This window comes from Streptomyces sp. NPDC055013 (genome assembly GCF_053608645.1).
Genome location: NZ_JBSGVW010000011.1, coordinates 57,672 through 115,342, shown reverse-complemented (window position 1 = coordinate 115,342; position 57,671 = coordinate 57,672). Strand labels below are relative to the sequence as shown.

The 57,671-nt window shown below is 71.5% G+C and carries 40 protein-coding genes (2 of these 40 cut by a window edge); 30 read left to right on the top strand and 10 right to left on the bottom strand.

Going from position 1 to position 57,671, the window contains the following annotated elements:
• From ACWGDB_RS16630 to ACWGDB_RS16620, 3 genes are all read left to right on the top strand, one after another.
• On the top strand, positions 1-565 hold the 3' end of the coding sequence (locus ACWGDB_RS16630) for an ATP-binding protein (protein ID WP_453823110.1). 1,535 nt of this gene lie to the left of the window's left edge; the window shows 565 of its 2,100 coding nt (coding positions 1,536-2,100); its start codon lies off the left edge, out of view; it ends in the stop codon at positions 563-565.
• Between the two features lie 142 nt (positions 566-707).
• Entirely contained in the window at positions 708-2,387 is a 1,680-nt protein-coding gene (locus ACWGDB_RS16625) for a PucR family transcriptional regulator (protein ID WP_453823109.1), read from the top strand.
• 222 nt (positions 2,388-2,609) lie between these two features.
• A complete protein-coding gene (locus tag ACWGDB_RS16620; protein ID WP_453823108.1) occupies positions 2,610-4,055 on the top strand; it encodes an aldehyde dehydrogenase family protein in 1,446 nt (481 codons plus the stop codon).
• A 112-nt stretch (positions 4,056-4,167) separates the two neighbouring features.
• Here ACWGDB_RS16620 and ACWGDB_RS16615 read toward each other — a convergent pair whose 3' ends face one another.
• Positions 4,168-7,005 (bottom strand): glycoside hydrolase family 3 C-terminal domain-containing protein, encoded by a 2,838-nt coding sequence (locus tag ACWGDB_RS16615; RefSeq protein WP_453823107.1) that lies wholly within the window; start codon positions 7,003-7,005, stop codon positions 4,168-4,170.
• 345 nt (positions 7,006-7,350) lie between these two features.
• Between ACWGDB_RS16615 and ACWGDB_RS16610 the strand changes: the two genes are divergently transcribed.
• The 7 genes from ACWGDB_RS16610 to ACWGDB_RS16580 all read left to right on the top strand — a co-directional run bounded on the left by ACWGDB_RS16610 (position 7,351) and on the right by ACWGDB_RS16580 (position 18,297).
• On the top strand, positions 7,351-9,045 hold the full coding sequence (locus tag ACWGDB_RS16610; protein ID WP_453823106.1) for an extracellular solute-binding protein: 1,695 nt from the start codon (positions 7,351-7,353) through the stop codon (positions 9,043-9,045).
• Positions 9,046-9,072: 27 nt separating this feature from the next.
• Positions 9,073-10,125 (top strand): ABC transporter permease, encoded by a 1,053-nt coding sequence (locus tag ACWGDB_RS16605; RefSeq protein ID WP_453823105.1) that lies wholly within the window; start codon positions 9,073-9,075, stop codon positions 10,123-10,125.
• Positions 10,122-11,075 carry a carbohydrate ABC transporter permease gene (locus ACWGDB_RS16600; RefSeq protein ID WP_453823104.1) on the top strand — a complete coding sequence of 318 codons (954 nt, stop codon included), beginning with the start codon at positions 10,122-10,124 and terminating at the stop codon, positions 11,073-11,075. The genes ACWGDB_RS16605 and ACWGDB_RS16600 overlap by 4 nt, the downstream gene beginning before the upstream one ends.
• Before the next feature lie 76 nt (positions 11,076-11,151).
• On the top strand, positions 11,152-13,353 hold the full coding sequence (locus ACWGDB_RS16595; RefSeq protein WP_453823103.1) for a WD40/YVTN/BNR-like repeat-containing protein: 2,202 nt from the start codon (positions 11,152-11,154) through the stop codon (positions 13,351-13,353).
• The gene (locus ACWGDB_RS16590; RefSeq protein ID WP_453823102.1) at positions 13,353-15,332 is read left to right on the top strand and encodes a beta-galactosidase; all 1,980 of its coding nucleotides are present in this window, start codon (positions 13,353-13,355) and stop codon (positions 15,330-15,332) included. Before ACWGDB_RS16595 ends, ACWGDB_RS16590 begins: the two co-directional genes overlap by 1 nt.
• The gene (locus ACWGDB_RS16585; protein ID WP_453823101.1) at positions 15,329-17,545 is read left to right on the top strand and encodes a glycosyl hydrolase family 95 catalytic domain-containing protein; all 2,217 of its coding nucleotides are present in this window, start codon (positions 15,329-15,331) and stop codon (positions 17,543-17,545) included. The genes ACWGDB_RS16590 and ACWGDB_RS16585 overlap by 4 nt, the downstream gene beginning before the upstream one ends.
• A gap of 35 nt (positions 17,546-17,580) precedes the next feature.
• Positions 17,581-18,297: a glycoside hydrolase family 12 protein gene (locus ACWGDB_RS16580; RefSeq protein ID WP_453823100.1), complete on the top strand. Its 717-nt coding sequence runs from the start codon at positions 17,581-17,583 to the stop codon at positions 18,295-18,297.
• 36 nt (positions 18,298-18,333) lie between these two features.
• On the opposite strand, the gene ACWGDB_RS16575 is transcribed toward ACWGDB_RS16580, so the two are convergent.
• From ACWGDB_RS16575 to ACWGDB_RS16565, 3 genes are all read right to left on the bottom strand, one after another.
• Positions 18,334-19,521, bottom strand: a complete 1,188-nt coding sequence (locus tag ACWGDB_RS16575) for a sulfotransferase family protein (protein WP_453823099.1) — start codon at positions 19,519-19,521, stop codon at positions 18,334-18,336.
• 107 nt (positions 19,522-19,628) lie between these two features.
• Positions 19,629-21,677 carry a glycoside hydrolase family 31 protein gene (locus ACWGDB_RS16570; RefSeq protein ID WP_453823098.1) on the bottom strand — a complete coding sequence of 683 codons (2,049 nt, stop codon included), beginning with the start codon at positions 21,675-21,677 and terminating at the stop codon, positions 19,629-19,631.
• Positions 21,678-21,772: 95 nt separating this feature from the next.
• Positions 21,773-22,789 carry a LacI family DNA-binding transcriptional regulator gene (locus tag ACWGDB_RS16565; protein ID WP_453823097.1) on the bottom strand — a complete coding sequence of 339 codons (1,017 nt, stop codon included), beginning with the start codon at positions 22,787-22,789 and terminating at the stop codon, positions 21,773-21,775.
• A gap of 357 nt (positions 22,790-23,146) precedes the next feature.
• Here ACWGDB_RS16565 and ACWGDB_RS16560 point away from each other — a divergent pair, with 357 nt between their 5' ends.
• From ACWGDB_RS16560 to ACWGDB_RS16530, 7 genes are all read left to right on the top strand, one after another.
• Entirely contained in the window at positions 23,147-25,081 is a 1,935-nt protein-coding gene (locus tag ACWGDB_RS16560) for an acyl-CoA dehydrogenase family protein (protein ID WP_453823096.1), read from the top strand.
• A gap of 106 nt (positions 25,082-25,187) precedes the next feature.
• The gene (dxr, locus tag ACWGDB_RS16555) at positions 25,188-26,444 is read left to right on the top strand and encodes a 1-deoxy-D-xylulose-5-phosphate reductoisomerase (RefSeq protein ID WP_383607343.1); all 1,257 of its coding nucleotides are present in this window, start codon (positions 25,188-25,190) and stop codon (positions 26,442-26,444) included.
• 8 nt (positions 26,445-26,452) lie between these two features.
• Positions 26,453-27,745, top strand: a complete 1,293-nt coding sequence (locus ACWGDB_RS16550) for a M50 family metallopeptidase (protein ID WP_453823192.1) — start codon at positions 26,453-26,455, stop codon at positions 27,743-27,745.
• Between the two features lie 169 nt (positions 27,746-27,914).
• The gene (gene ispG / locus ACWGDB_RS16545) at positions 27,915-29,072 is read left to right on the top strand and encodes a flavodoxin-dependent (E)-4-hydroxy-3-methylbut-2-enyl-diphosphate synthase (protein WP_453823095.1); all 1,158 of its coding nucleotides are present in this window, start codon (positions 27,915-27,917) and stop codon (positions 29,070-29,072) included.
• 752 nt (positions 29,073-29,824) lie between these two features.
• Positions 29,825-30,673, top strand: coding sequence for a GNAT family N-acetyltransferase (locus ACWGDB_RS16540; protein WP_383607341.1), 849 nt, complete (start codon positions 29,825-29,827; stop codon positions 30,671-30,673).
• Positions 30,674-30,813: 140 nt separating this feature from the next.
• Complete coding sequence (locus tag ACWGDB_RS16535; protein ID WP_453823094.1) at positions 30,814-31,383, top strand: GNAT family N-acetyltransferase; 570 nt, start codon at positions 30,814-30,816, stop codon at positions 31,381-31,383.
• Between the two features lie 72 nt (positions 31,384-31,455).
• Positions 31,456-33,159: a proline--tRNA ligase gene (locus tag ACWGDB_RS16530; protein ID WP_453823093.1), complete on the top strand. Its 1,704-nt coding sequence runs from the start codon at positions 31,456-31,458 to the stop codon at positions 33,157-33,159.
• A gap of 82 nt (positions 33,160-33,241) precedes the next feature.
• On the opposite strand, the gene ACWGDB_RS16525 is transcribed toward ACWGDB_RS16530, so the two are convergent.
• From ACWGDB_RS16525 to ACWGDB_RS16515, 3 genes are read right to left on the bottom strand one after another with little or no spacing between them, the layout of a single operon-like run.
• Positions 33,242-34,141 (bottom strand): aminoglycoside phosphotransferase family protein, encoded by a 900-nt coding sequence (locus tag ACWGDB_RS16525; RefSeq protein ID WP_453823092.1) that lies wholly within the window; start codon positions 34,139-34,141, stop codon positions 33,242-33,244.
• Positions 34,142-34,168: 27 nt separating this feature from the next.
• Positions 34,169-34,636, bottom strand: coding sequence for a ferritin-like domain-containing protein (locus tag ACWGDB_RS16520; RefSeq protein WP_453823091.1), 468 nt, complete (start codon positions 34,634-34,636; stop codon positions 34,169-34,171).
• Positions 34,633-35,184: a hypothetical protein gene (locus tag ACWGDB_RS16515; protein WP_453823090.1), complete on the bottom strand. Its 552-nt coding sequence runs from the start codon at positions 35,182-35,184 to the stop codon at positions 34,633-34,635. The genes ACWGDB_RS16520 and ACWGDB_RS16515 overlap by 4 nt, the downstream gene beginning before the upstream one ends.
• A 222-nt stretch (positions 35,185-35,406) precedes the next feature.
• Between ACWGDB_RS16515 and rimP the strand changes: the two genes are divergently transcribed.
• From rimP to ACWGDB_RS16470, 9 genes are all read left to right on the top strand, one after another.
• Complete coding sequence (rimP, locus tag ACWGDB_RS16510; protein WP_369273750.1) at positions 35,407-35,913, top strand: ribosome maturation factor RimP; 507 nt, start codon at positions 35,407-35,409, stop codon at positions 35,911-35,913.
• Positions 35,914-35,915: 2 nt separating this feature from the next.
• The gene (gene nusA / locus ACWGDB_RS16505) at positions 35,916-36,902 is read left to right on the top strand and encodes a transcription termination factor NusA (RefSeq protein WP_328422777.1); all 987 of its coding nucleotides are present in this window, start codon (positions 35,916-35,918) and stop codon (positions 36,900-36,902) included.
• Positions 36,903-37,004: 102 nt separating this feature from the next.
• Positions 37,005-37,301, top strand: coding sequence for a YlxR family protein (locus tag ACWGDB_RS16500; protein WP_369273751.1), 297 nt, complete (start codon positions 37,005-37,007; stop codon positions 37,299-37,301).
• Positions 37,302-37,448: 147 nt separating this feature from the next.
• Positions 37,449-40,595, top strand: coding sequence for a translation initiation factor IF-2 (gene infB / locus ACWGDB_RS16495; protein ID WP_453823089.1), 3,147 nt, complete (start codon positions 37,449-37,451; stop codon positions 40,593-40,595).
• Positions 40,596-40,926: 331 nt separating this feature from the next.
• Positions 40,927-41,223 carry a DUF503 domain-containing protein gene (locus ACWGDB_RS16490; RefSeq protein WP_383607558.1) on the top strand — a complete coding sequence of 99 codons (297 nt, stop codon included), beginning with the start codon at positions 40,927-40,929 and terminating at the stop codon, positions 41,221-41,223.
• A 50-nt stretch (positions 41,224-41,273) separates the two neighbouring features.
• The gene (gene rbfA, locus ACWGDB_RS16485; RefSeq protein WP_453823088.1) at positions 41,274-41,747 is read left to right on the top strand and encodes a 30S ribosome-binding factor RbfA; all 474 of its coding nucleotides are present in this window, start codon (positions 41,274-41,276) and stop codon (positions 41,745-41,747) included.
• Positions 41,744-42,649: a tRNA pseudouridine(55) synthase TruB gene (gene truB, locus ACWGDB_RS16480; protein ID WP_453823087.1), complete on the top strand. Its 906-nt coding sequence runs from the start codon at positions 41,744-41,746 to the stop codon at positions 42,647-42,649. The genes rbfA and truB overlap by 4 nt, the downstream gene beginning before the upstream one ends.
• A gap of 288 nt (positions 42,650-42,937) precedes the next feature.
• The gene (locus tag ACWGDB_RS16475) at positions 42,938-46,786 is read left to right on the top strand and encodes a trypsin-like peptidase domain-containing protein (protein WP_453823086.1); all 3,849 of its coding nucleotides are present in this window, start codon (positions 42,938-42,940) and stop codon (positions 46,784-46,786) included.
• Between the two features lie 145 nt (positions 46,787-46,931).
• A complete protein-coding gene (locus ACWGDB_RS16470; protein ID WP_453823085.1) occupies positions 46,932-47,879 on the top strand; it encodes a bifunctional riboflavin kinase/FAD synthetase in 948 nt (315 codons plus the stop codon).
• Between the two features lie 67 nt (positions 47,880-47,946).
• On the opposite strand, the gene ACWGDB_RS16465 is transcribed toward ACWGDB_RS16470, so the two are convergent.
• The 3 genes from ACWGDB_RS16465 to eccE all read right to left on the bottom strand — a co-directional run bounded on the left by ACWGDB_RS16465 (position 47,947) and on the right by eccE (position 53,694).
• Positions 47,947-51,279 (bottom strand): SCO5717 family growth-regulating ATPase, encoded by a 3,333-nt coding sequence (locus ACWGDB_RS16465; RefSeq protein ID WP_453823084.1) that lies wholly within the window; start codon positions 51,277-51,279, stop codon positions 47,947-47,949.
• Positions 51,280-51,532: 253 nt separating this feature from the next.
• Positions 51,533-52,372: a hypothetical protein gene (locus tag ACWGDB_RS16460; RefSeq protein ID WP_453823083.1), complete on the bottom strand. Its 840-nt coding sequence runs from the start codon at positions 52,370-52,372 to the stop codon at positions 51,533-51,535.
• Positions 52,372-53,694 carry a type VII secretion protein EccE gene (eccE, locus tag ACWGDB_RS16455; RefSeq protein WP_453823082.1) on the bottom strand — a complete coding sequence of 441 codons (1,323 nt, stop codon included), beginning with the start codon at positions 53,692-53,694 and terminating at the stop codon, positions 52,372-52,374. Before eccE ends, ACWGDB_RS16460 begins: the two co-directional genes overlap by 1 nt.
• Positions 53,695-54,225: 531 nt before the next feature.
• Between eccE and eccB the strand changes: the two genes are divergently transcribed.
• The 4 genes from eccB to mycP all read left to right on the top strand — a co-directional run.
• The gene (gene eccB, locus ACWGDB_RS16450) at positions 54,226-55,809 is read left to right on the top strand and encodes a type VII secretion protein EccB (protein WP_453823081.1); all 1,584 of its coding nucleotides are present in this window, start codon (positions 54,226-54,228) and stop codon (positions 55,807-55,809) included.
• Positions 55,810-56,097: 288 nt separating this feature from the next.
• Positions 56,098-56,409, top strand: a complete 312-nt coding sequence (locus tag ACWGDB_RS16445; RefSeq protein ID WP_328422753.1) for a WXG100 family type VII secretion target — start codon at positions 56,098-56,100, stop codon at positions 56,407-56,409.
• A 91-nt stretch (positions 56,410-56,500) separates the two neighbouring features.
• The gene (locus tag ACWGDB_RS16440; RefSeq protein ID WP_383607321.1) at positions 56,501-56,791 is read left to right on the top strand and encodes a WXG100 family type VII secretion target; all 291 of its coding nucleotides are present in this window, start codon (positions 56,501-56,503) and stop codon (positions 56,789-56,791) included.
• A 246-nt stretch (positions 56,792-57,037) separates the two neighbouring features.
• Positions 57,038-57,671: the 5' portion of a type VII secretion-associated serine protease mycosin gene (mycP, locus tag ACWGDB_RS16435; RefSeq protein WP_453823080.1), read on the top strand. The gene runs 707 nt beyond the window's last position; the window shows 634 of its 1,341 coding nt (coding positions 1-634); the start codon lies at positions 57,038-57,040; its stop codon lies off the right edge, out of view.

Below are 57,671 nucleotides of genomic sequence, written 5' to 3'. Positions count from 1 at the left end.
GGAGGCCTCGCGGATGCTGGCGCGGCTGGTGCTGGCGCAGTTCACGGCGAGCATCGCGGTACGGGAGGACCGGTCGCTGTTCGCCTGCCTGGTGCTGGACGACGCGACCGGCGTCGTGACGCCCGAGGCCGTACGGGGCATCCAGCGGCTGCGGTCGGGCAACGCGGGCGCGGTGCTCACGCTGCGCAGCCTGGACGACGCGCCGAGGCCGCTGCGCGGGCCGCTGCTCGGCGCCGCCGGGTGCCGGATGGCGCTGGCCGGGATCACGCCCTGGGACGGGCAGGACTTCGCCGAGGTGTGGGGCAAGGAGTGGACCGAGGCGCGGGACGTCACCGACCGGCAGATCATCGCGGAGACCCCGGCCGGGAAGGCGGTGCACGCGCTGCGGCGGGTGATCACCGGCAAGGCGCCTACCGCGCGGGCGGTGACCGTACGCCAGGTCGAGCGCGAGCGCTGGTCGGCGTCCGAGCTGGCGCACGCGGTGCCGCCGGGGCACGCGGTGCTGTCGCTCACCAGCGTGCAGGGCGAGCACGCGCCGCCGTTGCTGGTGGATCTGCGGGGATGACCTGGGGGTACCGGCGGCAGGCCGCGCGGTGACCTTCCGGTGAGGCAGAATCGGCACAGGCCGTTCATACACGGCGGCCAAATGATCACAGAGATCACCGAAGATCCAGCGGTCACAGAGCTCACACCGATTTGAAGGCCCCATGCCCCCCACGCTCGCCTCGCTCCTGCACCACTCCGCGCTCAAGCTGACCGTGCGGGCGGGCGAGGACCGCCTGGACGTGCCCGTGCGCTGGGTGCACGCCAGTGAGCTCGCCGACCCGGTCCCCTATATGGAGGGCGGGGAACTGCTGCTGATCACCGCGCTCAAGCTGGACGCGGAGAACCCCGAGTCGATGCAGCGCTATGTGCGGCGGCTGGCGGGCGCGGGTGTGGTCGGGCTCGGCTTCGCGGTCGGCGTCAACTACGAGGACATCCCCGAGGCGCTCGTCGACGCGGCGGCGCAGGAGGGCATGCCGCTGCTGGAGGTGCCGCGGCGCACGCCCTTCCTCGCCATCAGCAAGGCCGTGTCGGCGGCGATCGCGGCGGACCAGTACCGGGCGGTGACGGCGGGGTTCGCGGCGCAACGGGAGCTGACCAAGCAGGCGTTGAACGCCGGGCCGGAAGGGCTGCTGGCCGCGCTGGCCTCGCAGGTCGACGGCTGGGCGGCGCTGTACGACGCGTCCGGTGCCGTCGTCGCGACCGCGCCGGAGTGGGCCGGGCGGCGGGCGGCACGGCTCACGGCGGACGTGGAGCGGCTGCGGGAGCGGCCGGCGCCGGCGTCGTCCGTCGTGGGCGGGCCGGAGAACGAGGACCGGGTCGAGCTGCACACCCTTGGCACCGGCCGCCGGCCCCGCGCCGCCCTGGCCGTGGGCACCGCGGCGGCACTGGGCACGGCCGAGCGGTACGCCGTCCACTCGGCCATCGCGCTGCTGACCCTGACCACCGAGCGGTCGCGTTCGCTGCAGGCGGCCGAGGCGCGGGTGGGCGCGGCGGTGCTGCGCATGCTGCTCGCCGGGGAGCCGGATCATGCGCGGGCGGTGGCCGGGGACCTGTACGGAGGGCTGCTGGACGCCCCCTTCCGGGTGATCGTCGCCGAGGCCGCCTCGGTGTCGGCGGCACGGGTCGTGGACTCCGGGAGCCGGGTGGCGCTCACCAAGGCGTCCGCCGCGGTGCTGGTCGCCGCCTCCGAGGCGGGCGGCGATCCGCTGGGTGCCCTCACCGAGATCGTGGAGTCGGCGGCGGCCCGGGCCGGGGAAGCGGTGCTGGTGGTGCCCGAGGGGGAGGGGGACACGGCACGGCTGGTGGTGCTCGCGGCGGACGGGGGTGCGGCGGTGGACGCGTGTGCTGACTACGCGGCGGCGTTGGAGGCGGCGCGGACCGGAACCGTCCCAGAGCCGCCGGGGAGTGCCGACGAGGACGAACTGGTCGTCGGGCTCTCGGCGCCGGCCGGACCCATCGCCGCGGCGGCGGCCTACAAGCAGGCCGAGCAGGCGCTGTCGGTGGCCCGGCGGCGGGGGCGGGTGTGCGTGGAGCACGAGCAGATGGCGGCGGGGTCGGTGCTGCCGTTGCTCGCGGACGACGCGGTGAAGGCGTTCGCGGACGGGTTGCTGCGGGCGCTGCACGAGCACGACGCGACGGGGCGGGGGGATCTGGTCGCCTCGCTGCGGGCCTGGCTGTCGCGGCACGGGCAGTGGGACGCGGCGGCCGCGGATCTCGGGGTGCACCGGCACACGCTGCGGTACCGGATGCGGCGGGTGGAGGAGATTCTTGGGCGGTCGCTGGACGACGCGGACGTGCGGATGGAGCTCTGGCTGGCGCTGAAGGCGACGTCGACCGAGTAGGACCGGTCGAGTAGGACCGACAGGGGTCGGACCGAACGGGGTAGGACCGAATGGGAGGGCAGGAAATCCGAGCCGGCGTCGGCCGTGCGGCCCCTGTGCCAATCCGTCGAACGCCGGCCCCTCACCACTACACCCCGGACAAACGCCCCGCCGCCCCCGCGCCCCTACCGTGGACCACGACACACCAGGACACCCCCAATCGCGGAAGGGCCGGGAATTCATATGACTTCCACCCACGCCTTCTGGCTCGCCGGCCGCCAGGTCAGCGGCGAGGACAGCTTCGATGTGACCTCCCCGTGGGACGGGCGGGTCGTCGGCACGGTGAGCGTGCCGACGGACGCGCAGACCGAGGAGGCCGTGGCCGCCGCGTACGCCGTCCGCGAGGACTTCGCCGCGACCCCGGCCCACGTACGTGCCGCCGCCCTCGACCACGTCAGCAGGCGGCTCGTCGAGCGGACCGAGGAGATCGCCCGGCTGATCTCCGCCGAGAACGGCAAGCCCATGAAGTGGGCCCGCGGCGAGGTCGGCCGTGCCGTGTCCGTGTTCCGGTTCGCGGCCGAGGAGGCCCGGCGGTTCAACGGCGGCGAGGCCCAGCGGCTCGACACCGACCTCGGCGGTCAGGGGCGGCTCGCCCTCACCCGGCGCTTCCCCAAGGGTGTCGTCCTCGGCATCGCGCCCTTCAACTTCCCGCTGAACCTGTGCGCCCACAAGATCGCCCCGGCCATCGCCGCCGGCGCGCCGATCATCCTGAAGCCCGCCCCGGCCACCCCGCTGTCCGGTCTGATCATCGGTGAGCTGCTCGCCGAGACCGAGCTTCCGGCCGGCTCCTGGAGCATCCTCCCGGTGCCGAACGACAAGATGCCCGCCCTGGTCCAGGACGAGCGCCTGCCGGTCATCTCCTTCACCGGCTCCGAGACGGTCGGCTACGCGATCATGGACTCGGTGCCGCGCAAGCACTGCACCCTGGAGCTGGGCGGCAACGGCGCGGCGGTCGTGCTCGCCGACTTCGCCTCCGACGCGGACCTCGACTGGGCCGCGACCCGCATCGCCACCTTCTCCAACTACCAGGGCGGCCAGTCCTGCATCTCGGTGCAGCGGGTGATCGCGGACGCGTCCGTCCATGACCGGCTCGTGCCGCGCATCGTCGCCGCCGTCGAGGCCCAGGTCACCGGTGACCCGGGCGACGACGCCACCGACGTCGGCCCGCTGGTCAGCGAGGACGCCGCCAAGCGCGTCGAGACGTGGGTCGAGGAGGCCGTCTCCGCCGGGGCCAGCCTGCTCACCGGAGGCAAGCGCGACGGCGCCTCGTACGCGCCGACCGTCCTCACCGACGTACCGGCCGACGTGACCCTCGCGTGCGAGGAGGTCTTCGGGCCCGTCCTCACCGTGCAGAAGGTCGACGGGGAGGCCGCCGCCTTCGCCGCCGCCAACGCCTCCAAGTACGGCCTGCAGGCAGGTGTGTTCACCCACGACCTGCAGACCGCCTTCCGCGCCCACCGCGCCCTCGAGGTCGGCGGCGTCGTCATCGGCGACGTGCCCTCCTACCGGGCCGACCAGATGCCGTACGGCGGCGCCAAGCAGTCCGGTGTGGGCCGTGAGGGCGTGAAGTTCGCGATGGACGACTACACCTACGAGCGCGTGATGGTCCTCACCGGCATCGCTCTCTGAGTCACTCAAAAGGCTAGCTAATGGGAACCATTTTCATATAAGGTTTCCGAAGGGCCCGGCACCGATGCCTTCCGGTGCCGGGCCCCTTCCTGCGTCGGCCGGTTCCGGACCCTCAGCCGGAGAAGCCGACGTGCGCGAGCCGCAGGGGGCCGCGCAGTTCGAGGTGGACGTCGTGAACGCCGTCGGCGGTGATGCCGGCGCTCACCGTCGAGTAGTCGTACGGGCTCGCATCCGGCGTCCGGGACGTCAGTACGGCGAGCACCGGGCCCCCGTTCAGCGACACCTCGACCACTCCGTCGCCGGAGACCGTCGCCGTCACCTGCGTGACGCCGGCCCCGAAGTCGCAGTGCCGGTAGACCAGTTCGCCCGACTCGCCCTGCGCCGGCGTCACCGCGTCGCCCGACGCCTTCGTGCGGTCGACGATTGCGATACCGCTCTGCTCGTCGAAGTCGGCCGGGTTCAGGCCGCGTCGGAGGACCGGGCGCGGGGCGGGTTTCTCGCCGTCCAGGACCACGGTCGTACGCAGGCGGATGTCCTCGCTGGAAGCGCCGGCCAGGATCTCGTACGGGCCCGGCTCACGGCGCCATCCACTCCGCGCGACGTCCCAGAAGTCGAAGGCGGACAACGGGACTTCGAAGCCCAGCTCCTGCCGCTCGCCGGGAGCCAGCCGCACCCGGCTGTGCGCCACCAGCTCGCGGCGCGGGCGCGGCACCGTCGGCTCCACGGCACGGGTGTAGAGCTGGGCGACCTCGTCGGCCGTCACGTCGCCGGTGTTGGTGACCGTGAAGGTGACCGCCACCGCGTCGCCGTCCACCGCCGTCCGCAGGTCGGCGTACGAGAAGCTCGCGTACGACAGGCCGTGGCCGAATGGGAACAGCGGGGTGCCTTCGAAGTACAGGTAGGTCTGGCGGCCGCCGATCACGTCGTAGTCGAGAAGGCCGGGCAGGTCGGCGTCGGCGGCGTACCAGGTCTGCGGGAGGCGGCCCGCGGGGGAGACGTCGCCGGCCAGGACCCGGGCCAGGGCGGTGCCGGCCGCCTGGCCGCCGTGGGACGTCCAGAGCATCGCCGGGATCGCGGCCGGGTCGACCGCGTACGGGTACGCCGACACCAGTGCCAGCACCGTGTTCGGGTTGGCGGCAAGGGCGGCCCGCAGGAGGCGCTCCTGCTGGGCGGGGAGGGCCAGTGTCGTGCGGTCCTCGGTCTCGCGGCCGTTGATGTGCGGGTCGTTGCCGGCGACCACCAGGACCACGTCCGCCTGCGAGATCACACGCGTCACGGCGGCGTCGCCGGATTCGATGACGATGAGCTCGAAGGCTTCCGGATTCGCTGCGGCAACCCTGACGCCGTCGGCGGCGACTGAGACGTGGTGACCCGTGCCGAGATGCCGGAGGAGGTGTCCGTTCGCATGCGTTTCCAGGCGGAACGTCTCCTGGACGACCCAGCCCCCGGGCTGGTCGGCGGAGGCGCGGAGGTAACCGTCCTCGGCGACGGAGAGGTAGCGGCCGTCGGGGGCGCGCAGCGTCAGCACGCCCTCGCCCCAGTCGACGAGCGCGAGTTCGGTGCCGGTCGGGCCGCAGGTCAGCGGGGGCAGGTCGGTACGGCCGGCGAGCAGGGCCGGGTCGAGGGCGCCCTCGGCGCCGCGCACCTCGTCGGCGGCGGCGGCCTCGGGGACGCGCAGGAAGGTTCCGGCCGAGGTCTTCAGCAGGACGCGGTCGACGCCCTCCGCGAACTCCACCCGCTCCGCGCCGAACCGCTCGTACAGGCCCTCCAGCGGGGTGGAGCGGTGGATGAGCGTGCCGCTGTACCAGTCGAGCTTGCACTCGTCGGCGAGCAGGCCGACCACCGCGAGCCGGGTGTCGGGCGCGAGCGGCAGCAGGCCATCGCTGTTCTTGAGCAGCACGACCGCCTGCTCCGCGGCCTCCTGGGCCAGGGCACGGTGGGCCGGGGTGTCGAAGTCCCTGGTGAGCGCGTGCGGGTCGTACTCCGGGTCGAACTCGCCGAGGCGGAAGCGGACCGAGAGCTGGCGGCGGACCGCTGTGTCGAGGTCCGCCTCGGTCAGCAGGCCCTGGTCCAGGGCCCCGCGGACCCGCGCGGTGATTCTCGCGCTGTCGGTGCCGTGGTCGGTGAAGCTGTCGACGCCGGCGAGGATCGCGGCCGCCGTGGCCTCCTCGTGGGTGTCGAAGTAGTGCTCGGAGTCGACCAGGTTGGAGGGCGCGCCGGCGTCCGAGCAGACCAGGAGGTCCTCGTCGGTCCAGGTGCGCAGGTGCTCGCGCAGATACGGCGAGACGTGGTTGGGGCGGCCGTTGACCAGGTTGTAGGCCGGCATCACCCCGGCTGTCGCACCCGCCTCGACCGTCTCGCGGAAGGCGCGCAGGTCGTACTCGTTGAGGACGCGCGGGCGCACCGACGAGGACGTGACGTCGCGGCCCGTCTCGTTGTTGTGGGCCAGCCAGTGCTTGAGGACCGGCGCGGTGCGCCAGTACGTCGGATGGTCGCCGCGCAGGCCGCGGGTGTACGCGGTGGCGATGGCCGAGGTGAGCATCGGGTCCTCGGAGTAGCCCTCCTCGTTCCGGCCCCACAGGGGGTGGCGCAGCAGGTTGACGGTGGGGGACCAGACGTTCAGGCCCACGCGGTCGTCGCGGGCCCGCATCGCGCGGGTCTCCTTGGAGACGGCCTCGCCGACCCGGCGCACGAGATCGGTGTTCCAGGTCGCGCCGAGGCCGACCGCCTGGGGGAAGACGGTGGCCGGGCCCATCCACGCCACGCCGTGCAGGGCCTCCTGCCCGGTGCGGAACGCCGCGATGCCGAGCCGCTCGACGGCCGGCGTGAACTGGTGCAGAAATCCGATCTTTTCGTCGAGGGTGAGCCGCGACAGGAGGTCGTCGATGCGCTTCGCGAACGGCATTCGCCGATCACGGAAAGGTGGCGTAGGCGGCGTTTGTGCGGTCACGTGGGGTTCCCCTTGCGATGGAGCGGCCAGACGCTTTCGAAGCGCTTCGATGCTCATTCGGCTCGGGGGTGAGTGTCAAGACATCGACACCGCTGGTTCAAGCAATGCATAAGGAAAGGTCCCTCCCGGCACCTAGGAGGAAACTTGGGAGCGACCCTTGTGCACCCATGGGTGTTCACTTAACCTCGCAGCAACATCGAAGCGCTTCGACGACGGATCTCATCGGATCTCTCGGATCTCGTCGCAATGGTCGGAGGACCGCTTCAGCTCAGCCAGTTCCACTTACGACACCGCAGCCGACGGCCCACCGCCGGGTGTCCAGGTGCGCCATGAAGGGTTGACGCAATGACGCCGAACGCCGACTCAGCCTCCTCCGGACCCAGCCGGAGAAGCTTCCTCGCCTCCACGGCGGTCGCCACCGCAGCGGTGGCCGGTGGGATGCCGCTGCTCGCCGCCTGCGGGGGTTCGGACAGCGGCTCGCGCGAGGGGACCACGTCGGGCAAGGACGCCAGGAAGATCCTGCCGGCGTACGTGGCCGGCAACGTGGTGACGCCGGACATCCCCGCGAAGAACGGCTCCGCGGTCGGCTTCACCAGCAAGGTGGACCTGGCCACCCTGAAGACCTCGGTGCCGAAGAAGCTCGGCAAGGGCGGCCAGGTCACCATCATGTCGCCGTTCTGGGGCTCGCCGCCGAAGGGCGACAACGCCTACTACACGGCGATGAACGACCTGACCGGCGTCGACGTCCGCTGGCAGAACCAGGACGGCAACACCTACGACCAGAAGCTGGGCGCGGTGCTCGCCTCCGGCGACGTCCCCGACGTGGTGGTCATACCCGGCTGGAACATGGGCGGGAAGATACCCAGCGCCATCATCGGCAAGTTCGCCGACCTCGGACCCCACCTGTCGGGCGACGCGGTCAAGGAGTACCCGAACCTCGCCGCGATCCCGACGGACGCGTGGCAGCGGTCCATCTTCGGCGGCAAGCTGCGCGGTCTGCCCATGCCGGCGTCGTACGTCGTCAACATCGTGCCCTTCTACCGCAAGGACATCTTCGACAAGGAGGGGTACGAGATCCCCACCTCCGGCGACGAGTTCATGGCGCTGGCCAAGGACATCACCAACGCCAAGGCCAAGCGGTGGGCGTGCGGCGACATGAAGTGGACCGCCTTCAACGCCTTCGGGGTGCTGTCCGGCAGCGAGAAGGCGCTCGGCTGGAACCTCGTCGACGGCAAGCTGGTCTACCGCGCGGAGACCGAGGAGTACCTCGAGGCCCTGGAGTGGACCCGCAAGCTGTTCGCCGCCGGGGTCGTCCACCCCGACTTCAAGCTCGGCAAGAGCCAGGCCGTCGACCCCAGCACCAAGTTCGCCGCGGGCGAGTTCCTGATCTACAACAACGACATCTCCAGCTGGTGGGGGCAGCAGGCCGTTCAGGCGGCCCAGAACCCCGACTTCGAGATCTGGGGCATGGACGTCTTCGGCCACGCCGGCGGCGCCCCGACGCTCTACGCCACGAACCCGGCCAACATCTTCGCCTTCGTCAGCAAGAACGCCTCCGAGGCCGTCGTCCGCGATGTCCTCGCGGTCGCCAACGTGACCGCGGCGCCGTACGGCACGAAGGAGTACATGCTCACCAACTACGGGGTCGAGGGCACCCACTTCACGGTGAAGGACGGCGTGCCGACCAAGAACGACAAGGGCAACATCGAGGTCGTCAACGCCTACGTCATGGTCGCCAGTCCGGCCCCCACCATCGCCCGCCCCGACTTCCCGGACATCGGCAAGGGCGCGGTCGAGTGGCAGCAGCGGATGGGCGCCGTCACCAGGAAGACGCCGTTCTACGGCATGCAGATCACCGAGCCGACCCGCTACACCAACCTCTCCAACGACTTCGAGCAGCTCGAGGACGACGTCGTGCGCGGCCGCAAGAAGATCAGCGACGTACAGCAGGCCGTCTCCGACTGGAAGAGCAAGGGCGGCGACAAGCTGCGCGACTGGTACCGGAAGATCCTCGACGAGAACGGCAGCGCGGCCAACTGATCCGGGGTTCGAGGCAAGGAGACGGCCGTGTCCCACAGCACGGTGCCTCGCAGCAGTGCCGAGGCGAAGAGTAAGACCCCGAGCGAGGAGACCCCGGCGGCGTCCGGCGGCGCCACCGGCCCCGCCGGACGGACCGGGAAGTCACCCTCGGGGAAGCTGAGCTTCAGGGTCCGGTTCAGACGTGACCGCCTGCTGCTCCTGATGACGCTGCCGGCCGTCGTGCTGGTGCTGCTGTTCAACTACGTCCCGATCCTCGGCAACGTCGTCGCGTTCCAGGAGTACGACCCGTACATCAGCGACAACGGCGTCGTCTCCATCCTGAACAGCCCCTTCGTGGGCATGGAGAACTTCCACCGGATCTTCGAGGACTCGGCCTTCTGGAACGCCGTCCAGAACACGCTGATCCTCTTCTTCCTCCAGCTCGTGCTGTTCTTCCCGATCCCGATCCTGCTCGCCCTGCTCATCAACAGCGTGGTCAGGCCCCGGATCCGGGCGGTCTCGCAGGCGATCCTCTACCTGCCGCACTTCTTCTCCTGGGTGCTGGTCGTCGCCGTCTTCCAGCAACTGTTCGGCGGCGCCGGGATCTTCTCCCAACTGCTGCGACAGCACGGGTACGACGGCCTCGACTTCATGACCGACCCGAACACCTTCCCGCTGCTGATCACCGCGCAGAGCGTATGGAAGGACGCCGGCTGGGGGATCATCGTCTTCCTCGCCGCGCTCGCCTCGGTCAGCCCGGACCTGTACGAGGCCGCCGCGATGGACGGCGCCGGGCGTCTGCGCCGTATGTGGCACGTCACGCTGCCCGCGCTGCGGCCCGTGATCGCCCTGCTGCTGGTGCTGCGCGTCGGTGACGCGCTGACGGTCGGGTTCGAACAGATCCTGCTGCAACGCGACATGGTGGGGCCGGGCGCAGCTGAGGTCCTCGACACCTTCGTGTGGTGGAACGGCGTGCGCAACCAGGACTTCGGCTACGCGGCCGCCGCAGGCCTCATCAAGGGCGTCGTCAGCCTCGGACTGGTCCTCGCCGCGAACAAGGTGGCCCATCTCATGGGCGAGCAGGGGGTGTACAAGAAGTGAGCGCCGTGATCGACGAGCCCGCGCGGCTCGACCAGCAGCCTCACGCGCCCCGCTGGTGGGAGGCGCCGCCTCGGCCCACCTGGGAGGAGGAGCCCACCAGGGCCGGCCTCGCGGGCAAGGGCCTCGCCCTGACGCTGGCCTGCCTCGGGATCCTCTTCCCGCTGTGGATCGTGGTCGTCACCAGTCTCTCCTCGCGCAGGACGATCGACGAGGCGGGCGGGCTGGTGATGGTGCCGAAGGACATCACCTTCATCGCCTACAAGGAACTGCTCAGCGGCGGCCAGGTCACCCGCGCGGCGATCATCAGCGTCCTCGTCACCCTCGTCGGCACGCTGTTCTCGATGGCCGTGTCCGTGCTGTGCGCGTACGGGCTGTCCCGCAGCGGGTCGCTCGGGCACCGGTGGATCCTGATGACGCTGCTGGCGACGATGTTCTTCAGCGCCGGGCTCATCCCGACGTATCTGCTGGTGCAGACCCTCGGGCTGACGGACTCCTATCTGGCGCTGATCCTGCCGAGCGCGGTGAGCGTGTTCAACATCCTCGTGCTGCGCGGGTTCTTCACGGGGATCTCGCAGGAGCTCGTCGACAGTGCGCGCATCGACGGCGCCGGTGACTTCCGGATTCTGTGGCAGATCGTCATGCCGTTGTCGCGGGCCGTCATCGCGGTGATCACGTTGTTCTACGCGGTCGGGTACTGGAGCGCCTGGTTCAACGCGTCGCTGTACTTGAACGACCAGGACATGATGCCGCTGCAGAACGTCATGATCCAGCTGGTCCAGAAGCAGGAAGCGCCGGTCGGACTCGGGCAGGCCATCAAGACGGGGCAACTGTCGGGGCTGGCCGTGCAGATGGCGGTCATGGTGATGGCTCTGCTGCCGGTTGCCGTGCTGTCTCCCTTCGTCCAGCGGCATTTCAAGAAGGGCATGCTGACGGGCGCGGTGAAGGGCTGACCGACGCGCGCACATCGAAACAGTCCCGCGCCCCTTGAGGTCTCTCCCGTCCCCACGTTGTGAACGAGGTATGTCCATGCGTGCATCCCGCCCGTCCAGACGAACCGTCCTCACCGGGACCGCGGCAGCCGCCGCGCTCACCACCCTTGCGTCCCTCGCGGGGCAGGCGTCCGCCGCCGAGCGCGCTGCCGGCCAGGCGTACCGCTGGCGCAACGCCGTCATGGGCGGCACCGGCTTCGTCACCGGCGTTCTCTTCCACCCCGCCGTCCGCGGCCTCGCCTACGCCCGCACCGACATCGGCGGTGCCTACCGCTGGGACGACCGCGCCGCCCGCTGGACCCCACTGACCGACCATCTCGGCTGGGACGACTGGAACCTCCTCGGCGTCGAGGCCATCGCCGTCGACCCCGCCCACCCCGACCGGCTCTATCTCGCCCTCGGCACCTACGCCCAGTCCTGGGCCTCCAACGGCGCCGTCCTGCGCTCCGACGACCGCGGCCTCACCTGGACCCGCGCCGACCTCACCGTGAAGCTCGGCGCAAACGAGGACGGGCGGGGCACGGGGGAGCGGCTGCTCGTCGACCCGCGGGACAGTGACACCCTGTGGCTGGGCACCCGGCACGACGGACTGCTCAAGTCCACCGACCGGGGCGCCACCTGGGCGGCCGTCACCGGATTCCCCTCTTCCCCGAGCGCCACCGGACAGGGCGTCACCCTCCTCGTCGCCGCCGGTCGCACCCTCTACGCCGGGTGGGGCGACGGCGACGGCACGGCGGCCACCAGGAACCTGTACCGGACCACCGACGGCACCAGCTGGGAGGCCGTCCCCGGTCAGCCCGCCGGCACCGCCGCGAAGGTCCCGATCCGCGCAGCGTACGACCGTCACGGCCACGAGCTGTACGTGACGTACGCCAACGCGCCCGGCCCCAACGGCCAGTCCGACGGCAGTGTGCACAGGCTGCGGACGACGGACGGGACGTGGACCGAGGTCACGCCGGTGAAGCCCGGCGGCACCGACACCTTCGGCTACGGCGGCATCGCCGTCGACGCACGCCGACCCGGCACGATCGTGGTCTCCACCAACAACCGCTGGGCCGACATCGACACCGTGTACCGGACCACCGACGGCGGTCGCGCCTGGACGTCGTTGAAGGACACGGCCGTCATCGACGTCACCGAGACGCCGTACCTCAAGTGGGGTGCCGAACAGCCCAAGTTCGGCTGGTGGATTCAGGCGGTCGCGCTGGACCCGTACGACTCCCGGCATCTCGTGTACGGCACCGGCGCGACCCTCTACGGCACGCGCGACCTGGAGCACTGGGCCCCGCGGATCCGGGGCCTGGAGGAGACGTCCGTCCGGCAGCTGATCTCGCCGCCGGCCGGAAGGGCACACCTGATCAGCGGCAACGGGGACATCGGTGTGATGTACCACGAGTCGCTCACGGCCTCCCCGTCGCGGGGCATGGCCGCCAATCCCGTGTTCGGCACCTCCACCGGGCTCGCGCAGGCCACGGCCAGGCCGTCGTACGTGGTCCGTTCCGGCTGGGGCGACCACGGCAACGGCGCCCACTCGAACGACGGCGGGCAGACCTGGGCGCCCTTCGCGACACAGCCCGCCATCGCCAAGGACGCGCCGGGACCGATCGCCACCAACGCCGACGGCAGCGTGCTGGTGTGGTCCTTCGTGCACTGGGACGGCACCCCCTACCCGGCCCGGCGCTCCGCCGACAACGGCGTCACCTGGGCCGAGGTCACCTCCTTCCCGAAGGGGGCCACCCCGGTCGCGGACCCCGTCGACCCGAGCGCCTTCTACGCCTTCGACACCGCCACCGGCACGCTCCACGCCAGCACCGACGGCGGTGTGACCTTCACCGCGCGGGCCGGCGGGCTGAACTCCGGTGACAAGGAGTTCCAGCTGGCCGTGGCGCCCGGCCGGTCCGGTGACCTGTGGCTGAGCCTCAAGTGGAACGGCCTGTACCGCTCCGTCGACGGCGGCGCGACCTTCACCAAGGTCGGCAGCTGCTGGGCCTCGTACACCCTCGGCTTCGGCAAGGCCGCCCAGGGTGCCCCCTACCCGGCGGTCTACATGGTCGGCTCCACCGAGAGCACCACCGCCGTGTACCGCTCCGACGACGAGGCGAGGACCTGGGTGCGGATCAACGACGACCGGCACCAATGGGGCTGGATCGGCGCGGCCGTCACCGGCGACCCACGCGTCCACGGCCGGGTCTACCTCGCCACCAACGGACGGGGCGTCCAGTACGGGGAGCCCGTCTGATGCCCGGCATGAGCGACGCCACCCGCGGAAGCATGCTCTTCGGCGGCGACTACAACCCCGAGCAGTGGCCCGAGGAGACCTGGGACGAGGACGTACGCCTGATGAAGGAGGCCGGGGTCACCTCGGTCACCCTCGGCGTGTTCTCCTGGGCCAGACTCGAACCACGCCCAGGGGCACGGGAGTTCGGCTGGCTGGACCGGCTGATGGACCTGATGCACGACAACGGCATCGGCGTAGTCCTTGCCACCCCCACCTCCTCGCCCCCGCCCTGGATGGGCCGGCAGCACCCCGAGACCCTGCCGCGCGACGAGGACGGCCGGACCGAGTGGTGGGGCTCCCGCCAGCACTTCTCCCACTCCAGCGCGACGTACCGCCGCTACGCCGCCGCCATCACCGAGGACCTCGCCGCCCGCTACGCCGGTCACCCGGCCCTGCGGATGTGGCACATCAACAACGAGTACTGCACCTACGACTGGGGCGCCGAGGCCGAGGCCGCCTTCCGCCGCTGGCTCCAGGACAGGTACGGCACGCTCGACGCCCTCAACGAGGCCTGGGGCACCGCCTTCTGGAGCCAGGGATACGGCGACTGGTACGAGGTCCTGCCGCCGCGCCGCGCGCACTACATGAAGAACCCCACGCAGGTTCTCGACTTCCGGCGGTTCACGTCCGACGCGCTGCTGGAGTGCTACCTCGCCGAGCGTGACATCGTCGCCCGGCACAGCCCGGACATCCCGGTGACGACCAACTTCATGCCGTTCTGGCAGGGGCAGGACGCCTGGCGGTGGGCCGAGCGGGAGGACGTCGTCTCGGTCGACATCTACCCGGATCCGCGCGATCCGTCCGGCGGGCAGTACGGCGCCCTCATCCATGACATGACCCGCTCGCAGGCCCGCGGCGGCCCCTGGATGGTCATGGAGCAGGCGGCCGGTCCGGTCAACTGGCGCGGGGTCAACCACCCCAAGCCCGCCGGCCTCAACCGCCTGTGGTCCCTCCAGGCCGTGGCCCGCGGCGCCGACGCCGTCTGCTACTTCCAGTGGCGGCAGTCCCGGCAGGGCTCGGAGAAGTTCCACTCGGGGATGGTCAGCCACGCGGGCGAGCACGGCCGTACGTACCGGGAGGTCAAGCGGATCGGCGCCGAACTGGCGCTGCTGAGCGGGAAGGTGGCCGGCACCCGGGTCGGGGCCGCCGAGGTCGCCGTACTCCTCGACTGGAACGCCTGGTGGGCAAGCGGGCAGGACGGCCGGCTGTCCTGCGAGGTCGACTACCCGCAGATCGTCCGCGCCTGGCACCGCGCCCTCTGGGAGGCGCACACCGTCGCGGACTTCGCCCACCCCGAGCACGACCTGTCCGCCTACAAGCTGGTCGTCGTCCCCCAGCTGTACCTGATGACGGACGCCGCCATCGACCGCCTCGTGGCCTATGTCGAGACCGGCGGCACCCTCGTCGCCGGCTTCCAGACCGGCGTCGCCGACGAGGACGACCGCGTCCGCCCCGGCGGCATGGACGTACGGCTGCGCGACCTGTTCGGCATCCGCACGCTGCACGAATGGTGGCCGCTCGACGCGGGAGAGAGGGCCGACGCCGAAGGCTTCCACGGCACCCTGTGGTCCGAGGAGATCGAGGCGGCGGACGACGTGGACGCCGTGACGCCCTACAAGGGCGGCGAGCTGGACGGACTGCCCGCCGTCCTGCGCAAGGGGCGTGCCTGGTACGTCTCCACCCTCCCCGAGCCGCACGCGCTGCGCACACTGCTGGCCGACATCGCGACGGGGGCCGATGTCCGACCCACTCTCGCGGGGCTTCCGGCGGGAGTGGAGGCGGTCCGGCGGGGCGGGCTGCTGTTCCTTCTGAACCACGGGCGCGACGCGGTCACCGTGCCCGTGCCCGGCCGCCACCTCGACCTGCTGACCGGCGCGGACGTCACCGACTCGGTGGAGCTGGGGCGGTACGGGGCCGCCGTGCTGGAGGCCGCCCCATGAGCGAACCGGTGCACGGCACCTGGGATCCCGCCCCCGCCACCCCCTGGGAGGACGCCTACCTGAGCGGGAACGGCCGACACGGCGCCATGGTGTTCGGTGATCCGAACGCCGACCGGGTCATCGTCAACCACCACACCCTGGTCCGCCCCAACGGGGCCGAACACGCCCGTCCGCCCGCCCTCGCCGCCGAACTCCCGCACCTCCAGGACCGGCTGCTCGCCGGGGACGTCACCGCGGCCGAGCACTTCACCGACGGGCGCGGGCTGCAGTGGGTGCAACCCTTCCACCCCGCCTTCCAGCTACGGCTGCGCCGCCCGGCCGTCGAGGAGCGCGGCGACTACCGCCGCGGGGTCGACTTCACCACCGGCGTCTGCACGGCCGGGCGCGGCGGCTGGCGGAGCCAGGTCTTCGTCTCCCGCGCCGACGACGTCATCGTCCAGTACGTCACCGAAGCCGGTCTCACGCTCGACGTCACCCTGGATCACCAACTTCCGGGCGTCCCCTACGGCTTGGCGGTCGGACACAGTGCCATCCTCACCCCCGAGGGCGCGCTCCTCACCCTGCGCGCCCGTTACCCCGGAAGCGACCGCGCGTACACGGGCGTCACCCTCGCCGTGGTGACGGGCGGCAGCACCCGCACCTCGCTGCCGGGCCTGCGCATCCACAACGCCCGCTCGCTGCTGCTCCTCACCCGCGTCCGGCGCCACACCGGCGAGCTGGACGCCCTCGCCGCGGCCCATGCCCTGCGCGCCCTGCTGCCCGACGGCGACGAGGACCCGTACGACCGCCTCCTCGGCCGCCACACCGACCTGCACCGCCCCGCCTACCTCCGCGTCGGCCTCGACCTCGGCGCCGACGCGGCCGAACGGGCCCTGCCCGGCTCGGACCTGGTGGGCCGCCCGAAGAGCCCCGCCCTCCTGGAACGCCTCTTCGCGGCCGGCCGCTACCACCTCCTCTCCGCCTCCGGAGTTCTGCCGCCCCGGCTGACCGGCCTGTGGACCGGCGACTGGAACACGGCCTGGTCGGGCGCGTTCACCACCGACGCCAACCTCAACCTCCAGACCGCGTCGGCCGCCGCGGCAGCGCTCCCGGAGGTGACCGAGGCCCATGCCTCCCTGGTCCACGGCCAGTTGGACCACTGGCGGGACAACGCCCGCGCGATCTTCGGTACCCGCGGCGTCGTGGCTCCCGCCCACACCGACGGCGAGTCCGGGCACATCTACCACTTCAGCCGCGAGTACCCCCTGCACCTGTGGACCGCTGGCGCCGACTGGCTGCTCAAGCCGCTCGTCGACCACGACCAGACCCGCGGCGAGCACGACCCGCGCACGGCCGCCGCCCTCGCCGAAGCCGCCCGGTTCTACGAGGACTTCCTCACCCGCACCGACAGCGACGGTCACGTGATCGTCGTCCCCTCCTACTCACCGGAGAACCGCCCGGCGAACGCGAGCTGGGGCACCCTCAACGCCGCGATGGATCTCTCGGCCGCCCGCCACGCCCTGCTGACGGCGGCCGACTACCACTGCGGCACCCCGGATGCCGACCGCTGGCGCGCCCTCGCCGACCGTCTCCCGCCGCACCGGGTCAACACCGACGGAGCCCTCGCCGAATGGGCCCGGCCGGGCCTCGAGGACACGTACGACCACCGCCACCTCAGCCACCTCTACGGCGTCTGGCCGCTCGACGAGATCACCCCGTACGACACCCCGGCCCTCGCGACGGCCGCCCACCGCGCCCTCGAACTGCGCGGCGCCGAGAACGACTCCGCGCACGGCCATCTCCACCATGCCCTCGTCGCGGCCCGGCTCCGGGACGGCGAGCGGGTCGCCCACGCCCTCGACCAGGTCCTGGGCGGCGACTTCTTCCACGCCTCCCTGATGAGCGCCCACTACCCGAATCGCGACGTCTACAACGCGGACGCCGCGCACACCCTGCCCGCCGTACTGATCGAGATGCTCGTGCAGTCGACCCCGCACCGGCTGGTCCTGCTGCCGGCTCTGCCGGCCGGCCTCCCCGAGGGGCGAGTGCGGGGCGTACGCACGCGGTTCGGTGCGGAGGTCGACCTGGCCTGGACGCCCGAGGGAGCCACCGCGGTCCTGAAGCCGTCCCGCACCGTCCGTATCGAACTCCGGACTTCCTCCGGCAACGGCGACGCAGCACCGCTCGAGCTCGTCGCCGGAGAAGACCACGTCATCGGCCTCGGGGCGTGGTAACCCCGCAACTCCCCCCACCCATGGAAAGGGACACCATGGCAAAGACCGCACTGCGCAAGATCACCATGGCCGTGCTGGCCCCGGCGATGGCCCTCGGCGCCACCGTCGGGCTCGCCTCCGCCCCCGCCTCGGCCGCCGTCTGGAACTCCTGCGACCAGTGGGGCAACACCAGCCTGAACGGCTACACGCTCTACAACAACATCTGGGGCTCCGGCGCCGGAAGCCAGTGCATCTGGGCCAACTCCGGCACCAGCTGGGGCGTCTGGGCCAACCACCCCAACACCGGCGGCATCAAGTCCTACCCCAACTCCAAGAAGGTGATCAACAAGACGATCGCCTCCCTCGGCTCGCTCACCAGCAGCTACAACGTCACGGTCCCGACGTCCGGCGCGTACAACACGTCGTACGACATCTGGGACACCGACTACGACTACGAGATCATGCTCTGGGTCAACCACAACGGCGCCGTCGGCCCGCTCGGCACCTCGCAGGGCAATGTCACGCTCGGCGGTCACACCTGGACCGTCTACAAGGGCAACAACGGCGCGAACGAGGTCTTCTCGTTCCTGCGGACGTCCGACTCCACCTCGGGCAGCGTGGACATCAAGCCGATCCTCAGCTGGATCGCCAACACCAAGGGCTGGATGTCCAGCAGCGAGACCATCGGTGACGTGCAGTTCGGCTACGAGATCACCTCGTCGTCCGGCGGGCTCGACTTCGCCACCAACAACCTGACCGTCAGCAGCAGCTGACCTGCCGGCAGGGCCGGGGCCGGTCCGCGTCGCGCCTCAGGCGCGGTCGACCTCGGCCCGCAGCGCGTTGTAGTCCGCGAAGGCGTCCTCGACCCCGGCGCGGGTCAGACCGTAGCGGGCCAGGTCGTAGCGGTGCGGTCGGGTGCCCTTCGGGCGGGCGACGGCACCGGCCAGCCGGGCGGCCTCGGCGTCGGTCCAGCGGGCGCCGACCGCGTCGTAGAGCTTCGGGACGCCCGTGGCGGGCTCGGCGCCGAGCCAGGAGTACGGGGCGTCCACCACCGTCTCGCGGGGGAGGGCGGCACGGGCCGCGAGGCCGCGTCGCATCGCACGGCTCAGCAGGCCGGACCAGGTGGCGCCGATGCCGTGCAGGTCCAGGGGGCGGGTGCTGACGGCCATGCCGTGCTCGATCAGGCTGCAGAAGGAGGCCACGGCGGTGACCGGATCACGGTGGCACCACACGATCGTGGCGTCCGGGAACACCGTGTGCAGCGCGTCGAGGTTGCCGAGGTGCAGCGGGGACTTGAGGATCCAGCGGCGCCGCGGACGGCCGTACTGCAGGACCTGGAACACCTGCTTGAGGTACCGGTAGTCGTCGGTGAAGTCCCGCGCGCGGTACCACTCCACGTACTCCGGCAGCAGCACCTGCGACAGCGGCATCAGGGCGTGCGGCAGGGCGAAGGTGCACTCCTCCGGGCCCTCGGCGGCCATCGCGTGGATGTCGCGGAAGCGCGGTGCGAACAGGTTGGTTCCCTGGACCATGCGGCGGCCTGCCGTGACCGCCTTCCGGCGCTCGCGGGGCGAGGGCTCCAGGCCGGGGGTGAGGAGTTCCCACAGCAGGGGACCGCGGTGCTCGGGCGAGAGCGACAGCACGGAGTGCGTCACCGTGGTCGCGGTGCGGGGCAGGCCCACGACGAAGACCGGCCTCTCGATCGGTTCCCGCTCGATCTCCGGGTGCCCGGCGATCAGCCCACGCACCCGCGCCCGGTTGGCGAGATGCCGGCGCACGAAGACCTGCGCGGACTGCCAGCCGACCGGCGTGAGGTTCTCTGCCTCGGCCCACCAGCCCAGCAGCAACCGGAAGTCGTCGACGAACTGCCGGTCCCCCTTCGCCTCTCCCGTCTCCACGACGATCCGGTCGAAGATCCGGTCGGGACCGCGACGGGATCCGAAGCCCGCCCGCAGCAGCTGGTTGGCGAGGGTGAGGGCGAGCGGAGGCGAGGACACGCGGTGACTCTATCTCGATGAACTGACCTGCCGGGAAGGCAAGTTGGGCATGTGGCCGAGGGGGCGACCGGAAGACCTCCACCGTCCGGCCACCCCCTCCGGCACGGCTACTGAGCCACCGGCAGCCGTGCCCCGTCCCGCAGAAACAGCGGGATGCGGTCCAGCGGCGAGTCGACCGTCACGGTCGCACCGCCCTCGTACGTCTCCCCGGTCCACGCGTCCGTCCAGCGCGCGCCGGCCGGGAGATACGTCGTCCATGTCGTCGCGCCCGCCGTCAGCACCGGGGCGACCAGCAGGTCGCGGCCGAAGAGGTAGGCGTCGTCGACCGACCAGGCCGCCGGGTCGTCCGGGAACTCCAGGAACAGCGGACGCATCACCGGCAGGCCCTCCTCGTGGGCCTCGCGCATGACCTCCAGGACGTACGGCTTGAGGCGCTCGCGCAGCCGCAGGTACTTCTCCAGGATCGGGCCGGCCTCCTCGCCGTACGACCACACCTCGTTCGGGCCGCCGGTCATCTCCGGGCCGAGCGGCGTGCCCGGGTCACGGAAGCCGTGCAGCCGCATCAGCGGGGACAGCGCGCCGAACTGGAACCAGCGGACCATGACCTCGCGGTACGCCGGGTCGTCCGGGTCGCCGCCGTGGAAGCCGCCGATGTCCGTGTTCCACCAGGGGATGCCGGACAGGGCGGTGTTGAGGCCGGCCGCGAGCTGGCGGCGCAGGGTCGCGAAGTCGGTGCCGATGTCCCCGGACCACAGGGCGGCGCCGTAGCGCTGACTGCCCGCCCACGCCGAGCGGTTGAGGGTGATGACCTCCTCGCCCTGCGCCCGCAGGCCCTCGTGGAAGGTGCGGGAGTTCTCGGCCGGGTAGCTGTTGCCGACCTCCAGGCCCGGACCCGTCCAGTAGCGCAGGTTCTCCTGGAAGCCCGGCTTGAGCTCCGGCTCGCAGGCGTCCAGCCAGAAGGCCGTGATGCCGTACGGGACGAGGTAGTTGTCGCGCACCTTCGACCACACGAACTCACGCGCGTCCGGGTTCGTGGCGTCGTAGAACGCCACCTGGACCGTGGCGGCCACCTCCTTGTCGGGCCAGTCGGCGTGTGCCATCGGGCCGTACTGGGTGCCGATGAAGTAGCCGCGCTGCTCCATCACGGCGTGGTTCTCGCTCAGCGGCGACACCGACGGCCAGACGCTGACCACCAACTTCACGCCCAGCTCGTCCAGTTCACGGACCATGGCCGCCGGGTCGGGCCACTCCGCCGGGTCGAACTTCCAGTCGCCGAGGTGCGTCCAGTGGAAGAAGTCGCAGACGATCGCCGACAGGGGCAGGCCCCGGCGTTTGTACTCCCGTGCCACCGCGAGGAGTTCGTCCTGCGTGCGATAGCGCAGCTTGCACTGCCAGAAGCCCGCCGCCCACTCCGGCAGCATCGGCGTACGGCCCGTCACCGCGCTGTAGCGCCGCTGGCCGTCGGCCGGGCCGCCCGCGGTGATCCAGTAGTCGATCTGCCGGGCCGAGTCGGCGACCCACCGGGTGCCGTTGTGTGCGAGCTCCACGCGGCCGATCGCCGGGTTGTTCCACAGCAGGGTGTAGCCCCGGCTGGAGGACAGCACCGGGATGCCGACCTCGGCGTTGCGCTGGACGAGGTCGATGACCAGGCCCTTCTGGTCGAACCGCCCGTGCTGGTGCTGGCCGAGGCCGTACAGCTTCTCACCGTCGTACGCGGCGAAGCGCTGCTCCAGGCGATGGTGGCCGTTGCCCACGGCGGTGTGGAGACGCGGGCCGGGCCACCAGAAGTGGGCGCGCTCCTCGGCGAGCACCTCCTCGCCGTCCTCGGTGCGCAGGAAACGGATCAGACCCTCGGCGTCGACCTGCACGGTCAGTGCGCCCACGGTCAGCTGCGCCTCCCCGTCACCGATCTTGACCGAGCTCTCCGTGGCCGGAGGTTCGTGGAGAAGGGCGTTCGGCAGTCCGTCGAGGACCGGCCCACCGAGCCGGGCACGCACCCGGACCGCGTCCGGACCCCACGGCTCGACACGTACGGTCTCCTGGCGGCCGCTCCACTCCAGCGCGCCGTCCCGCTCGCGGAACGTGCCGACGGTCGGGGACGACTGCGCGAGGCTGACCGTGCCTGGCTGGGGCTGGTTTTCGGCAGGCTGATTCACGAGGTGTGCTCCTCAGGAGGGCAGCGAATGCAGACATGGGGGTGCCCGGCGAGGGCACGGCGGTGAAGCGGTCAGTGCGGCGGGGCGGTGATGTGTCAGTGGGCGGCCGACGGCGCCGGGCCCGTGCTGGCCCGGACCGTCAACTCGGGCGCGATCAGCAGGACTTCGTCGCTGCCACGCCCGTCGAGCTTGGCGACCAGCTGCTCCACGGCGTGCCGGCCCATTTCCTGCGCGGGGATGGAGACGGACGTCAGCCGCACCGAGGCCTGGGTGGCCACCTGGTCGGGGCAGATACCGACCACCGACATGTCCTCGGGTACGGCACGGCCCTGCTGGCGCAGCAGGGCGAGCAGCGGCTCGACCGCCGACTCGTTCTGCACGACGAACCCGGTGGTGCCCGGGCGTTCGTCGAGGATGCGGGCGAGGGTGACGGCCATCGCGTCGTATCCGCCCTCGCACGGCCGGTGCAGCAGCCGGAGCCCCAACTCCTGGGAGCGCAGCCGCAGTCCGTCGAGGGTGCGCTCCGCGAAACCGGTGTGCCGTTCGTAGACGGCCGGCGCCTCGCCGATGACAGCGATGTCGCGGTGCCCCAGCGTCGCCAGATGCTCCACGCACAGCGCGCCGGTCGCCTTGAAGTCGAGGTCGACGCAGGTCAGCCCGGAGGTGTCGGCGGGCAGCCCGATCAGCACGGACGGCTGGTCGGTGCCGCGCAGCAGTGGCAGCCGCTCGTCGTCCAGCTGGACGTCCATCAGGATCATCGCGTCGGCGAGCCCGCTGCCGGTGACGCGGCGCACCGCGTCGGGGCCCTCCTCGCCGGTCAGCAGCAGCACGTCGTAGCCGTGCGTGCGGGCCGTGGTGGCCACCGCGATGGCGATCTCCATCATCACCGGCACATACATGTCGGTGCGTAGCGGGACCATCAGCGCGATGATGTTCGACCTGCTGCTGGCCAGGGCGCGGGCGCCCGCGTTCGGGTGGTAGCCGAGTTCGCGGATGCTCTGCTCGACGCGGTGCCGGGTGGTCGTGGAGATGGACCGCTTGCCACTGAGGACATAGCTCACCGTGCTCGCCGACACTCCGGCGTGCTGGGCGACCTCGGCGAGGGTGACCATCCAGCTCTCCAAGCTCTTGTGAAGCGCTTCGACTGTGCGCCGATGCGTACAGGTGCGGGTGTGAGGGTGATGTGACACTAGCTCTGGCGAGGCCGGGTGTCCATAGGTTGTCGAAGCGCTTCGACAGCTTTTCTCGCCAGGGGCACCGTCCCCCGGACGGCCCTGCCACCGCAACATCTCTGACGGCGCCCGTTCCCGGGGCGCCGACCGCCTGGACACGGTGGCGTACTCCGTCAACATCGGCTGAACGGACGCGCGCAGGGTGGTGGCCCCGCCCGTAATCGGGTACATACGATCGGGTAGCACCCGTCGGTAACCAAACGGCCCATGATCCCGATTCGCGGCGAGGTGAGCCCCATGTCCGCAGCACCCACGAAGCCCACTGTCACTGAGCGTGAGGCACGTCAGGTGGCGGAGGAGGCCCGGCAGCAGGACTGGCGCAAGCCCAGCTTCGCCAAGGAACTGTTCCTGGGCCGCTTCCGCCTCGACCTCATCCACCCCCACCCGATGCCCACCGACGATGCCGCCCAGCGCGGCGAGGAGTTCCTCGCCAAGCTCCGCGACTTCATCGAGACGAAGGTCGACGGCGCCCTCATCGAGCGCGAGTCCCGCATCCCCGACGACGTGATCGACGGCCTGAAGGAAATCGGCGCCTTCGGCATGAAGATCGACACCAAGTACGGCGGGCTCGGCCTCGGCCAGGTCTACTACAACAAGGCCCTCACCCTGGCCGGCTCGGCGTCCCCCGCGATCGGCGTGCTGCTCTCCGCCCATCAGTCGATCGGCGTACCGCAGCCGCTCAAGTTGTTCGGCACCCCGGAGCAGAAGGAGCGGTTCCTGCCGCGCTGCGCCCGCACCGACATCAGCGCGTTCCTGCTGACCGAGCCCGACGTGGGCTCGGACCCGGCGCGCCTGGCCACTTCCGCCGTACCCGACGGGGACGACTACGTCCTCGACGGGGTCAAGCTGTGGACGACCAACGGCGTGGTCGCCGACCTCCTCGTCGTCATGGGCCGGGTGCCGAAGTCCGAGGGCCACAAGGGCGGCATCACCGCCTTCGTGGTGGAGACCAACTCGCCGGGCATCACCGTCGAGAACCGCAACGCCTTCATGGGCCTGCGCGGCATCGAGAACGGCGTCACCCGCTTCCACCAGGTCCGCGTCCCCGCCGCCAACCGCATCGGCCCCGAGGGCGCCGGCCTGAAGATCGCGCTGACGACCCTCAACACCGGACGGCTGTCCCTGCCCGCGTCCTGTGTCGCCGCCGGCAAGTGGTGCCTGAAGATCGCCCGCGAGTGGTCGGCGGCGCGTGAGCAGTGGGGCAAGCCGCTCGCCGCCCACGAGGCCGTCGGTTCCAAGATCTCCTTCATCGCGGCCACCACCTTCGCCCTGGAGGCCGTCACCGACCTCGCCTCGCAGATGGCCGACGAGGACCGCAACGACATCCGCATCGAAGGCGCCCTCGCCAAGCTCTACGCCTCCGAGATGGCCTGGACGATCGCCGACGAACTGATCCAGATCCGCGGCGGCCGCGGCTTCGAGACGGCCGAGTCGCTCAGGGCCCGCGGAGAGCGCCCGGTCGCCGCCGAGCAGGTCCTGCGCGACCTGCGCATCAACCGCATCTTCGAGGGCTCGACGGAGATCATGCACCTGCTGATCGCCCGCGAGGCCGTCGACGCCCACCTGTCGGTCGCCGGCGACCTCATCGACCCCGACAAGTCCCTCCAGGACAAGGCGAAGGCGGGCGCGAACGCCGGCGTCTTCTACGCCAAGTGGCTGCCGAAGCTGGTCGCCGGCCAGGGGCAACTGCCGTACTCGTACGGTGAGTTCAAACGCGGCGTCGACCTCTCCCCGCACCTTCGCTACGTCGAACGCACGTCCCGCAAACTCGCCCGCTCCACCTTCTACGGCATGTCCCGCTGGCAGGGCCGCATGGAGACCAAGCAGGGCTTCCTGGGCCGGGTCGTCGACATCGGCGCCGAGCTGTTCGCCATGAGCGCCGTCTGTGTCCGTGCCGAGCACCTGCGCGGCCAGGGCGAGCACGGCCGCGAGGCCTACCAGCTCGCCGACGCCTTCTGCCAGCAGGCCCGCCTCAGGATCGAGGAGCTCTTCGGCCGCCTGTGGTCCAACACCGACGACCTCGACCGCAAGGTCGTCAAGGGCGTGATGTCGGGCACGTACGAGTGGCTGGAGCAGGGCATCGTCGACCCGTCGGACGACGGCGCCCCCTGGATCGCCGACGCGACGCCGGGCCCGAGCGAGCGGGAGAACGTGCACCGGCCGATCAGGTGACGTCCTGGTGAGGGGTCACTGCCCGCAGTGACCCCTCACCATCCTGTTACCTGCCGGATGGGGATGCCCTGTCCTGCCTGACAGCCCTTGCGGCCACAATGGGGGAATGAGCGACAGTCCAGCCCCACTCGCCGACCCGCATCTGGTCTACGACCCCGTAGCGGGCGACGGCCCCAAGGACGTGGTGATCCTCGGCTCCACCGGCTCGATCGGCACCCAGGCCATCGACCTCGTGCTGCGCAACCCCGACCGGTTCCGGGTCACCGCCCTGTCCGCCAACGGCGGCCGGGTCGCCCTCCTCGCCGAGCAGGCGTACCGGCTGAAGGCGCGGACCGTCGCGGTCGCCCGCGAGGACGTCGTACCGGCGCTGCGGGAGGCCCTGAAGGCCCAGTACGGCACGGGGGAGCCGCTCCCCGAGATCCTCGCCGGACCGGAGGCGGCCACCCAGGTCGCCGCCTCCGACTGCCACACAGTTCTGAACGGCATCACCGGCTCCATCGGCCTCGCCCCCACCCTCGCCGCGCTGGAGGCGGGCCGCACGCTCGCGCTCGCCAACAAGGAGTCCCTGATCGTCGGCGGCCCGCTGGTCAAGGCGCTCGCCAAGCCCGGACAGATCATCCCGGTCGACTCCGAGCACGCCGCCCTCTTCCAGGCGCTGGCGTCCGGGACGAGAGCAGACGTACGGAAGCTGGTCGTCACGGCGTCCGGGGGACCGTTCCGGGGCCGCTCGAAGGCGGACCTGGCCCAGGTGACCGTCGAGGACGCCCTCGCCCATCCCACCTGGGCCATGGGCCCGGTCATCACGATCAACTCCGCGACCCTCGTCAACAAGGGCTTGGAGGTCATCGAGGCGCATCTCCTCTACGACATTTCCTTCGACCGCATTGAGGTGGTCGTGCATCCCCAGTCGTATGTTCACTCGATGGTTGAGTTCACCGACGGATCCACGATCGCCCAGGCGACGCCCCCCGACATGCGCGGGCCGATCGCCATCGGCCTCGGCTGGCCGGAGCGCATCCCCGACGCCGCGCCCACGTTCGACTGGAGCAAGGCGTCGACGTGGGAGTTCTTCCCGCTCGACAACGACGCGTTCCCCTCGGTGAACCTGGCGCGTCACGTGGGCGAGCTCGCGGGCACGGCACCGGCGGTGTTCAATGCGGCAAACGAGGAGTGCGTGGAGGCCTTCCGGGCCGGCGCACTGCCGTTCAACGGGATCATGGAGACCGTGACCCGGGTGGTGGAGGAGCACGGCAGCCCGCGCGCGGGAACTTCGCTCACCGTCGCGGACGTCCTCGAAGCGGAGACCTGGGCCCGCAGGCGGGCACAGGAACTGGCGGCACACACGGCGGAGGCCCGTGCATGACGACCCTGATGTTCATCCTCGGCATAGTGCTGTTCGCGATCGGGCTGCTCGCCTCGATCGCCTGGCACGAGCTGGGCCACCTGTCCACGGCCAAGCTGTTCGGCATCCGCGTGCCGCAGTACATGGTCGGCTTCGGCCCCACCATCTGGTCGCGGAACAAGGGGGAAACCGAGTACGGCATCAAGGCGATCCCGTTCGGTGGCTACATCCGCATGATCGGCATGTTCCCGCCGGGACCGGACGGCCGCCTGGAGGCCCGCTCCACATCCCCCTGGCGCGGGATGATCGAGGACGCCCGCTCGGCCGCGTTCGAAGAGCTCAAGCCGGGTGACGAGACCCGCCTCTTCTACACGCGCAAGCCGTGGAAGCGGGTCATCGTGATGTTCGCGGGCCCCTTCATGAACCTCATCCTCGCGGTGGTCCTGTTCCTCACCGTGCTGATGGGCTTCGGCATCCAGCAGCAGACGACCACCGTGAGCTCGGTCTCCCCGTGCGTCATCGCCCAGACCCAGAACCGCGACGAGTGCAAGGCCTCCGACCCCAAGTCCCCGGCCGCCGCCGCGGGCATGAAGGCCGGCGACAAGATCGTCTCCTTCGGCGGGGTACCGACCGAGGAGTGGAACACCCTCTCCGACCTCATCCGCGACAGCGCCGGCAAGGAGGTGCCGATCGTCGTCGACCGCAAGGGCGAGCAGGTCACCCTGCAGGCGAAGATCGCCACCAACCAGGTCGTGAAGAAGGACGCCGCCGGAGCCTATGTCGAGGGGGAGTACGTCAAGGCGGGCTTCCTCGGCTTCAGCTCGGCCACCGGAGTCGTCAAACAGGACTTCGGCGACTCGGTGACCTGGATGACCGACCGGGTCGGCGAGGCCGTCGACTCCCTCATCGCCCTGCCCTCCAAGGTCCCCGCCCTGTGGAACGCGGCCTTCGGCGACGGCGAGCGCGAACCGGACTCCCCGATGGGCATCGTGGGAGCGGCGAGGGTGAGCGGCGAGATCGCGACGCTGGACATCCCGGCCTCGCAGCAGCTGGCCACTTTCGTCTTCCTCCTGGCCGGCTTCAACCTCTCCCTCTTCCTCTTCAACATGCTCCCGCTGCTGCCGCTCGACGGCGGCCATATCGCGGGCGCCCTGTGGGAGTCGCTGCGCCGCAACACGGCGAAGGTGCTGCGCCGCCCCGACCCCGGTCCGTTCGATGTGGCGAAGCTGATGCCGGTGGCCTATGTGGTGGCCGGGATCTTCGTCTGCTTCACGCTGCTCGTGCTCGTGGCGGACGTGGTTAACCCAGTCAGAATCTCCTAGTCACATGGAGTTGGAGGCGACCCGGGATCGTATGTCCCGGGCCGCCTTCGATTGAGTGGGTTTACGGGGCGTGAGGTGCTGGGGTGAGGACCGGTGCCGTAATCTCGAAGCCTGGAGCCCGCTGCTGACGGGACCGGATCTTGATCCACGACTTGGGGTTGCACAGCAGATGACTGCGATTTCTCTCGGCATGCCGTCCGTTCCGACCAGGCTCGCCGAGCGCCGGCGGAGCCGCCAGATCCAGGTCGGCACCGTGGCGGTCGGCGGAGACGCGCCGGTCTCGGTCCAGTCGATGACGACGACGCGTACGTCCGACATCGGCGCCACTCTCCAGCAGATCGCGGAGCTCACGGCCTCCGGCTGCCAGATCGTGCGCGTGGCCTGCCCGACGCAGGACGACGCGGACGCCCTCGCGACGATCGCCCGTAAGTCCCAGATCCCGGTGATCGCGGACATCCACTTCCAGCCGAAGTACGTCTTCGCGGCGATCGAGGCCGGCTGCGCGGCGGTCCGAGTGAACCCGGGCAACATCAAGCAGTTCGACGACAAGGTCAAGGAGATCGCGCGGGCCGCGAAGGACCACGGCACCCCGATCCGCATCGGCGTCAACGCGGGCTCGCTGGACCGCCGCCTGCTCCAGAAGTACGGCAAGGCCACGCCCGAGGCGCTCGCCGAGTCGGCGCTGTGGGAGGCGTCGCTCTTCGAGGAGCACGACTTCCGGGACATCAAGATCTCGGTCAAGCACAACGACCCGGTCGTGATGGTCGAGGCCTACCGTCAGCTGGCCGCCCAGTGCGACTACCCCCTCCACCTCGGTGTGACGGAGGCGGGCCCGGCCTTCCAGGGCACGATCAAGTCGGCCGTCGCCTTCGGCGCCCTGCTCTCCCAGGGCATCGGCGACACCATCCGCGTTTCCCTCTCGGCCCCGCCGGTCGAGGAGGTCAAGGTGGGCATCCAGATCCTGGAGTCCCTGAACCTCAGGCAGCGCGGCCTGGAGATCGTCTCCTGCCCGTCCTGCGGCCGCGCCCAGGTCGACGTCTACAAGCTCGCCGAGGAGGTCACCGCAGGCCTCACGGGCATGGAGGTCCCCCTCCGCGTCGCCGTCATGGGCTGCGTCGTGAACGGCCCCGGCGAGGCCCGCGAGGCCGACCTCGGCGTCGCCTCCGGCAACGGCAAGGGCCAGATCTTCGTCAAGGGCGAGGTCATCAAGACCGTCCCCGAGTCCAAGATCGTCGAGACTCTCATCGAGGAGGCCATGAAGCTGGCCGAACAGATGGAGGCGGACGGCGTGGCGAGCGGCGAGCCGTCGATTTCGGTGGCGGGCTGACCGGAGCGACTCGGCGCCGGTCCGGGCATTCCGCCGGTCCGGCGTTCGAGGTGAGGCTGCGGTCATCGCCGGCCCTTGCCCACCTGCTGGGGGCGGTGCAGGGTGGTGTCGGCTCTGCCCGGTGCCGGGCCAGGTGTTTCAGTCCGTCCGGTGTTTGAGGTCGAGAGACCTGCCATGTCTGGCCCCGTCCACCCGATGGGGCGGTGCAGGGTGGTGACGGCTCTGCCAGGTGCCGGTGCGGGTATTTCAGGCCGTCCGCGTGTGAGAGACCTGCCGTGTCTAGCTCCCACCCACCTGCTGGGGCGGTGCAGGGTTGTGACGGCACGGTCTGGTGTCGGTGGGGGTATTTCAGCCGGTCCGGTGTTCGAGGTCGAGACACCTGCCATGTCTAGCCCCCACCCACCCGATGGGGCAGCACGGGGTGGCGACGGCTCTGCCCGGCGTCGGTCCGGGTATTTCAGGCCGTCCGGCGCTTGAGGACCAGACACCCGCCATCCCTAGCCCCACCCACCCGATGGGGCAGCACAGGGGGGCGACGGTTCTCCCCGGTGCCGGCCCAGGCATTTCAGCCCGTCCGGCGTTTGAGGACGAGGCCGTTCAGGCCGAAGCGGGGGTCCGGGGGCGGCAGCCCCCGGAGGCGGGACCGCGGCCGACGGTCACCCTCAACGCCCGCAACTTCCACAGGGCGGCGCGGCAAAGCTTCCGCAGGTACAGTGCGGGGACCAGCAGAACCCCAGCGTGAGGCCCCGTACGTGTTGACCCAGACCACCTCACGGGTGCTCGAACCGAGCGACCTGGACGCCGCGCTCGCCGTCCTCGACCGCGAGCCGGTCGCGAACGCCTTCGTCACGTCCCGCGTCCAGATCGCCGGCCTCGACCCGTGGCGCCTCGGCGGCGAGATGTGGGGCTGGTACGAGGGCGGCATGCTCACCTCCCTGTGCTACGCGGGCGCCAACCTCGTCCCGATCTGCGCGGGTCCACGAGCGGTAAGGGCGTTCGCCGACCGGGCCCGGCGGGCAGGCCGCCGCTGCTCCTCCATCGTCGGCCCCGCCGACTCCACCGCCCAGCTGTGGCGCCTGCTGGAACCCAACTGGGGCCCGGCCCGTGACGTCCGCGCCCACCAGCCCCTGATGGTCACCGACCGCCTGCCGACCGACATCACCCCGGATCCGTACGTCCGCCGCATCCGCAAGGACGAGATGGAGACGATCATGCCGGCGTGCGTGGCGATGTTCACCGAGGAGGTCGGTGTCTCCCCGCTGGCCGGCGACGGTGGCCTCCTCTACCAGGCCCGGGTCGCCGAACTGGTCGGCTCCGGCCGTTCCTTCGCCCGCCTCGACCACAACGGCAAGGTCGTCTTCAAGGCCGAGATCGGCGCCGCGACGAACAGGGCCTGCCAGATCCAGGGCGTCTGGGTGGCCCCCGAGTACCGGGGCCAGGGCCTGGCGGCCCCCGGCATGGCCGCGGTACTGCGCTACGCCCTGGCGGACGTCGCCCCGGTGGTGAGCCTCTACGTGAACGACTTCAACACGGCGGCGAGACGGACGTACCACAGGGTGGGCTTCCAGGAGACCGGCGCGTTCATGAGCGTCCTGTTCTGACGACGTTCCCCGGGGAGGGCCGGCGCGGCAACGCCCCCCGAGGCGCGGGGCCCATCGATGTGCGGCTCCGCCGCGTGGGCGCGAGCAACCACGGATGCCGCACCCGGAATTCAGCGCGAACCCCCCTGTAGGCTCCCCGCATGCGCCTTCCCGGTCACGCACACCGCCGCCAACCAGACGACATCGTGATCGGCCCGCTGGACCTCGCCACCCACGTCGACGAAGCCCTCGCAGTCCAAGCCGTGGCGTTCGGCCTCGGCCCCGACGAGGTGGCCGTACGCCGCCAGATCGTCCTGCGCCACATGACCTACCCGGGCGCAAGGGCCCTCGGCGCCACCAGCGGTGCGCGCCTCATCGGATTCGTCTACGGCATGCCGAACGACCGCACCCACTGGTGGTCCACCGTCGTGGAGCCCTACCTCCGGGCCCAGGGCTACGACGACTGGCTCGACCACTCCTTCGTCATCACGGAACTCCACGTTCACCCGGGCTACCAGAACCGTGGCGTCGGCCGTTCCCTGATCACCAGGATCACGGACGGCGCCGGCGAGCCCCGCTCGATCCTCTCGGCGATCGACGTGGAAAGCCCGGCCCGCGGCCTCTACCGCTCCCTCGGCTATCAGGACCTCGCCCGCCAGGTCCTCTTCCCGAGCGCCCCGAAGCCGTACGCCGTGATGGGCGCCCCGCTCCCGCTCCGCCGCCGGCCCTAACCGATTTCCACCGCCCCGTCCCGCCCGGCTAACCTCCTGCCATAACCCTTACGCAGCAGGAGTACGGAAACCATGGCGAACGCACCGGTCCAGCGCATGTCCCAGTTGATGGCGAAGACGCTGCGCGACGACCCGGCGGACGCCGAGGTCCTCAGTCACAAGCTGCTCGTCCGCGCCGGCTACGTCCGCCGCACCGCGGCCGGCATCTGGTCGTGGCTGCCCCTCGGCAAGCGGGTCCTCGCCAACGTGGAACGCATCGTCCGCGAGGAGATGGACGCCATCGGCGCCCAGGAAGTGCTGCTCCCCGCGCTGCTGCCGCGTGAGCCGTACGACGCGACGGGCCGCTGGGACGAGTACGGCCAGGAGCTGTTCCGGCTGAAGGACCGCAAGGGCGGCGACTACCTGCTCGGTCCGACCCACGAGGAGATCTTCACCCTGCTGGTGAAGGACCAGGCGTCCTCCTACAAGGACCTGCCGGTCATCCTCTACCAGATCCAGCACAAGTACCGCGACGAGGCCCGCCCGCGGGCCGGCATCCTGCGCGGCCGTGAGTTCCTGATGAAGGACTCGTACTCCTTCGACACCGACGACGAGGGTCTCGGCCAGTCCTACGCCCTGCACCGCCAGGCCTACCAGCGCGTCTTCGAGCGTCTCGGCCTCGACTACCGCATCTGCGCCGCCACCGCGGGTGCCATGGGAGGCTCGAAGTCCGAGGAGTTCCTCGCCCCGGCCGAGGCCGGCGAGGACACCTTCGCCGACTGTCCGAACTGCGACTTCGCGGCGAACACCGAGGCGATCACCTACGAGCTGAAGTCGGTGGACGCCGGCGACGTGCCCGCCCTCGAAGAGATCCCGACCCCCGACACCCCCACCATCGAGACACTCGCCGCCCACCTCGGCGTCGAGGCCTCGGCCACGCTCAAGAACCTCCTCGTCAAGGTCGACGGCGAGATCGTCGCGGTGGGTGTCCCCGGTCACCGCGAGGTCGACATGGACAAGGTCGAGGCGCACTTCGCCCCGGCCGTCGTCGAGATGGTCACCGAGGCGGACTTCGCGGGGCGCCCGGACCTGGTCCGCGGCTACGTCGGCCCGCAGGGCCTGGGCGAGAAGGTCAAGTACCTCGCCGACCCGCGCGTGGCCCCCGGCACCTCCTGGATCACCGGCGCCAACAAGGAGGGCCTGCACGCGAAGAACGTCGTCGCGGGCCGTGACTTCGAGGTCGACGAGTACGTCGACGTCGTGGTCGTCCAGGAGGGCGACCCCTGCCCGAAGTGCGGCACCGGCCTCAAGCTGGACCGCGCCATCGAGATCGGCCACATCTTCCAGCTGGGCCGCAAGTACGCCGACGCCCTCAAGCTCGACGTCCTCGGCCAGAACGGCAAGCCGGTCCGCGTGACCATGGGCTCCTACGGCATCGGCGTCTCCCGCGCCGTCGCCGCCCTCGCCGAGCAGACCGCCGACGACAAGGGCCTGTGCTGGCCCGCCGAGGTCGCCCCGGCCGACGTGCACGTGGTCGCCGCCGGCAAGGCCCTGCAGACCGAACTCGCCCTCGACGTCTCCGAGAAGCTGTCCGCGGCCGGCCTGCGCGTCCTGTGCGACGACCGCGCGGGTGTCTCGCCGGGCGTCAAGTTCACGGACTCGGAACTGATCGGCGTACCGCAGATCCTGGTCGCCGGGCGGCGCGCCGCCGAGGGCGTCGTCGAGCTCAAGGACCGCAGGACCGGTGAGCGCGAGGAGCTGACGGTGGACGAGGCGATCGCCCGCCTCACCGCGTAAGGGCTCTCTGCAGAACTCCCTCCGTGCGGCCCAAGGCGCCGCACGGAGGACGGTGCTCCAGCCAGGAGCACCCGGGGCCGGCTCAGAGCCAGCCCGCGAACTCCAGCAACAACTCCGCGTCCTGGGCCCGCCCGACCCGCCGTGCGCGCACGCCCGACTCCACGGCCCGGAACAACGTCCAGCCCCGCAACCGCTCCTGATCCACGTCCAGCGACTCCGCAAGCCGCTTGACCCGTCGCCGAGTCGTCGCCGCTCCCGACGGCGAGGCGATCAGATCCTCCACCCGGTCCCGCACCAACCGCGCCAGATCGAAAGCGCACTCACCGACCACCGGATCCGGCCCCACCGCCAGCCACGGCATCCGCTCCCCGGCCAGCACCTTGCTCTGCCGGAACGTCCCGTGCAGCAACCGCCGCTCGGGCGGCGCGGCCAGCAACTCCTCGCGCGCGGCGAGCGCGGCGTCGACCAGTGGGGTCACCTCGGGATCCGCCGCCGCGGTCGCCCGCATCGCGTCGGCCTGCCGGCCGGTCCGTTCGGCGACGGTCTCGAAGGGGTGGCCGCCGGGCGGCTCCACCCACAGCCGCCGCAGTGTCCCCGCCGCCTCCAGCAGCGCCTTCGCCTCGGGCAACGACCGCACCGACACATCCGGATGCAGCCGCTCCAGCAACAGCACACCCTCGACAGGGGGCCCGTCGAGCAGCTGTACGGCCCCCACCCCGCCCCAGTGCGCCAGCGCCGCCCGCTCGCTCTGCGGACGGGCCCGCGGCGGGGCCAGCTTCAGCACAGCCGGGGTCCCGTCGGCGCGCCGCACCAGCACCACCAGACTGCTGCGCCCACCCGGCATCTGGACCCGCTCAACGGTCAACTCGCGTAGCGCGACGGCCTGGTGGGCCGCCTCCGGCAGCTTCACCAACCAGTCGTCACCGTCCGGTGCCGTCTCACCGAGCGCCTTGACCAGACGCGGCGGCGGTTCGAAAGCCATGCGCGAGTAGTTCCCTTCAGATGCGGGTCATGCCGAGGGCATCGGCGAGGCGGACGTCGTGGCCGCCCGCTCGGCGAGCCCAGGGAAGGCTACGCTCTCGCCCCGCCAGCGCACCGCCCGCACCGCCGCCTCCCGCAGCGCCTCGGCCGCCGTACCCCGCAGCTCACCCTCGGCCGCCCGCACCAGGTCGGAGTACACCCCGGCCATCCGGTCCTCCAGCCCGGCGGCGAAGCGGACGGCCGCGGGCGAGTCCGACACGGGGAACGGCAGCGCGTACGCGGGGCTCGCGGCGACCGGCTCGGCACCGAGGTCACGCACCTCGCGCGCCAGCGCGTCCCGCCGCGCCCGGTGCGCGTCGTAGGCCGCGCGTGCCTGCGAGCGCCGCTCCTGGCTGATCCGGCCGCCGACGACGCCGTACCCGTACACCGCCGCGTGCTCGGCGGCGAGCGCCGCCTGCAGGGCCTCCAGTCGCTCCTTCTTGCCGGACTCGCTCACTTGGCCCCCTCGTTCAGCAGATACGCGTGTGCCGCCCCCGCCGCGGCCACCGAGGCCAGCAGCCGCGCCAGTTCGCCCGGTACGTCCAGCAACGCCTTGGCCCGCCGGTCAGCGAGCGCCCGCTCCGTGGCGGCGAGCTCGGCGAGGGCCGCCCTCTCGTCGACGGGGACGGCGGCCGACGGCGATCCGGAGGGCACCGGCGACCCGGAGGATGCCGGCGACCCGGAGGGTGACGCGCTGTCCGACGCTTTTCGGCCACCCCCGAACGCCTCCGCATGCCGTACGGCCGTGGCCCGCAACGGCCCCAGCAGTTCCGCCAGCACAGGATGGGCGGCGAGCACCGCGTCGTAGCGCTCGACCAGCCCCTCGCTGTCCCCGGCCGCACGCGCGCGTGCCCGCTCGGCGACCGACGGGCTGCCGCTGGTGCCGCCGTCCGAGTCCTCGGAGCCGGAGGAGCAGCCCACCAGCAGTGCGGCACCGGCGGCCGAGGCGAGCAGGGTTCTTCTGCGCGGTCCCGTCAGGGAGCGCGGCGGCGGGGGGTACGGCACGGCAGACGTCCTCGGGGAACTCGTACGGAAGGCGGCTGTGAAAGCGGTTACAAAGGCCAACGGGCCGCAGGCCCGTGATCACCGTACCCGCGCGAGCTGACGGCACCACTCATCGGCACCGCTCGTGCGCAGGTGGACGGCAACAGTCCTCGCGACCCGATACCCTTTGACCAGACACGCGACCCATCCCACAACAGCACACGCGGCCGAGGAGTCACCCGGATGAGCACCACCCAGAGCGAGAGGCTGCGAGAACTACTGGAACCGCTCGTCAGCTCTCAGGGCCTGGACCTCGAAGAGATCGCAGTGGACTCCGTCGGACGCAAGCGTGTGCTGCGCGTCGTCGTGGACTCGGACACCGGTGCCGACCTGGACCGGATCGCCGATGTGAGCCGTGCGCTCTCGGCGAAGCTCGACGAGACGGACGCGATGGGCGAGGGGGAGTACACCCTCGAGGTCGGAACCCCCGGCGCGGAGCGCCCCCTCACGGAGCACCGGCACTACGTGCGCGCCGTCGACCGGCTGGTGAAGTTCCAACTGGCCGAGGGCGGCGAGCTGGTGGCCCGGATCCTGAAGGTCGACGACGAGGGCCTCGACCTCGAAGTGCCGGGAGTGAAGGGCCGCAAGGCCACCTCCCGCAGACTCGGCTTCGCGGACATCGACAAGGCGCGCGTGCAGGTCGAGTTCAATCGCAAGGACAGCAAGGACGAGAAGGAAGAGGAGGCGTAGCCGTGGACATCGACATGAGCGCCCTGCGGGGCTTGGTACGGGAGAAGGAGATCTCCTTCGACCTGCTGGTCGAGGCGATCGAGTCGGCCCTCCTCATCGCCTACCACCGCACCGAGGGAAGCCGCCGCCATGCGCGCGTGGAGCTGAACCGGGAGACCGGCCACGTGACCGTGTGGGCGAAGGAGGACCCCGAGGACCTCGAGGAGGGCCAGGAGGCCCGCGAGTTCGACGACACCCCGTCCGGCTTCGGCCGTATCGCCGCCACCACCGCCAAGCAGGTCATCCTGCAGCGGCTGCGCGACGCCGAGGACGACGCGACGCTCGGCGAGTACGCCGGCCGCGAGGGCGACATCGTCACCGGCGTGGTCCAGCAGGGCCGCGACCCGAAGAACGTCCTCGTGGACATCGGCAAGCTGGAGGCCATCCTGCCGGTGCAGGAGCAGGTCCCGGGTGAGACGTATCCGCACGGCATGCGCATCCGGTCGTACGTCGTACGAGTGGCGAAGGGCGTCCGCGGCCCGTCCGTGACCCTCTCGCGCACGCACCCGAACCTGGTGAAGAAGCTCTTCGCCCTGGAGGTGCCGGAGATCGCCGACGGATCCGTCGAGATCGCCGCCATCGCCCGTGAGGCCGGTCACCGCACGAAGATCGCCGTCCGGTCCACCCGCAGCGGTCTGAACGCCAAGGGCGCCTGCATCGGCCCCATGGGCGGCCGGGTGCGCAATGTCATGGGCGAGCTGAACGGCGAGAAGATCGACATCGTCGACTGGTCGGACGACCCGGCCGAGATGGTGGCGAACGCGCTGTCCCCGGCCCGGGTCTCCAAGGTGGAGGTCGTGGACATGGCAGCCCGCTCCGCGCGCGTGACGGTGCCCGACTACCAGCTGTCACTGGCGATCGGCAAGGAAGGGCAGAACGCCCGTCTCGCGGCCCGGCTGACCGGCTGGCGGATCGACATCCGGCCGGACACCGAGCAGGCCGGGGAATAGATCCAGGCCGCAGGTCGCTCAGATCACGTCACGTTATCGCGCGGCAACTGTTCGAATCCTGCCCCAAAGGGGTGAGGTCGCTACGGGGAGGTAGACTTAGCTGTGTCTGGCCGGACACGCGTCCGCGCATGCCCTGAACGCACCTGTGTGGGGTGCCGGGAGCGAGCGGCCAAGGCTGATCTGCTGCGGATCGTGGCGATCAAGGGCGAGTGCGTCCCTGATCCTCGCGGTACGCTGCCCGGCCGGGGTGCGTACGTACACCCCGCTCTGGTCTGTCTCGACCAGGCGGTGCGCCGCCGGGCGTTCACGCGGGCGTTGCGCGCCCCGGGAGCGCTCGACACAAAGGCGTTGCGCCAGTACGTCGAGCAGACAACAGTTGCTGAGCAGGCAACACCGTAAGAAGCGTCGCGCGGAACCCCCGCGCGGCCCTGGTACCCCGCGAGTTGGAAGTAGGTCGAGATTGCGATGAGCACTCGATGAGCACGCGATGAGTACGCCCATGAAGTAGCGACGGTCCGGACGCAACCCGGACCTAAAAGGAGCGAAGTGGCTAAGGTCCGGGTATACGAACTCGCCAAGGAGTTCGGGGTTGAGAGCAAGGTCGTCATGGCCAAGCTCCAAGAACTCGGTGAATTCGTCCGTTCGGCGTCTTCGACCATCGAAGCGCCCGTCGTCCGTAAGTTGACGGACGCCCTCCAGCAGGGCAACGGAGGCGGCAAGTCCGCCCCCGCCCGCAAGGCTGCCCCGGCGAAGCCGGCAGCCCCCTCTCCCGCGCAGGCCGCCCGTCCGGCTGCCCCGCGCCCGCCGGCCCCCAAGCCGGCCGCCGAGAAGCCCGCGGCTCCCGCCGCGCCGGCCGCTCCCGGCCCCCGTCCCACCCCGGGTCCGAAGCCCGCGCCACGGCCCGCCCCGGCGTCCCCGGCTCCGACCGCGCCCGAGTTCACGGCGCCGCCCGCGCCTCCGGCGGCTCCTGCCGCCCCCGCGGCCTCTCAGGGCCAGGGACAGGGCCAGGCCCAGGGCTCCGGCCCGCGTCCGGGCGCCCCGCGTCCGGCCGGCCAGGCGCCGCGTCCCGGTGCTCCGCGTCCGGGTGGCCCCGGCCAGGGTGGCCAGGGCCGTGGTGACCGCGGCGACCGTCCCGGCGCTCAGCGTCCGGGTGGCGGCGCCCAGCGTCCCGGCGGTCGTCCGGCCGGTCCCCGTCCGGGCAACAACCCGTTCACCTCTGGTGGCTCCACCGGCATGGCGCGCCCGCAGGCGCCCCGTCCGGGCGGCGCCCCGCGTCCGGGCGGCCCCGGCGGTGCCCCCGGCGGTGCCCCGCGTCCGCAGGGCCAGGGTCAGGGCGGTCCCCGTCCCCAGGCTCCGGGTGGCGCCCGTCCCTCGCCGGGCGGCATGCCCCGTCCGCAGGGCGGCGGTCCGCGTCCCGGCGGCTCCGGCGGTCCCCGTCCCGGCGGCGGCGGCCCCGGCGGCCCGCGTCCGAACCCCGGCATGATGCCGCAGCGTCCTGCTGCCGGCCCGCGTCCCGGCGGCGGTGGCCCCGGTGGCCGTGGTCCCGGTGGCGGCGGTCGTCCCGGTGGCGGCGGCGGTCGCCCGGGTGGCGGCGGCGGCTTCGCCGGTCGTCCCGGTGGCGGCGGTGGCGGCGGCTTCGCCGGTCGTCCCGGCGGTCCCGGTGGCGGCGGTGGCGGTTTCGCCGGTCGTCCCGGTGGTCCCGGCGGTGGCGGCGGTGGCCGTCCCGGCTTCGGTGGCCGTCCCGGCGGTCCCGGTGGCCGTGGTGGCACGCAGGGCGCCTTCGGTCGTCCCGGCGGTCCCGCTCGTCGTGGCCGTAAGTCGAAGCGGCAGAGGCGCCAGGAGTACGAGGCCATGCAGGCCCCGTCGGTCGGCGGCGTGATGCTGCCTCGCGGCAACGGACAGACTGTCCGCCTGTCGCGCGGTGCGTCCCTCACCGACTTCGCGGAGAAGATCAACGCCAACCCGGCGTCGCTCGTCGCCGTGATGATGAACCTCGGCGAGATGGTCACTGCCACGCAGTCCGTCTCCGACGAGACCCTCCAGCTGCTCGCCGGCGAGATGAACTACGTCGTCGAGATCGTCAGCCCGGAGGAGGAGGACCGCGAGCTGCTCGAGTCCTTCGACATCGAGTTCGGCGAGGACGAGGGCGGCGAGGAATTCCTCATGCCGCGTCCGCCGGTCGTGACCGTCATGGGTCACGTCGACCACGGTAAGACCCGACTGCTGGACACCATCCGCAAGACGAACGTCGTCGCGGGCGAGGCCGGCGGTATCACGCAGCACATCGGTGCGTACCAGGTCGCCACCCAGGTCAACGACGAAGAGCGCAGGATCACCTTCATCGACACCCCGGGTCACGAGGCGTTCACCGCCATGCGTGCCCGTGGTGCGAAGTCGACCGACATCGCGATCCTGGTCGTCGCGGCCAACGACGGCGTCATGCCGCAGACGGTCGAGGCGCTCAACCACGCCAAGGCGGCCGACGTCCCGATCGTCGTCGCGGTCAACAAGATCGACGTCGAGGGCGCGGACCCGACCAAGGTGCGCGGTCAGCTGACCGAGTACGGCCTGGTGGCCGAGGAGTACGGCGGCGACACGATGTTCGTCGACATCTCCGCCAAGCAGGGCCTCAACATCGAGAGCCTGCTGGAGGCCGTGGTCCTCACCGCGGACGCCTCGCTCGACCTGCGGGCCAACCCGGAGCAGGACGCGCAGGGTATTGCGATCGAGTCCCACCTCGACCGTGGCCGCGGTGCCGTCTCGACGGTCCTGGTCCAGCGCGGCACGCTGCGCATCGGCGACACGATGGTGGTCGGCGACGCGTACGGCCGAGTCCGGGCGATGCTCGACGACAACGGCAACAACGTCGAGGAAGCGGGTCCGTCGACCCCCGTCCTGGTCCTGGGTCTCACCAACGTCCCGGGTGCCGGCGACAACTTCCTGGTCGTCGACGAGGACCGCACGGCGCGTCAGATCGCCGAGAAGCGCGCGGCGCGTGAGCGCAACGCCAACTTCGCCCGCCGGGGTGTCCGGTTCTCCCTGGAGAACCTGGACGAGGCCCTCAAGGCCGGTCTGGTGCAGGAACTCAACCTCATCATCAAGGGCGACGCGTCCGGTTCGGTGGAGGCTCTCGAGTCCTCGCTGCTCCAGCTCGACGTCGGCGAAGAGGTCGACATCCGTGTCCTGCACCGCGGTGTGGGTGCGGTCACCGAGTCCGACATCGACCTGGCGACCGGCTCCGACGCCATCGTCATCGGCTTCAACGTCCGCGCTGCGGGCCGCGCGGCGCAGATGGCGGAGCGCGAGGGCGTCGACGTCCGGTACTACTCGGTGATCTACCAGGCCATCGAGGAGATCGAGGCGGCCCTCAAGGGCATGCTCAAGCCGGAGTACGAGGAGGTCGAGCTCGGCACGGCGGAGATCCGCGAGGTCTTCAAGTCGTCCAAGCTGGGCAACATCGCCGGTGTCCTGGTCCGCTCGGGCGAGGTCAAGCGCAACACCAAGGCGCGCCTCGTCCGCGACGGCAAGGTCATCGCGGAGAGCCTCAACATCTCCGGTCTGCGTCGCTTCAAGGACGACGTCACCGAGATCCGCGAAGGGTTCGAGGGCGGTATCAACCTCGGCAACTTCAACGACATCAAGGTCGACGACGTCATCGCGACGTACGAGATGCGCGAGAAGCCGCGGGCGTAACAGCCGACGGTTTGTGCTGGCCGGCGGAACTTCGGTTCCGTCGGCCAGCGCGCCGTTTGCCGACCGGCACCCAAGCGCTCCGCTGGAAGTGCCGCGATATGCCGTCGTTCGGCTGCGGCGCCATCGTGGCTGGTCGCGCAGTTCCCCGCGCCCCTTCAGGGCGCTGTCGAACCGGAGCGGACTTCGCGCGACCTGCTTGAGGGCGGGCGCGAGGGTCTACGGAGCGTAATATCCGTCGATCGTCGCGGCCCCTTCGTTGTACGGTTCTGATGTCCCTGCCCCACGGATGGCAGGGCCATCGATCCCGTACCGGCGGGTGAACCGGTTACACATGTATGTGGGGACGCTGTCCTTCGACCTCCTCCTCGGCGACGTACGGTCGCTGAAGGAGAAGCGCTCCGTCGTCCGCCCGATCGTCGCCGAACTCCAGCGCAAGTACGCGGTGAGCGCGGCCGAGGTGGACCACATGGACCTCCACCGGCGGGCCGGGATCGGCCTCGCCGTGGTGTCCGGCGACGCCGGGCATCTCACCGACGTACTGGACCGGTGTGAACGGCTGGTCGCCGGCCGTCCGGAAGTGGAACTGCTGGCGGTACGGCGGCGGTTCCACGGCGACCACGACGACTGACGACCACAAGCCAAAGAACGCAGAAGAAAGAAAGAACGGGAGACGGACCAGTGGCCGACAACGCGCGGGCGAAAAAGCTGGCGGACCTCATCCGAGAGGTGGTGGCCCAGAAGCTGCAGCGCGGGATCAAGGACCCGCGGCTCGGCTCGCACGTCACCATCACGGACACCCGCGTCACGGGTGACCTGCGGGAGGCGACCGTCTTCTACACCGTGTACGGGGACGACGAGGAGCGCAAGGCCGCGGCCGCCGGACTGGAGAGCGCCAAGGGCGTGCTCCGCTCGGCCGTCGGGGCGGCTGCGGGCGTGAAGTTCACGCCGACCCTCACCTTCGTCGCCGACGCCCTTCCGGACACCGCCCGGACCATCGAGGACCTCCTCGACAAGGCCCGGCAGTCCGACGAGAAGGTGCGTGAGGTGTCCGCGGGCGCGAAGTACGCCGGTGAGGCGGACCCGTACCGCAAGCCGGGTGCCGAGGGCGAGTCGGACAGCACTGCCGAGACGGACGGCGACACCGCGGAATGACGCAGAAGCACACCACGCCCGACGGCCTTGTCATCGTCGACAAGCCGTCGGGCTTCACTTCGCACGACGTGGTCGCCAAGATGCGCGGCATCGCCCGCACCCGCCGCGTCGGGCACGCCGGCACCCTCGACCCCATGGCGACGGGCGTCCTCGTCCTCGGCGTCGAGAAGGCGACCAAGCTGCTCGGTCATCTGGCCCTGACCGAGAAGGAGTACCTCGGCACCGTCCGACTCGGCCAGACCACGATCACCGACGACGCCGAGGGCGAGATCTCGGCGTCGGCCGACGCCTCGAAGGTCACCCGCGAGGCCATCGACGCCGGGATCGCCAAGCTGACCGGCGACATCATGCAGGTCCCCTCGAAGGTCAGCGCCATCAAGATCGACGGCGTGCGCTCCTACAAGCGGGCGCGTGACGGCGAGGACTTCGAGATCCCGGCGCGGCCGGTCACCGTCTCGTCCTTCTCGGTGTACGACGTGCGTGACGCCGTCGCCGACGACGGCACCGCCGTCCTCGACCTGGTCGTGTCGGTGGTCTGCTCCTCCGGCACCTACATCCGAGCCCTGGCCCGCGACCTCGGCGCCGACCTGGGCGTCGGCGGTCACCTCACGGCGCTGCGCCGCACCCGCGTCGGCCCGTACAAGCTGGACTCCGCCAAGACGCTGGAGCAGCTGCAGCAGGAACTGACGGTGATGCCCATCGCCGAGGCCGCCACGGCCGCGTTCCCGCGCTGGGACGTCGACGACCGCCGCGCCCGGCTGCTGACGAACGGGGTCCGCCTCGACATGCCCGACGAGTACGCGGGCGCCGGCGCCGTGGCCGTCTTCGCCCCCGAGGGCCGTTTCCTCGCGCTGGTGGAGCAGCACAAGGGCAAGGCCAAGAGCCTGGCCGTCTTCGGCTGAGGCGCCGGGCTCACGGGCGCCGCCTGCCGGTGCCTGCCCGTGGAGCGGCGGTCACGGGGTAGTCCTCTGCCCGCCGCTCCACGGTCCCCCCTCGGTTCCCCCACCCCTAGGGTGTATCCAACGACCCCCGCCTGTTCACCCGTCCGTGCAGGCGCTCGGAGTGAACCGAGGGAGCGGAAGGGGGCGCGTTCGCCGAGCGATCTTTCCCGCTGATCACTTGGCGCCTACCGTCGAAAGAACAGGGCGAGGGCGTATGGGCGTGTGGACGCGCGGCGGGGAGGTTCGACGATGGCGGGACGAGGCCCCGGGGCGGGCGGCGACCGCCGGATGCCGGAGGGGACGCGGACGGCGGAAGACGCGTGGGGTACGCGCGATGCCATGCGGGGCGTTCGGGATCTGGGAGAGGCATCGGGGCCGTGGAGCACCACGGACGATCTGCCCGGCATCGGCTTGACCGAGACGGACACCGACCCCCGACGCCCGGACGGCAACGGGCCCTGCGCCGGCGAACGCCCGGATGGCGACGGGTGGGGCGCCCGTCCCCGTGACGAGGCCCTGGTCCGCATTCACGACCCGGCCGGCCGGCCCCGCGGCCTCGGGTTCGTGGCCGACCACCACGGCACGGTCGTCACCAGCCATGAGGTCGTCGACGGTCTGCACGGGCTGGTCCTGTACGCCGCCGAGGGCGGCCGCAGCTGTGTGGTGGACGCGACCGCGGTGACCCGGTTGCCCACCCTGGACCTGGCTCTCGTACGCACCGAGGGCCTCGGCGTGGAGCCGTTGCCCGTGACCGTGCGGGAGCGGATCGAGACCGGCGCGTACGTCCGGATCGCGGCCGGCGGCTGGCGGGAGGCCCGCGTGCTGGGCGCGGTGGCAGTGACGTACCCGGCGACGGACCGCCTCCATCTCCTCGACGGCGCCCTGGAGTTGGCGATCGGCACAGCCGGCCGGGACGCGCTGCGACTGGGCGGAGGGGCGGCCGGGGGACCCGTGCTCGACGCCTCGACCGGTGCCGTCGTGGGCGTCCTCGGCACGGCACTGCAATCCGGCCACCGTGACGCCGTCTTCGCGGTACCGCTGCTCCAGCAGGCTTCCGGCCGCGCGCGGGCAGGGGAGACCGGCGTCCCGTCCGACGGCCCGCTGGCCGAGCTGCTCGCCGAGAACGCGGCGACCGTGCCGGCGTACGGGGCCGACCTCAACCTGGCGGGCGTACTGGAACTGACGGCCACATCGGTCGGGCAGGACGGTCCGCCCGGGGCCCTGGCGGGCCACGTGGGCCGGGACGACGCCGGGGGAGCGGGGGCAGTGCCTCCGGTCGAACGCGCGTCTACCGCAGTGGAGTTCAGCGCCTTCGCAGCGAGCCGGGCCTCCGTGCTGGGCCTGGTCGGGCGTCCCGGCAGCGGCCGTACGACGGAACTCGCGGCCCTGGCCGCCCGCCGCAGCCGCGGCCCGCAGCCGGCCCCCACGCTGTGGCTGCGGGGCGCCGATCTGAGGGACGACGACACCTCGGTGGCCGACGCGGCGCGGCGAGCACTGAACCGGGCGGCCCGCATCGTGGCGGCATCGGCATCGGCATCGGCATCGGCATCGGTATCGGTGTCAGGATCGGGATCGGGATCGGCGTCGGCGTCGGCGTCGGCGCACGCCCCGGGCCAGTACTACGCCGACCCCGGCACCCTGGGCGACACGAGTCCCGAACGGTTGGCCCGCCTCGCCCGCGATACCGGCCGGCCCCTCCTGCTCCTCCTGGACGGCCCGGAGGAGATGCCTCCCGTCCTGGCCCACGGCCTCACGGAGTGGACCGAGGGCACGGCGGAGTGGCTGCGGGAGACGGGGGCGCGACTGGTGGTGGCGTGCAGGGCGGAGTACTGGGAGGGCGCGGGCGCCGGGTTCCCGGAGGAGCTGCTGTACGGCTTCGGTGAACGGTCGGAGCGCGGGAGTTCCGGGCGGTTCCCGCCCTGCGTGCGGCTCGACGACCTCACCCCCGACGAGGCCCACCTGGCCCGCGCCGGCTACGGCATCCCGGACGGCGTCCTCGCCGCACCCGATGCCCGACACCCCCTCACCCTCCGCCTTCTGTCCGAGGTGCGCGCCGCCCTGCCCGACGCCCCCACCGTCCCGGTCGACCGCGTCGACGTTCTCTCCACCCACCTCGACCTCATGTGCCTGCGCGTCGCCGTCCGCCTCGCCGCCGAGCACCGCCTGCGCGGCACCGCCGTACGCCGCCTCGCCGCCAAGGTCTCCGGCCAGGTCCACGAGGCCGCCCGCCGCAGCCTCGGACCGGGCCAGGGGGAGCTGGACCGGGAGTCTTTCGAGGCGGTGTTCCCCTGGGGACCCGCCCCCGCGCGGCTCGGCGCCGCCACCGGCTGGGCCTCCGCCGTCCTCACGGAAGGCCTCCTGGTCCCGGCGGGCAACGGCTACCGCTTCGCCCACGAGGAAGTCGCCGACTGGATCCAGGGCATGCACCTCGATCTGGACGAGGCCCTGTACGCCCTGGTCCACCGCAGCCGCACCCACCCCGACGCCGCGCACCCCCTCCCCGTACCGCACCACCGCATCGGCCCCGTCGTCCAAGCCCTCCTGCTGCTCCCACGGCACCACGGTCACCATCAACTCGCCCTCCGGCTGCAGGAGTTGGCCGACGCGCTGGACGCCGACCCGCACTGCTGGTGGGCCGCCCGGCTCATCACCGAGACCCTGCTGCGCGTCCCGGACGCCACGCCGTACCAGGGCGTACTGCGCCTCCTCACCGACCGGATCGTCGCGCGGCGCGGTCACGGCAGCGGCGCGCCGCCCGAGTTCGGCCCCGACTTCTGGACCGCGCTGCCGCTCCCGGACGAGGAGCGCCTCGACCTGTTGCGCCGCCTCGTCCTCGCCGACGGCCCGGCGAGCGACGTCGAGGAGGCTCTGAACCCCGGGCAGGCCCGGCACCCCCGGTACCTGGACGCGGTGGCGCGGCTCCTCGCCGCCGACCCCGCCGCCGTGCAACCCCATCTCACCCGCTGGTTCGACGACGACCGCCCGCTGCCCGCGACCCCGCACGCGACCGTCGCCCACGCCGCCCAGGCCCTGCTGCACACGCACCGCCACGGAGCCCTCGACGACCTCACCGAAACGCTCGTCGACAGCGCGCACCGCAAGGCCGACGAACTCCTCGCCGTACTGGCCGAGGAGGAACCGTCCGTGATCTGCCGGGCCGTAGACCGCTGGGCGCACGACGAGCGGCCCGCGCGGCGCGTCGCGGCGGTGGTGTACGGACTGCGTGTCGCGCCGCACGTGCGCACCGAGGCCGACCGAGAGCTGCTCCGCTACGCCGCCCTCGCCCTGCTCGCCCGGCCCGACGACTGCACCCTGCACGGCGGGGCGCTCGCCGTCCTCGTACGGGACCCCCGCACCCGTGGCCTCCATCTCCCGCAGGCGCTGGCGCACTTCGTGGCAGCCGACCCGCAGTTCCCGCCGGGCGCCCTGGTCGCCGCCCTCGCGTCCCACCCCGACCAGGTCCTCGAGGCCTTCCGGGCGCGGTTGAGCCGACCCGATGCCGGAGAGGCGCTGCGCATCCTCGCCGACGTCACCACACCAGGCCTCGCCCGCCGGGTCGCCGGCCTCGTACGGGAGGCGGTGCAGCGGTGCCCCGAGACCGCCGCGGACGTGGCCGTGTACGTGGACCTGCGCCTCGAGCACGGCCCCGGTGCCCGCGTCGTCCTCTTCCCGCTGGTCACCGGCCTGCTGGACGGCGGCACGGAACAGGTACGGGTCGCCCTGGCGGCCGTACTCGCCACTCCCGGTACGCCCGACTCCGGGACCCTGCGGCGCGAGCTCCTGGATTTCCTCCTCGCCAACGAACACGCCCCGGCCGTCCTCGACGCACTCCTGCACGCCGCCGTCCGGCGCGGCGGCGACCGCCCGGGCGAGCGCCTGCGCGACCTCGTCCACCACATCGGCATGCTCCTGGTCCGCACCCAGGACGGCGCGGCCCGCTTCGACCGCGGCCTGGTCGACCTGGGCCGCCGCGTTCCCGGCTTCGCCGCCCAGGTCGCCGCCTGGTTGACCGACACCCCGCAGGACTGGGCGGCGGTGGTGGGCCCGAGCACCCGCCGGATGATCGAGAACCTGGCCGGCGTCCGAGTCCCCGCATGAATCCCGGGTTGTCACGTGCACCCGGTCACAGCACCCATGCCGATGCGGGCCAGAAGGGCCCGGCATGGCACCCTTAGACCTGCGTAAGACCGTATGAGCGAAGACGGACAAAGGTTCGACGACTTTGCGACAAGGAGCAGGCACAGTGCAGCGCTGGCGTGGCTTGGAGGACATCCCCCAGGACTGGGGGCGCAGCGTCGTCACCATCGGCTCCTACGACGGAGTGCACCGCGGGCACCAGCTGATCATCCGGCATGCCGTGGACCGCGCGCGTGAGCTGGGCGTCCCCGCGGTCGTCGTCACCTTCGACCCGCACCCCAGCGAGGTCGTCCGCCCCGGCAGCCACCCGCCCCTGCTCGCCCCGCACCACCGGCGCGCCGACCTCATGGCCGAGCTGGGCGTGGACGCGGTGCTGATCCTCCCCTTCACGACCGAGTTCTCGAAGCTGTCGCCGGCCGACTTCGTCGTCAAGGTCCTGGTCGACAAGCTGCACGCCAAGGCGGTCGTCGAGGGACCGAACTTCCGCTTCGGACACCGCGCCGCGGGCAACGTCGAGTTCCTCGCCGAGCAGGGCAAGATCTACGACTACGAGGTCGAGGTCGTCGACCTGTACGTGACCGGCGACGCCGGCGGCGGCGAGCCCTTCTCCTCCACCCTGACCCGGCGCCTGGTCGCCCAGGGCGACGTCGAGGGCGCCGGCGAGATCCTGGGCCGCCCGCACCGAGTGGAGGGCGTGGTCGTGCGCGGCGCGCAGCGGGGGCGGGAGCTGGGCTTCCCCACCGCCAACGTGGAGACCCTGCCGCACACCGCCATCCCCGCCGACGGCGTCTACGCCGGCTGGCTGCACGCCCAGGGCGAGGTGATGCCGGCGGCGATCTCCGTCGGCACGAACCCGCAGTTCGACGGGACCGAGCGCACGGTGGAGGCGTACGCGATCGACCGTGTGGGCCTGGACCTGTACGGCCTGCACGTCGCCGTCGACTTCCTCGCCTTCGTCCGCGGCCAGGCGAAGTTCGAATCGCTGGAGGGCCTGCTGGAGCAGATGGCCCAGGACGTCAAGCGCTGCCGCGAGCTGGTGGCGGCCGCCGACTAGCCGCTCCTGCGACGCCGAAGGGCGGCCGGTACCTCAGGGGTGCCGGCCGCCCTTCGTTGTGCCCGGGCTACTGCTGCGACCAGCCGGGCGGCACGGCGCCCTGCTGCGGCTGCTGCTCCTGCTGCGGGTCCTGCGGCGGCGGTGCCTGCTGCTGCCAGCCCTGGCCCGGCGCGGGCTGCTGCGGGGGCTGCCCCCAGCCCTGACCCGGCTGCGGAGCACCGCCCTGCTGGGGGTACGGCTGCTGGGGATGCTGCTGCGGGGGCGGGTAACCACCCTGCTGCGGGTGCTGCTGGTACTGCATGTTCGGGTTGCCGAAGCCCTGCTGCGTGCGCGCGATGTCCTCGGCGATGAGCGCGGCGAGGTCGAAGTAGGCCTCGCGGGTCTTGGGACGCATCATCTCGAGGTCCACCTCGGCGCCCGCCGAGAGGTGCTCGTCGAAGGGGATCACGACGACACCGCGGCAGCGGGTCTCGAAGTGCGCGACGATGTCCTCCACCTTGATCATCTTGCCCGTCTCGCGGACACCGGAGATCACGGTGACCGACCGCTGGACGAGGTCGGCGAAGCCGTTCGCCGACAGCCAGTCGAGGGTCGTCGAGGCGCTGCTCGCTCCGTCCACCGACGGGGTCGAGATGATGATGAGCTGGTCGGCGAGGTCCAGCACACCGCGCATGGCGCTGTAGAGCAGACCGGTACCGGAGTCCGTGAGGATGATCGGGTACTGCCGCCCCAGCACGTCGAGCGCGCTGCGGTAGTCCTGGTCGTTGAAGGTGGTGGAGACCGCCGGGTCCACGTCGTTGGCGATGATCTCGAGACCCGAGGGCGCCTGCGAGGTGAAGCGGCGGATGTCCATGTAGCTGTTGAGCTGCGGGATCGCCTGGACCAGGTCACGGATGGTGGCACCGGTCTCGCGCCGCACCCGTCGGCCGAGGGTGCCGGCGTCCGGGTTGGCGTCGATCGCCAGGATCTTGTCCTGCCGCTCGGTGGCGAGGGTCGCGCCGAGCGACATGGTCGTCGTGGTCTTGCCGACGCCGCCCTTGAGGCTGATCACCGCGATCCGGTAGCAGGACATCACCGGCGTCCGGATCAGACCCAGCTTCCGCTCCCGCTCCGCCTGCTCCTTCTTGGCGCCGAGCTTGAAGCGGGACGGACCCTGGTTGTTCTTGCGCGCCTTGGGCTGGTTGCGCAGCAGCCGGTCGGAGGACAGCTCCACGGCGGCGTTGTAGCCGAGCGGGGTTCCGGGCGCGGCTTGCTGCTGCTGGGGCGCGCCGGGGCCGGCCTGAGGTCCGGGCGGGGCGCTCCAGCCCTGGTTGCCCTGACCCTGGTTGCCCGGCTGGCCGTAGGCGGCGGGGTTCTGCTGCGGCTGCGGTTGCGGCTGCTGAGGGGCGCCGCCCTGCTGGGGCTGGGCCGGGGGCTGCTGCTGGGGCGCGGGCTGCTGCGGCGAGGCCTGTTGGGGCTGCGCTGCCTGCGGGTAGCCGTAACCGCCTTGCTGGGGCGGGTAGCCGTAGCCGGGCTGCGCGGGGGGTTGCGGCTGCTGCGGGTAGCCGTATCCGTCGGCCTGGGGGTGCGTCGGCTGGGGCTGCGGCTGTGCGGGCTGCGGCTGGCCCGCCTGCGGCTGACCGGCGTGCGGGGCCTGCTGCGGGTAGCCGTAACCGGCGGCCTGCGGGTGGCCGGGCTGAGGCTGTCCGGGCTGGTGCGCCTGCCGCGGGTCGGCGGGGGCGGGCTGTCCGCCCTGGGCCGGATATCCGGGCTGGGCCTGGGGCTGAGCCGGGCCGAACGAGCCCTGGGCGGGGGGCTGGTGCGGAGGCTGACCCGGGTGGCCGGGCTGACCGGGGTGGCCGGCCTGGTCCGGGAGCGGCTGACCGGCGTGCGGGGCCTGCTGTGGGTAGCCGTAACCGGCGGCCTGCGCAGCGGCGGCGGCCTGCTGGTCCGGCTGTCCGGCCTGCGGCGGCATTCCCTGGGCGGGTTGCGCAGGCGTGAAGCCCTGAGGCAGCGGCGGGAGCGCCTGATTGGGGTGGGGCTGGGCCTGCGGCTGCTCCGGGGCCTGGCCGGTGGGCTGGGCCTGCGGCGGCATGGGGGTCTGGCCGGTCGGCTGCGCCTGGGGCTGCGGTGCCTGGGCCGCGGGCGGCTGTGCGGGAGAAGTGGGCGCGGGGGCGGCGGCCTGCGCCTCGGCCTCCGCGTCCGGCTCCGCTTCCGGGGTGGCCGGGGGGTCGTTCTGGGGAGCGGCCTGAGTGGGGGAGTCGGCGTCGGCCCGGACGTGGTGCTCCGGCTCGTCGACCTCCGCGACGAGCGCGGATCCGGTGGAGTCGGCCGACTCCACCTCGTCGCTCCGCTCCTCGTCCGCCTCTACGTCGTCGTCGGCATCGCCGAACAGGCGCGCGGCCTCGGCGTCGGCGGCGGCGTGGTTGAGCTCGGCCTCGGGCTCAGCCGCAGGCTCCGCCACCGGCTGTGCGGGTGCGGGCTGCTCGGGCGCGGGCGCCACCGGGACGCCGGCTGCCGGGGTGGCCGGCGAGGCCGGTCCGCCCTGAGCGTCGGTGTCGACCGGGCGCAGCACGGGGAAGCCGGGGGCGCCGGGGGGCGGGGCGGGCGTGTGCTGTTGGGGCGCGGTGGGCGGCTGGGCAGGTGTCTGGGGCTGCGGTGCGGCGGGGGGTTGGGCAGGCGTGTGCTGTTGGGGCACGCCGAACCCGCCGGAGGTGTCCTGGGCCTGGCTCTGTTGGGGCGCGCCGAATCCGCCGGACGTGTCGTGACCCTGCTGCGGGACGCCGTAGCCACCTGAGGTGTCCTGGCTGTGCCCCTGCTGGGGTACGCCGAATCCGCCGGACGTGCCCTGACCCTGCCCCTGCTGGGGATAGCCGTACGCGCCGGCCGCGGGGCCACCAGGGGCCGACTGCTGCTGGGGAACGCCGAAGCCCCCCGACGTGTCCTGGCCTTGGCCCTGCTGAGGCGCACCGGCGCCCGGCTGCTGGGGATAGCCGTACGCGCCGGCCGCGGGGTCACCCGGCGCCGACTGCTGCTGCGGAAAGCCGTAGCCACCCGTGGCGGGGCCGCCCTGCTGGGGCGTGAGGGGCGTGCCCTGGGCCGGAGTCTGCTGGGAGGGCTGGGCCGGCTGCGCGGGCGGCTGAGGGATGCCCTGGGCCGGTGGCTGCGCCGGTCCGGGAGCGTAGGGAGCGGGACCGCCGGGCGGACCGGTGGGCGACCCGACGGGCGCACCGGTCGGCGGTGGCGGCGATGGCGGACCGGAATCCTGCTGACCACCGGCCGAGGAACCGCTTTGCGTACTTTGGGCGTACCAGGCGGGAGGTGTGTAGACGATTTCGAACTCGCCGGTGAGATCCACCTCGTGATCGTCCCCGTCCGAGGAAGGGCTCCCGCCGTTGTACTCGGACCGATCCCTGTTCACTGCTTGCCTCCTGGTCAGCCACTGCTGCTGAGCTGGTCGTCGTCGCGGCCGGGCGGACCGAGTGGCGAGTCCCACTCGACTGCGATCGTCACCGCACCACCAGAAGCCTAATCACTCGCATGGCGGGACGGAAAAGCCCCCATGGGCGCGGACGCTATAGCTCCGGGTGCGTGGGCGGAAGAGCCTCATGGGTGCGGACGGAAACCCCCCTGGGCTCGGCCTGGTTGGGCCGCGCCCAGGGGACGACGACCTGTCAGTCCATACGGCGGGCCACGCCGAGCAGGCCCGTCTCCGCGTCGGTGGGGTCGGTCATGACGAACTTCTGGTGCTTACGAGTGCACCACAGAGCGACGCCGTCGTGCAGGGTCGGCAGGTGCTGGAGCTGGTCCTCCGGGATGCCCAGCGTGTCCCGCACGGCCTCGGTCTCGTACGGCGAGATGCGCTGGATCCCGACCAGATGGGCCTGGGACAGCCAGCGCGGCGCGTGCTCGCTGACGAAGGGCAGTACCGTCACGACGGCCTGCCACGGCACGGACGTCACCCGACCGCGCGGTGGGCGGATACCGCAGTCCCGGAACAATACGACCGGACTGGACACGGACGGACCCTGCGCGGGCACCCGGCCCACCGGGTACACCGTCACGCACTGCTGGCCGCCGCCGGCCGCCTGGGCCAACTGCTGCCAGGCCTGCGGACGTCCGGTCTCGACGCCCACCCGCGCACCCGTCGCAGCGGCGCGCAGCGCCAGCACCTGGGCGAGCCACAGGCCACCCACGAGCACGATGTCGAAGGGGGTGGGACGGGACAGCCCGAGCACGGCCGGCTGCGACTCCGGGTCGGTGCCGATGATCACACCGTCGTCACCGAGCGGCATGCTGATCGCGGCGAGCTCGTCGGCGCTGACGACATGACGGTTGCGGCGCGGCCCGCGCAGCCCGAAACCGGGGCTGAAGATGCGACGTTGCTGCTGCGCCTCCGGCTGCCGGATGATCGGGATCATGCCGGTGTCGGAGGGGGAGGCCACGTGTGCCGGAGTGCGCCCGGTGGCCGCCCGGCCCTGCTGCCCCGGGGGCATGGTGGCGGGGTGGGACATCAGTACGTACCTCCGAGCGGCAGAGTGGCGAGGGCGCCGGGAACCTGCTCCCGGTCGAGACGGACCAGACCGACCTTCGCGGTACTCGCGGCCCGCTCCAACTCCCGCCCCACCTGGCCGAGTTCACTGTCACCGCGGGCGGTGACACGGACGTGCCCGGTGAGGGAGACGCCCCGGTTGCCGGCCTTGCTCAGGGTCATGCTGAACGTCGTGGCGAGCAGGGGCAGCGAGGTGAGCCGTGTGACCAGCTCGGGCAGCGCCACGCCGCCGTTGCCCAACTGCGGCCAGCGGGACACCCAGTACGTGGTGTGCCACCGGTCGTCGACCCGCCAGGTGCGGACCGCCTCGACCGTACGGCGCTGGGAGGCCCGGCCGTCCTGCCCGTGCTGCGCGTTGGCGCGCGGGTTCAGACAGCTGGACGTCGCGAGCGCCTGCACCAGCTCGGTCTCGTCCAGGATCGTCGCCTTGAAGCCGGCCCCGGCCAGTCGGCTCGCCAACTGGTCAGCCACGCGCAGCAGCGCGCGCTGCGCACCGGGGACACCGTCGCCGCGGGCCTGAACGGCCTCCGCGCACAGCTCCGGGTCGAGCTTGAGGGCGACCCAGGTGAGCCGGAGCGCGGGGGAACCGGCCTGCGCCTGGAGGGGGCCGTAGGAGCGCGCGGCGAGGGACTGCTGCGGCAGGTGCGGCGCGGGCGCCGGCTGGGTGTGCTGCACGACCTGCACGGAGGCGAGCCGGATCCCGTCGACCTCCAGGGCATCCTGGATCAGCCGCAGCGGCAGCTGCCGTCCGGCTGCCGCGGGGCGCAGCGGCTCGTCGGCCGGCTGCACGAAGAGGACGGCGGTCAGGAAGGTCCCGTCGCCGATCATGCCGATCGAACGGTCGTCACGGGACACGAACGAGTACGTCCGCAGGGCGGGGTCGCACTCCACGACCGGCGCCAGCATCGCGTCCGTGCCGGGCGGCACGGGCTGCTTGGCGTCGCGGCGGCGCTGCCTGAGCGCACGTGTCGTCTCGTACCACTCGGGCAGCGGACGGCGGCCCCGGCGCAGTACGGCCAGGAGCAGCAGCAGCGCCGCCACGGCACCGGCAGGGGCCAGCAGCCAGGACGCGTCGGCGACCCAGGCCGCCAGCATGATCGCCGCCGCGAGCTCCACCAGGATGAGCTGCTGCAGCCGTACCGGACCGAGTCCGCCGGGGCGCGGCAGCGTGCGCGGCGACGCGGCGGCGGGCGCGGCCGGGGCAGCGGACGTACGTCTGCCGCCCGGGCCTCCCTGTTGCTGCGGTGCGCGGCGTCCGCGCCGAGTGCTCGTAGCGCTGGTCATCCCCCGGGACATCCCTTTCGCGAAGTAGTGGCCGTCGGTCGGGCGGGATCCGCTGTCCGGGATCCCCGCGACGGGCCAGGGGCACCGATGGCCCACACCATCCATGCGGGTGGCTCACGGTACCCGCTGCACAACACCAGGCGACACAGGGGACACCCAAACCCCAGGTGGTCACCCTGTCATGGACCGGCCCCGCATGGTGGAGCGCTGCGGTGAAGCTCTGTGAAGATGCGGGGGCGGCCGCGCACCTGATGGATCGTGGCCGCGTGGCGCAAGGCATAGTAGGTCCCTGCGCGGGTGCCTGCGCGGCTGAACGGGCCTCGTGAGGCGGCCGAACCGGCCTTGTGAGGCAGCCGAACCGCTCCTGTGGGACCGGCCGAACCGGTCGTACGGCACCGGCCGAACCGGGCTTGTGGGACCGGCCTTTCGAGCGCGACCGAGCATCACCTACGTGCTTGACGCGCTTGAGCACACAACCGCGATCGAATCTCACATCACGATCGAGCATCACAAACGGGAGATACGGGGACCATGGCAAAGCAGCGTCGGGATGAGCTCGCCGCCTACACGTTCGCTCGCAAGCGCACCGTCGCAGCGTTTCTGGCGCCGTCGCCGGGCGGATCCGAAGAGGGCGCGCCGCGTCCCGTTCGTACCGTGATGCCCAGTCTCGCGGTGGGCGTGGTGCTGGTCATCGGCTTCATCGCGTGGGGTGTGATCAAGCCCGCGGCGCCCAAGGGCTGGGACACGCCGGGCGAGTACATCATCGTCGACAGCGACTCCACGACGCGCTACGTCATCCTCAACGACGAGGCGTCCAACGGCGACAAGACGAAGACGCTGCACCCGGTCCTCAACTACGCCTCCGCCAAGCTCCTGCTCGACAAGGGCAAGGGCAGCGTCATCGAGGTCCCCGGCAAGGAGATCGACAAGAGCGGCATCCCGCACGGCGCGACCCTGGGCATCCCGTACGCCCCCGACCGGCTGCCCGCCAAGGGCGACGCCGAGGAGGAGAAGACCTGGGCCGTGTGCGAGCGGCCGGCCCCGGCGTCGGCCGACGCCATCGACCGCGCCGTCTTCGTCCTCGACACCGACGACGCCAAGTCGGTCAACAACGCGGGGAAGGTCGGCACGGGCAAGGCCCTGTACGTCGTCAACTCCAGGACGAAGCAGGAGTACCTGATCGACGGCAAGGGAACCCGCTTCCTGCTGGGCCGCCCGGGCCTCGACCGACCCACGATGGAGAAGCTGCGCGCCGCGGTCATCGGTGGTGAGGCAGAGCCGCAGTCGGTGAGCCAGGAGTGGCTGAGCACCTTCAACGACGGCGGCGTCCTCACCTTCCCGACGGTCCCCGGCGCCGGGAACGACACCGCGGTCCAAGGGCTCCCCGCGGAGGCGAGCACGGTGGGCAGCGTGCTCAAGGCGAACGACGCGGGAGGCGAGCGGTACTACGTCGTCCTCAATGACGAGATCGCGGCCATCACGCCGCTCGTGGCCGACCTGCTCAAGCTGGCGACCGGGGCGGACGCCCGCGAGGACGTCGTGGTCAGCACCTCGGACATCATCGATGCCAACGGCGGCCGGGCGGACACCTTCTACCAGGACAAGGGCTGGCCCCAGACCGTTCTGGCGCAGGCCAACTCCACCGACGCGGCGAGCGGCGAGGCCCGCACCACCTCGTGCAGCGTCTACAAGGGCGGCATCGGCGCGGACAAGAAGCCGGAACTCGCGGCCTGGGCCGGAACGGCGTACCCGAAGAAGGTCGTCGCCGACTCGCTGGGCGCCTACGTCTCGTCCGGCTCGGGCCTCCTCTTCAAGGAGGTCAAGGTTACGGCGGCCGGCGGCGGCGCGGTGTACCTGCTGACGGACACGGGCCTGCGGTACTCCCTGCCGACGAACAACGACAGCGGTGCGAAGGGAAGCGGCAGCGGTTCCGCTGCGTCGGCCGCGAGCGGGGCGTCGCAGGGCGATGCGAGCGAGACGGACAAGGCGCGGACGCGGCTGGGCTACGAGGACGTCTCCGCCAACATGGCGGTCGTGCCGCAGACGTGGGCGACGTTCATCCCGAAGGGGCCGATGCTGGACACGGGGAGCGCGGCGCAGCCGCAGAGTCAGTGACGTGAGGGTGGTCGTGCCTTGGGGCCCGGGGGGGCACTGTCCCGCGGCCCCGGGCGGCGCCCCGAGCGGGCGATCTGCCAACGGGCAAGCGGGCGACAGCACTTGAGAGTAAGACGGCGTGACGGTCACGAGATGATCGCCCAAGTGTGTGAGCCGTGTAACTGATTGGTCTTGCCTGTGGTTGAGTGACAGGCTGACGATAGAGTGTTTGCAGCGCTCAAGCGTGCGAAGCTCGTCCGGGTACCCGCGTTGGTTCCCGGATAACGACGACATGGGGGAAGGTTCATCATGGCCGGCCAGTTCCGGGTAACAGAGGACGAACTCACCAAGCTCTCCGGCGACATCAGCACCGCGAACGGTCAGCTGCAGGGCGAGATCCGCCGCCTCAACGGAGTGATCGACCAGATCGCCGGCGGCTGGAAGGGCCAGGCGGCCCAGTCCTACCGCCAGCTGCAGGATCGTTGGAACGCGGACGCGAAGAGGATGAGCGACATCCTCAACGACATCAAGGAAGCCGTGGACTCCACGCGGAGCAACTACTCCGCCTCGGAAGAGCAGCAGAACGCGGAGATCAGCAAGATCATGTCCGACTTCGGCTGATAGAGCCGTCCCAATCGGTACATCTCTGCTGTTCCTGTTGTTCCTGCTGTTCAAGGCTCCACAGATTTCCTCCGATTCTTCCTGAAAGGGAATGACGATGTCGATCCTCGTCAATTACGCAACCATCACCAATGCGTCCACCGACGTGAAGTCCACCGCCGGTCGCATCAAGCAGCAGCTCGACGACCTCGAGGCCGCGGTCAAGCGTGTCGCCAGCACCTGGGAAGGTGAGGCGCAGGAGGGCTACCAGCGCAAGCAGCGCGAATGGGACAAGACCGCCCAGGACCTGCACGCGACCCTGCTGAAGATCTCGACGGCCCTGCAGAGCGCCGCCGAGAACTACCAGGCCACTGAGAAGAGCAACGCCGGCACCTGGGGCTGAGCCCGCAGGCGACCCGAGGGATTTGAGATGAGGGAAATCGGCCCAGCCGACGCCACGGCGTCCGCTGGGCCGACCTCTGCTTCGGGGTCGTGCACAGCTTCTCCGGAACCGGACGGATCCGCTTCGGATGAGCACACAGCAAATCCCGCGAACCTTCACACTCACCGCAACACCCGTGACACACACATGACCCAGCTTCGAAGGAAGCAAGGAAGCCCTGGGGGCCTGAACATGAGGGGCCTGAACGTGGCGGGCCGCACAGCCCGCACGCGTAGCCGCACCAGTGGAACCCGCGCACTGCAGCGGGTTTTCGGCGTGCTCGCGGTGACGGGGATCTGCGTGGCGTCCGCGCCGCCCGCCCTGTCGGCACCGCCGGACACGACGACGCCCACCAGCCTCGCGGACTCAGGAGGGCCCGGCTCCTCCGACGCCCCTGAGTTCGGCCTCTCGGCCAGCACGGAATGCGACTTCGGCGGCAACGTCATCAAGTCCACGCCCTGGTCGCTGCAGCGGATCCTTTTGGACCAGCTGTGGGAGGAGGAGGTGACTGGCAAGGACGTCAAGGTCGCGGTGATCGACACGGGCGTCGACAAACGCAACCCTCAGTTGAGCAGCGCCGTGGTCGGCGGCAAGTCCTACGTCGGCGGTCGCTCGGACGGTGCCCAGGACATAGAAGGCCACGGCACCCGGGTGGCAGGCATCATCGCGGCCCGTCCACTCAAGGGCACGGGCTTCGTGGGCATCGCCCCGGGCGCCGAGGTCCTCTCCTACCGCTACACGGGTGGGGAGGGGGAGAAGGGCCAGGGCGACTCGGGGACCATGTCCAAAGCGATCAGAGACGCGGTCGCCGCGGGCGCGAAGATCATCAACATCTCCTCGG

Bases quoted from the DNA above. Each gene is read 5' to 3' on its own strand.
- ACWGDB_RS16625 (WP_453823109.1), top strand. From the start codon at position 708: ATGCCCCCCACGCTCGCCTCGCTCCTGCACCACTCCGCGCTCAAGCTG.
- ACWGDB_RS16620 (WP_453823108.1), top strand. From the start codon at position 2,610: ATGACTTCCACCCACGCCTTCTGGCTCGCCGGCCGCCAGGTCAGCGGC.
- ACWGDB_RS16610 (WP_453823106.1), top strand. From the start codon at position 7,351: ATGACGCCGAACGCCGACTCAGCCTCCTCCGGACCCAGCCGGAGAAGC.
- ACWGDB_RS16595 (WP_453823103.1), top strand. From the start codon at position 11,152: ATGCGTGCATCCCGCCCGTCCAGACGAACCGTCCTCACCGGGACCGCG.
- ACWGDB_RS16590 (WP_453823102.1), top strand. From the start codon at position 13,353: ATGCCCGGCATGAGCGACGCCACCCGCGGAAGCATGCTCTTCGGCGGC.
- ACWGDB_RS16585 (WP_453823101.1), top strand. From the start codon at position 15,329: ATGAGCGAACCGGTGCACGGCACCTGGGATCCCGCCCCCGCCACCCCC.
- ACWGDB_RS16580 (WP_453823100.1), top strand. From the start codon at position 17,581: ATGGCAAAGACCGCACTGCGCAAGATCACCATGGCCGTGCTGGCCCCG.
- ACWGDB_RS16565 (WP_453823097.1), bottom strand. From the start codon at position 22,789: ATGGTCACCCTCGCCGAGGTCGCCCAGCACGCCGGAGTGTCGGCGAGC.
- ACWGDB_RS16560 (WP_453823096.1), top strand. From the start codon at position 23,147: ATGTCCGCAGCACCCACGAAGCCCACTGTCACTGAGCGTGAGGCACGT.
- dxr (WP_383607343.1), top strand. From the start codon at position 25,188: ATGAGCGACAGTCCAGCCCCACTCGCCGACCCGCATCTGGTCTACGAC.
- ACWGDB_RS16550 (WP_453823192.1), top strand. From the start codon at position 26,453: ATGTTCATCCTCGGCATAGTGCTGTTCGCGATCGGGCTGCTCGCCTCG.
- ispG (WP_453823095.1), top strand. From the start codon at position 27,915: ATGACTGCGATTTCTCTCGGCATGCCGTCCGTTCCGACCAGGCTCGCC.
- ACWGDB_RS16535 (WP_453823094.1), top strand. From the start codon at position 30,814: ATGCGCCTTCCCGGTCACGCACACCGCCGCCAACCAGACGACATCGTG.
- ACWGDB_RS16530 (WP_453823093.1), top strand. From the start codon at position 31,456: ATGGCGAACGCACCGGTCCAGCGCATGTCCCAGTTGATGGCGAAGACG.
- ACWGDB_RS16525 (WP_453823092.1), bottom strand. From the start codon at position 34,141: ATGGCTTTCGAACCGCCGCCGCGTCTGGTCAAGGCGCTCGGTGAGACG.
- rimP (WP_369273750.1), top strand. From the start codon at position 35,407: ATGAGCACCACCCAGAGCGAGAGGCTGCGAGAACTACTGGAACCGCTC.
- ACWGDB_RS16490 (WP_383607558.1), top strand. From the start codon at position 40,927: ATGTATGTGGGGACGCTGTCCTTCGACCTCCTCCTCGGCGACGTACGG.
- truB (WP_453823087.1), top strand. From the start codon at position 41,744: ATGACGCAGAAGCACACCACGCCCGACGGCCTTGTCATCGTCGACAAG.
- ACWGDB_RS16475 (WP_453823086.1), top strand. From the start codon at position 42,938: ATGGCGGGACGAGGCCCCGGGGCGGGCGGCGACCGCCGGATGCCGGAG.
- ACWGDB_RS16460 (WP_453823083.1), bottom strand. From the start codon at position 52,372: ATGTCCCACCCCGCCACCATGCCCCCGGGGCAGCAGGGCCGGGCGGCC.
- eccE (WP_453823082.1), bottom strand. From the start codon at position 53,694: ATGACCAGCGCTACGAGCACTCGGCGCGGACGCCGCGCACCGCAGCAA.
- eccB (WP_453823081.1), top strand. From the start codon at position 54,226: ATGGCAAAGCAGCGTCGGGATGAGCTCGCCGCCTACACGTTCGCTCGC.
- ACWGDB_RS16445 (WP_328422753.1), top strand. From the start codon at position 56,098: ATGGCCGGCCAGTTCCGGGTAACAGAGGACGAACTCACCAAGCTCTCC.
- ACWGDB_RS16440 (WP_383607321.1), top strand. From the start codon at position 56,501: ATGACGATGTCGATCCTCGTCAATTACGCAACCATCACCAATGCGTCC.